The 57,526-nt window shown below is 67.9% G+C and carries 48 protein-coding genes (1 of these 48 cut by a window edge); 28 read left to right on the top strand and 20 right to left on the bottom strand.

Going from position 1 to position 57,526, the window contains the following annotated elements:
- Positions 1-94: 94 nt before the first annotated feature.
- Together eccD and eccB are read left to right on the top strand one after the other, a co-directional pair.
- Positions 95-1,477 (top strand): type VII secretion integral membrane protein EccD, encoded by a 1,383-nt coding sequence (eccD, locus tag ACIA49_RS39735; RefSeq protein ID WP_396383525.1) that lies wholly within the window; start codon positions 95-97, stop codon positions 1,475-1,477.
- Between the two features lies 1 nt (position 1,478).
- Positions 1,479-2,903, top strand: a complete 1,425-nt coding sequence (gene eccB / locus ACIA49_RS39730) for a type VII secretion protein EccB (protein ID WP_396383524.1) — start codon at positions 1,479-1,481, stop codon at positions 2,901-2,903.
- 66 nt (positions 2,904-2,969) lie between these two features.
- Here the strand turns inward: eccB and ACIA49_RS39725 are convergent, their stop codons facing one another.
- Genes ACIA49_RS39725 through eccCa form a run of 3 tightly spaced genes read right to left on the bottom strand, consistent with a single transcriptional unit; the run spans position 2,970 to position 8,916 of the window.
- On the bottom strand, positions 2,970-4,484 hold the full coding sequence (locus tag ACIA49_RS39725; RefSeq protein ID WP_396383523.1) for a hypothetical protein: 1,515 nt from the start codon (positions 4,482-4,484) through the stop codon (positions 2,970-2,972).
- Entirely contained in the window at positions 4,484-4,933 is a 450-nt protein-coding gene (locus ACIA49_RS39720; RefSeq protein WP_396383522.1) for a hypothetical protein, read from the bottom strand. Before ACIA49_RS39720 ends, ACIA49_RS39725 begins: the two co-directional genes overlap by 1 nt.
- A 23-nt stretch (positions 4,934-4,956) precedes the next feature.
- Positions 4,957-8,916 carry a type VII secretion protein EccCa gene (gene eccCa / locus ACIA49_RS39715; protein ID WP_396383521.1) on the bottom strand — a complete coding sequence of 1,320 codons (3,960 nt, stop codon included), beginning with the start codon at positions 8,914-8,916 and terminating at the stop codon, positions 4,957-4,959.
- A gap of 153 nt (positions 8,917-9,069) precedes the next feature.
- Between eccCa and ACIA49_RS39710 the strand changes: the two genes are divergently transcribed.
- A complete protein-coding gene (locus ACIA49_RS39710; protein ID WP_396383520.1) occupies positions 9,070-9,375 on the top strand; it encodes a hypothetical protein in 306 nt (101 codons plus the stop codon).
- Positions 9,376-9,402: 27 nt separating this feature from the next.
- Positions 9,403-9,714, top strand: a complete 312-nt coding sequence (locus tag ACIA49_RS39705) for a hypothetical protein (protein WP_396383519.1) — start codon at positions 9,403-9,405, stop codon at positions 9,712-9,714.
- A gap of 50 nt (positions 9,715-9,764) precedes the next feature.
- Here ACIA49_RS39705 and mycP read toward each other — a convergent pair whose 3' ends face one another.
- A complete protein-coding gene (gene mycP / locus ACIA49_RS39700; RefSeq protein WP_396383518.1) occupies positions 9,765-11,060 on the bottom strand; it encodes a type VII secretion-associated serine protease mycosin in 1,296 nt (431 codons plus the stop codon).
- A gap of 119 nt (positions 11,061-11,179) precedes the next feature.
- On the opposite strand from mycP, the gene ACIA49_RS39695 reads away from it, so the two are divergent.
- The 4 genes from ACIA49_RS39695 to ACIA49_RS39680 all read left to right on the top strand — a co-directional run bounded on the left by ACIA49_RS39695 (position 11,180) and on the right by ACIA49_RS39680 (position 21,959).
- Entirely contained in the window at positions 11,180-11,593 is a 414-nt protein-coding gene (locus ACIA49_RS39695; protein ID WP_396383517.1) for a YbaB/EbfC family nucleoid-associated protein, read from the top strand.
- Positions 11,593-11,943, top strand: coding sequence for a hypothetical protein (locus ACIA49_RS39690; RefSeq protein WP_396383516.1), 351 nt, complete (start codon positions 11,593-11,595; stop codon positions 11,941-11,943). Before ACIA49_RS39695 ends, ACIA49_RS39690 begins: the two co-directional genes overlap by 1 nt.
- Positions 11,940-21,185 carry a DNA/RNA non-specific endonuclease gene (locus ACIA49_RS39685; RefSeq protein ID WP_396383515.1) on the top strand — a complete coding sequence of 3,082 codons (9,246 nt, stop codon included), beginning with the start codon at positions 11,940-11,942 and terminating at the stop codon, positions 21,183-21,185. Before ACIA49_RS39690 ends, ACIA49_RS39685 begins: the two co-directional genes overlap by 4 nt.
- 69 nt (positions 21,186-21,254) lie before the next feature.
- A complete protein-coding gene (locus ACIA49_RS39680) occupies positions 21,255-21,959 on the top strand; it encodes a DUF4328 domain-containing protein (protein WP_396383514.1) in 705 nt (234 codons plus the stop codon).
- Here the strand turns inward: ACIA49_RS39680 and ACIA49_RS39675 are convergent.
- Positions 21,904-24,525 carry a GNAT family N-acetyltransferase gene (locus ACIA49_RS39675; protein ID WP_396383513.1) on the bottom strand — a complete coding sequence of 874 codons (2,622 nt, stop codon included), beginning with the start codon at positions 24,523-24,525 and terminating at the stop codon, positions 21,904-21,906. The genes ACIA49_RS39680 and ACIA49_RS39675 overlap by 56 nt on opposite strands.
- A gap of 124 nt (positions 24,526-24,649) precedes the next feature.
- Between ACIA49_RS39675 and ACIA49_RS39670 the strand changes: the two genes are divergently transcribed.
- The gene (locus ACIA49_RS39670; RefSeq protein ID WP_396383512.1) at positions 24,650-25,339 is read left to right on the top strand and encodes a siderophore-interacting protein; all 690 of its coding nucleotides are present in this window, start codon (positions 24,650-24,652) and stop codon (positions 25,337-25,339) included.
- A gap of 15 nt (positions 25,340-25,354) precedes the next feature.
- Positions 25,355-25,801, top strand: coding sequence for a GNAT family N-acetyltransferase (locus ACIA49_RS39665; RefSeq protein ID WP_396383511.1), 447 nt, complete (start codon positions 25,355-25,357; stop codon positions 25,799-25,801).
- On the opposite strand, the gene ACIA49_RS39660 is transcribed toward ACIA49_RS39665, so the two are convergent.
- Positions 25,798-25,968, bottom strand: a complete 171-nt coding sequence (locus tag ACIA49_RS39660; protein ID WP_396383510.1) for a hypothetical protein — start codon at positions 25,966-25,968, stop codon at positions 25,798-25,800. The two genes, ACIA49_RS39665 and ACIA49_RS39660, sit on opposite strands and share 4 nt — an antisense overlap.
- A gap of 26 nt (positions 25,969-25,994) precedes the next feature.
- Positions 25,995-26,399: a VOC family protein gene (locus ACIA49_RS39655; protein WP_396383509.1), complete on the bottom strand. Its 405-nt coding sequence runs from the start codon at positions 26,397-26,399 to the stop codon at positions 25,995-25,997.
- A 56-nt stretch (positions 26,400-26,455) separates the two neighbouring features.
- Between ACIA49_RS39655 and ACIA49_RS39650 the strand changes: the two genes are divergently transcribed.
- Positions 26,456-26,878 (top strand): MarR family winged helix-turn-helix transcriptional regulator, encoded by a 423-nt coding sequence (locus tag ACIA49_RS39650; protein WP_396383508.1) that lies wholly within the window; start codon positions 26,456-26,458, stop codon positions 26,876-26,878.
- Positions 26,879-26,943: 65 nt separating this feature from the next.
- Complete coding sequence (locus ACIA49_RS39645) at positions 26,944-28,068, top strand: peptidoglycan-binding protein (protein WP_396383507.1); 1,125 nt, start codon at positions 26,944-26,946, stop codon at positions 28,066-28,068.
- Between the two features lie 95 nt (positions 28,069-28,163).
- On the opposite strand, the gene ACIA49_RS39640 is transcribed toward ACIA49_RS39645, so the two are convergent.
- A complete protein-coding gene (locus ACIA49_RS39640) occupies positions 28,164-29,207 on the bottom strand; it encodes an aldo/keto reductase (RefSeq protein WP_396383506.1) in 1,044 nt (347 codons plus the stop codon).
- Positions 29,208-29,266: 59 nt separating this feature from the next.
- Between ACIA49_RS39640 and ACIA49_RS39635 the strand changes: the two genes are divergently transcribed.
- The 8 genes from ACIA49_RS39635 (at position 29,267) to fdhD (ending at position 38,461) form a co-directional block, all read left to right on the top strand.
- Positions 29,267-30,298: an aminotransferase class V-fold PLP-dependent enzyme gene (locus ACIA49_RS39635; protein ID WP_396383505.1), complete on the top strand. Its 1,032-nt coding sequence runs from the start codon at positions 29,267-29,269 to the stop codon at positions 30,296-30,298.
- A 9-nt stretch (positions 30,299-30,307) separates the two neighbouring features.
- Complete coding sequence (locus ACIA49_RS39630; protein ID WP_396383504.1) at positions 30,308-30,733, top strand: MerR family transcriptional regulator; 426 nt, start codon at positions 30,308-30,310, stop codon at positions 30,731-30,733.
- Positions 30,734-30,909: 176 nt separating this feature from the next.
- Complete coding sequence (locus ACIA49_RS39625) at positions 30,910-31,404, top strand: NAD(P)H-dependent oxidoreductase subunit E (protein ID WP_396383502.1); 495 nt, start codon at positions 30,910-30,912, stop codon at positions 31,402-31,404.
- A complete protein-coding gene (locus ACIA49_RS39620; protein WP_396383501.1) occupies positions 31,401-32,912 on the top strand; it encodes a formate dehydrogenase beta subunit in 1,512 nt (503 codons plus the stop codon). The genes ACIA49_RS39625 and ACIA49_RS39620 overlap by 4 nt, the downstream gene beginning before the upstream one ends.
- Positions 32,909-35,725 carry a formate dehydrogenase subunit alpha gene (gene fdhF, locus ACIA49_RS39615; protein WP_396383499.1) on the top strand — a complete coding sequence of 939 codons (2,817 nt, stop codon included), beginning with the start codon at positions 32,909-32,911 and terminating at the stop codon, positions 35,723-35,725. The genes ACIA49_RS39620 and fdhF overlap by 4 nt, the downstream gene beginning before the upstream one ends.
- Positions 35,722-35,946 carry a formate dehydrogenase subunit delta gene (locus tag ACIA49_RS39610; RefSeq protein ID WP_396383497.1) on the top strand — a complete coding sequence of 75 codons (225 nt, stop codon included), beginning with the start codon at positions 35,722-35,724 and terminating at the stop codon, positions 35,944-35,946. Before fdhF ends, ACIA49_RS39610 begins: the two co-directional genes overlap by 4 nt.
- Positions 35,947-36,419: 473 nt before the next feature.
- Entirely contained in the window at positions 36,420-37,643 is a 1,224-nt protein-coding gene (locus ACIA49_RS39605; RefSeq protein ID WP_396383496.1) for a molybdopterin molybdotransferase MoeA, read from the top strand.
- Positions 37,631-38,461, top strand: coding sequence for a formate dehydrogenase accessory sulfurtransferase FdhD (gene fdhD, locus ACIA49_RS39600; protein WP_396383494.1), 831 nt, complete (start codon positions 37,631-37,633; stop codon positions 38,459-38,461). Before ACIA49_RS39605 ends, fdhD begins: the two co-directional genes overlap by 13 nt.
- A 952-nt stretch (positions 38,462-39,413) precedes the next feature.
- Here fdhD and ACIA49_RS39595 read toward each other — a convergent pair.
- The 5 genes from ACIA49_RS39595 to alr form a co-directional block, all read right to left on the bottom strand.
- Positions 39,414-40,937, bottom strand: coding sequence for an N-acetylmuramoyl-L-alanine amidase (locus ACIA49_RS39595; protein ID WP_396383492.1), 1,524 nt, complete (start codon positions 40,935-40,937; stop codon positions 39,414-39,416).
- Positions 40,937-41,098 carry a hypothetical protein gene (locus tag ACIA49_RS39590; protein ID WP_396383491.1) on the bottom strand — a complete coding sequence of 54 codons (162 nt, stop codon included), beginning with the start codon at positions 41,096-41,098 and terminating at the stop codon, positions 40,937-40,939. The genes ACIA49_RS39595 and ACIA49_RS39590 overlap by 1 nt, the downstream gene beginning before the upstream one ends.
- Positions 41,099-41,185: 87 nt before the next feature.
- Positions 41,186-41,809: a M15 family metallopeptidase gene (locus tag ACIA49_RS39585; RefSeq protein ID WP_396383489.1), complete on the bottom strand. Its 624-nt coding sequence runs from the start codon at positions 41,807-41,809 to the stop codon at positions 41,186-41,188.
- Entirely contained in the window at positions 41,806-42,774 is a 969-nt protein-coding gene (locus ACIA49_RS39580; protein WP_391542420.1) for a D-alanine--D-alanine ligase, read from the bottom strand. The genes ACIA49_RS39585 and ACIA49_RS39580 overlap by 4 nt, the downstream gene beginning before the upstream one ends.
- The gene (gene alr / locus ACIA49_RS39575) at positions 42,771-43,907 is read right to left on the bottom strand and encodes an alanine racemase (RefSeq protein WP_396383486.1); all 1,137 of its coding nucleotides are present in this window, start codon (positions 43,905-43,907) and stop codon (positions 42,771-42,773) included. Before alr ends, ACIA49_RS39580 begins: the two co-directional genes overlap by 4 nt.
- A gap of 178 nt (positions 43,908-44,085) precedes the next feature.
- Here alr and ACIA49_RS39570 point away from each other — a divergent pair, with 178 nt between their 5' ends.
- Positions 44,086-44,628, top strand: coding sequence for a CGNR zinc finger domain-containing protein (locus ACIA49_RS39570; RefSeq protein ID WP_396383485.1), 543 nt, complete (start codon positions 44,086-44,088; stop codon positions 44,626-44,628).
- Here the strand turns inward: ACIA49_RS39570 and ACIA49_RS39565 are convergent.
- Genes ACIA49_RS39565 through ACIA49_RS39555 form a run of 3 tightly spaced genes read right to left on the bottom strand, consistent with a single transcriptional unit; the run spans position 44,572 to position 47,139 of the window.
- Positions 44,572-45,228 carry a GNAT family N-acetyltransferase gene (locus ACIA49_RS39565; RefSeq protein WP_396383483.1) on the bottom strand — a complete coding sequence of 219 codons (657 nt, stop codon included), beginning with the start codon at positions 45,226-45,228 and terminating at the stop codon, positions 44,572-44,574. The two genes, ACIA49_RS39570 and ACIA49_RS39565, sit on opposite strands and share 57 nt — an antisense overlap.
- A gap of 32 nt (positions 45,229-45,260) precedes the next feature.
- Complete coding sequence (locus ACIA49_RS39560) at positions 45,261-46,397, bottom strand: ROK family protein (RefSeq protein ID WP_396383482.1); 1,137 nt, start codon at positions 46,395-46,397, stop codon at positions 45,261-45,263.
- Between the two features lie 40 nt (positions 46,398-46,437).
- Positions 46,438-47,139 (bottom strand): GAF and ANTAR domain-containing protein, encoded by a 702-nt coding sequence (locus ACIA49_RS39555; protein ID WP_396383481.1) that lies wholly within the window; start codon positions 47,137-47,139, stop codon positions 46,438-46,440.
- Between the two features lie 106 nt (positions 47,140-47,245).
- Between ACIA49_RS39555 and nhaA the strand changes: the two genes are divergently transcribed.
- Both nhaA and ACIA49_RS39545 read left to right on the top strand, forming a co-directional pair.
- Positions 47,246-49,132, top strand: coding sequence for a Na+/H+ antiporter NhaA (gene nhaA, locus ACIA49_RS39550; RefSeq protein ID WP_396383479.1), 1,887 nt, complete (start codon positions 47,246-47,248; stop codon positions 49,130-49,132).
- A 64-nt stretch (positions 49,133-49,196) separates the two neighbouring features.
- Positions 49,197-49,628 carry a rhodanese-like domain-containing protein gene (locus tag ACIA49_RS39545; RefSeq protein WP_396383477.1) on the top strand — a complete coding sequence of 144 codons (432 nt, stop codon included), beginning with the start codon at positions 49,197-49,199 and terminating at the stop codon, positions 49,626-49,628.
- On the opposite strand, the gene ACIA49_RS39540 is transcribed toward ACIA49_RS39545, so the two are convergent.
- On the bottom strand, positions 49,625-50,125 hold the full coding sequence (locus ACIA49_RS39540) for a tetratricopeptide repeat protein (RefSeq protein WP_396383475.1): 501 nt from the start codon (positions 50,123-50,125) through the stop codon (positions 49,625-49,627). The two genes, ACIA49_RS39545 and ACIA49_RS39540, sit on opposite strands and share 4 nt — an antisense overlap.
- The gene (locus tag ACIA49_RS39535; protein ID WP_396383473.1) at positions 50,122-51,396 is read right to left on the bottom strand and encodes an FAD-binding oxidoreductase; all 1,275 of its coding nucleotides are present in this window, start codon (positions 51,394-51,396) and stop codon (positions 50,122-50,124) included. The genes ACIA49_RS39540 and ACIA49_RS39535 overlap by 4 nt, the downstream gene beginning before the upstream one ends.
- A 46-nt stretch (positions 51,397-51,442) precedes the next feature.
- On the opposite strand from ACIA49_RS39535, the gene ACIA49_RS39530 reads away from it, so the two are divergent.
- Positions 51,443-52,846, top strand: coding sequence for a PLP-dependent aminotransferase family protein (locus ACIA49_RS39530; protein WP_396383472.1), 1,404 nt, complete (start codon positions 51,443-51,445; stop codon positions 52,844-52,846).
- A gap of 52 nt (positions 52,847-52,898) precedes the next feature.
- Positions 52,899-53,654, top strand: a complete 756-nt coding sequence (locus tag ACIA49_RS39525) for a GNAT family N-acetyltransferase (RefSeq protein WP_396383470.1) — start codon at positions 52,899-52,901, stop codon at positions 53,652-53,654.
- A gap of 87 nt (positions 53,655-53,741) precedes the next feature.
- Here the strand turns inward: ACIA49_RS39525 and ACIA49_RS39520 are convergent, their stop codons facing one another.
- Entirely contained in the window at positions 53,742-54,671 is a 930-nt protein-coding gene (locus ACIA49_RS39520; protein ID WP_396383532.1) for an MBL fold metallo-hydrolase, read from the bottom strand.
- Between the two features lie 133 nt (positions 54,672-54,804).
- On the opposite strand from ACIA49_RS39520, the gene ACIA49_RS39515 reads away from it, so the two are divergent.
- Together ACIA49_RS39515 and ACIA49_RS39510 are read left to right on the top strand one after the other, a co-directional pair.
- Entirely contained in the window at positions 54,805-55,665 is an 861-nt protein-coding gene (locus tag ACIA49_RS39515; protein ID WP_396383469.1) for a LysR family transcriptional regulator, read from the top strand.
- Positions 55,662-56,534 (top strand): serine hydrolase, encoded by an 873-nt coding sequence (locus ACIA49_RS39510; RefSeq protein WP_396383467.1) that lies wholly within the window; start codon positions 55,662-55,664, stop codon positions 56,532-56,534. Before ACIA49_RS39515 ends, ACIA49_RS39510 begins: the two co-directional genes overlap by 4 nt.
- Here the strand turns inward: ACIA49_RS39510 and ACIA49_RS39505 are convergent.
- Entirely contained in the window at positions 56,527-56,916 is a 390-nt protein-coding gene (locus tag ACIA49_RS39505; RefSeq protein ID WP_396383466.1) for a RidA family protein, read from the bottom strand. The two genes, ACIA49_RS39510 and ACIA49_RS39505, sit on opposite strands and share 8 nt — an antisense overlap.
- A 57-nt stretch (positions 56,917-56,973) precedes the next feature.
- Here ACIA49_RS39505 and ACIA49_RS39500 point away from each other — a divergent pair, with 57 nt between their 5' ends.
- Positions 56,974-57,526, top strand: partial view of a Calx-beta domain-containing protein gene (locus ACIA49_RS39500; protein WP_396383465.1) — the 5' portion only. 1,754 nt of this gene lie beyond the right edge of the window; only the first 553 of its 2,307 coding nucleotides appear in the window; its start codon is at positions 56,974-56,976; its stop codon lies beyond the right edge, outside the window.

Genomic DNA, 57,526 nt, shown 5'->3' with positions numbered 1-57,526 from the left:
CGCATGACCGTTAGCTGCCAGTACGCCGTCGCTCGCGCGCGCACCCGGCACGGTGGAGGCCGGATCACTCCGTGCCAGCAAGAGGAAGAACCGCATGAACATCACCGGACTGCTCAGGGTCACCGTCGCCGCCCCCCAGCGGCGCCTCGACCTGGCCCTCCCCGAACAGGCCTCGGTCGCCGAAGTCCTCCCCGGCCTGCTCACCAAAGCCGGCGAACACCTCGCCGACCAAGCCGCCCCCGACGGCGGCTGGGTCCTGCGCCGCGCCGACGGCGCCGAACTCGTCCTCGGCCGCACCCTCGGCTCCCACCGCATCCGCGACGGCGAGATCCTCCACCTCGTCCCCCGCGAACTCGACTGGCCGGAACTCGAGTACGACGACCTCGTCGACGCAGTCGCCTCCGGCGCCGGCAAACTCGGCGCCATCTGGACGACCCGGCACACGCGGTTGGCCGGGTTGACCGGTGCCGCGCTCGCGCTGCTCGTCGGACTGACCACGATTCTGCGTCACGCCTCGCCGTGGGCCGAGACCGCGACCTGGTTGTTGCTGAGCGCGCTGCTGCTGATCGGCGCCGGCGTCTGTCTGGCGCGAGTCGCCGGTGACTCTGGCGCCGGTGCCCTGGTATCCGGACTCGGCCTGCTCTTCGCGGGGCTCGGTGGTCTGCTGTTGCTGGCTGGTTCAGACAAGTGGCCCGCGATCGGTGCACCCCAGGTGCTCGCCGGCGGGACCGCCCTGATGCTGGCCGGAATCGCTTGTTATCTAGGGGTCGTGGACAAGGCCACCCTGTTCGCCGGCGCCACGACCACCGGACTGTTCGCCTTGCTGGCCAGCTGGCTCGGTACGGCGGAGTCGCTGGACGGCCCCGATGTCGCGGCGATCGTCGGCTCGGCGGTGTTCGCGTTCTCGCCGTTCTACAGCCAACTCTGTCTGCGGCTCGGCCGGTTGCCGATGCCGATCCTGCCGCGGACGACGGCCGATCTGGTCCGTGACGATCCGCAACCCGCACGACGCGAGGTGTACGGCGCGGTCCTGCGAGCGGACGGCCTGCTCACCGGGATGCTGATCGGGATGGCACTGACCGTGGCGACCAGTCTGGTGCTCCTGACCTTCGATCACAGCCACCCGGCGACCATCCTGATCGGTCTGCTCTCGGCTGGATGCTTGCTCAGGGCAAGGATCTATCCGGTGCTGAAACACCGGCTGCTGTTCCTGACCGCCGGGCTGATCGGGCTCGCGTGTCTGACGCTCGGGCCCCTCAGCCGGAGCAGCGCCGATCCGATCACCGTGGTCGTACCGCTCGCTGTCCTGTTCGCGGCGGCGACGATCTTCTTCGGGCTGCGGTACAGCAGCAAGCTCCCGAGCCCCTACTTCAGCCGGTACGCCGAGCTGCTCGAAGTACTCGTCACGCTGGCGCTGCTGCCACTCGCCTGCTCGGTCCTCGGCCTGTACGCCGTCGTCCGGGGCTGGGGAGGCTGACATGGCGACCAGGAAGGACCAACTGCAGTCCCACCAGTTCTCCGTCCAGCGGATGGTGTCGGCACTCGTCACCCGCGAGACCGATCCGGAGACGCCGCCGTTCAAGCGAGTCGGCTACTCCGCGATCTGGAGCGTCGCCATCATGGTGCTGGCACTCGCCTGTGTGTGGGTCTACGGGTTGGTGGTCCCCGGCGGCAACAAGGCCTGGAGTAAGGGTGACGGCGTGATCGTCGAGAAGGAGACCGGCACCCGCTACGTCTACCTCGACCAGCACCTGCACCCGGTCACCAACTACGTCTCCGCACTACTTGCCATCGGCAAGAAAGGCGAGACCCAGCGGGTGTCGCAGAAGTCGCTGGCCGGCGTGCCTCGTGGCCCGCGGATCGGCATCCAGGACGCGCCGGACGCGTTGCCCGCGGCAAAGAAACTGCTCACCGGCGGCTGGACCCTCTGCTCGCAACCCACTCTCGATCTCGCCGGCACCCGCAGTAGCGAGTCCGTGCTGATGATCGGCCAGCAGCCCGGCGGCGGACAGCCGCTCGCGGACTCCGTGATGTTGGTCGAGGTCATCGGCAGTGGTGACCGCTACCTGATCCGGAACGGCTATCGCCACCGCATCGTCAAGGCCGACGCAGTGTCCGTTGGTCTCGCCCTCAACTCCAAGCCATGGGCGACGGTCGGCTCGGCCTTCGTGGATGCGCTGCCGGACGGCGAACCGCTCGCTCCGATCAAGTTCAGTGATGTCGGGAGGCCGTCGATCGCCGTACCGGGCCGGAAGGGAACTCTGGTCGGGCAGCTCTTCGTCGTCCGGACCTCCGGTGGTGGCGTCCAGCATTACCTGGCGACCGAGAAGCGGCTGCTCGCGATCTCCGAGCTCCAGTTCGACATCCAGACCGAGTTTCCCGGGACCATCGCGGCGTACCGCGGCAAGCGGCCGACGCCGATTTCGCTCAATCTGGCGCAGGCCGGTAGCGCGGACGACCAGAGCCCTGCCGTCGAGGAAGGCATGGCTCCCCGCAGCCGGCCGAACTTCATCGCGCCCCGCGATGGGCTCGGCACCGTCTGCGCCACTTTCGCACCCGGCGCCAAGCCGCCCACTGTCACCATCGACTCGGTGCTGCCTCCTCGGGACCGGATGACGGTGACGCCGAAGATCGGTCGCCGCGGTACCGGGCTCGCGGACCGCATCCTGATCACGCCGGGGACCGCTGCCGTAGTGGTTTCGCTCCAGTCTGATCAGGCCCCCAGTGGGACCATCTCGGTCATCACCGACATGGCGCGCTCTTACCCACTCGCAGACCCGGACCTCCTGTCCACGCTGGGCTATGGCGGCGTCACCCCGGTGCCGATCCCCGCCGCTTTGATCGCTCGAGTTCCCCAGGGCGCTGGCCTGGACCCGAAGGCCGCAGTGCAACCCGCTCCCTGATCACCCACACACCAAAGGACCCGGCTCGGAGATCCGAGCCGGGTCCTTCAGCTAGTACGGCGATAGTCAGTTGGCGAGCCGTGGAGTCGCCTGCGGCGCGGCCACCTCCGCCTCGTCCACCTGCCACAGCTCCTCGTCGAGCAACTGCAGCGTCTCGGCCGCCGGACCGCTGTCCTGCCGACGCCGCGTGTTGGCCGGAACCGCCGGGAACGCACCCGGCAGGTCCTTACCAGCCCGCCCACGCAACCCAACCGGTACGCCGGGAGTTTCCTCGTCCCGCCGATCCCGCTTCCGTCCGACCGGCCGGATCGGCGCACCCTTGCCGTTCCGGCCATCGCCGGCACCAGCACCACCCATCGGCGGCATCATCGGCGGCATCCCGCCACCGGACGAACCCGCCCCGGCCCCAGCACCACTGGACAATCCAGTGGGTGCAGTCGGTGCCTGCCCACCACTAGGAGCCGGCGCCGCCGACACCTGCTGAGCAGCCCGCGGAATCTGCTGGAACCCGTTGCCGGTCTTCAGACCGCCGCCGCCCTTGCCTGGGCCACCGCCGATCCCGCCACCGATACCACCCGGCCCGCCGCCACCGATCCTCCCGATCCCACGCGCACCGGTCCCAGGACGGACCGGCAACGGAGCAACCGGCGGCATCGCGACAGGTGGTGGCATACCCGGCAGATGCGGACTAGGCACCGTCGGCATCTTCACCGGCGGAGGCATAACCGGCGGCGGCGCCGTCGGCATCCCCGCCAACCCAGTGTCACCCCCAGGCATCTCCCCACCGGCCCCCGGCGTCTCCCCACCAGCCCCAGCATCAGTAGGAGCCCCACCAGCCTCCTGCCCAGCAGGCCCACCAGCATCAGTAGGAGCCCCGCCAGGAACCCCGCCCGGAGCGCCACCTGGAACGCCTCCCGGAGGCGCCCCTGCCCCGGCTCCAGCTCCGGGGCCTACCCATTTCATCTGGCTCGATGCGCTCACGATCGACGTTCCGCTCGATTGCAGGTAATCCGCCAGATAATCGAGGGTTGCTCCTGCCTGGATCACCTTGGGCCTGATCAGATTGATCGTGTTCTGAATATTTGTCTTCTGCTCGTCAGCAGTCGGCACGTAAACCATCCCGTTGACTTCCGTACCTCCGTCGACGGCCTGCGGCGCGTTGGCCTGCTTCATGAGCCCGACCTGCTCGGTGACGTAGTCCTGGAGGATCTGGACGGTGTCCGCGGTGAACTGGATGGTTGAGCGAGCGCTCTCGAGCATGTCGGGGATTCCGGTGCCGGCGGTACCTGCCGTGATTGAGTTGTGTGACTTGTCAAGAGCCACCTGGGTGTTCCTGACGGCCTTGTAGTACTCCGTGGAGTCGTCGGAGCTCGTGTAGAACCGCTCCAGCGCCTGGTTGGCGATCGCGAAGTGGCCGGCGTACTCCCCGATCGCCGTGCCGGCCTTCTCCCACATCTGGATCGAGGTACTCAGTGGGGCCAGGAGCTTCCGTCCGGACTGTGCCTTCCGATTGAATTCGGCCATCTCCGACACGAGCGTGCCGAGATCGTTGGTCGTGCTGACGTTCGCTGCGTAGTTCATCAGCTACCTGCCTTCGGCTGCGGGCCGCCGAGCTCAGGGGGAAGCGGGAACTTGTCCGGATGGTCGTGCTGGTACTGAAGTGCGTAGGTCCAGTCGACGAAGCCTCCTCGGATCGGCACCGGACCGTCCTGCTGTTTCAGCAGCGCCTGGATCCGTTGCACGCTGACGTTGCTGTGGTTTGTATAGCTGGTGGTGATCGAGTCGACCGCTGACTTGTAGCCGGCGGCGCCGTTGGACGTGCGCGTCATGTATTCCGCCAGCTGGTTGCGGGCGGTGCGCTCGTTGACCATGAACTCCTGGGCCTCCTTCAAGTCCATCTCTGCGGCGTCCGACGCCGAATAATTCGTGACGTCGGCCAGAGCCGTGTCGAACTCGCCCTGGGCCTTTCCGAGTGCTTCTGATGCGGCGCGCATTCCTTCGGTCTCTGCTTCCAAAGTCATCTCGCCCATTGATCCTCCTGTCGTGCTGAGTGTCAGACGGCCTGGTGGTCGTCGGACGGTGGGTGGGTTAGTTGGATCAGCTGGGTGCCGCCTTGGCGGCTGATGTACCAGCCGCGGCCGGGGGGCATCTGCTGGGCCCGCAGGCCGCCGAGGAGGGGTCCCTCGTCGCGGCTGCCGGACATCAGCAGGCCAGGTGAGCCCACTTCCTTCATGCGAGCCAGGATCGGCTCGAACAGACCGCGCATCGCACCGCCGGTGCGGCGCGCGGCGTACAGGCGCAACCCGATGTCCGCGGCTTGCGCGATGAACGGGTGCAGTGGCATCAGAGGGTGGTTCTCGGTGGAGGCCACGAGGTCGTAGTCGTCGATCAGCAGGAAGATGTCCGGGCCCTCCCACCACGAGCGGTCGCGCAGCTGTTCGGGTGTCACATCGGATCCGGGGAGTCGTTGCTGGAGGAGGTTCACCAGGCCCTTGATCAGCTCGGTGGTGGCGGCGTGGTTGGCGCCGTACCCGAGCAGGTGCTCGCCTTCGACGCGGCCGAGCAACGTCCGTCGGTGGTCGATGACCACCATCCGGGCTTCCTCCGGGGTGTAGGTCTCCTTGATCCGGGAGGCCAGCGTGCGCAGGAATCCGGTCTTGCCGGTTTCGGTGTCACCGAGCAGCAGGAACGTCGGACTGACCTTCGGGTCGAGCAGGACCGGTTGCAACGAGCGCTCGGCGACACCGATCGCCAGACCGTGTTCCTTCGAGCTGGCGCCGTCGCACACGTCGTACGCGACATCGTTGGGCAGCAGGCGGATCGGCGGTGCGCCCTGTCCGGGCCAGGCCTCCTTGACCACGTCCACCAGCTCGGCGAGGGCGACCGAGATCCGGTCGTCGCCGCTGTGCAGCCGTGGTTCGGCGATCAGGAAATGGTGCTTGCTCGCGATCAGGCCGCGGCCTGGTGACTTCTCGGGAACCAGTACGGCGGTCCGGCGGTCGATCATCGAGTCGATCGGGTCGCCGAGCCGGAGTTCGAGCTTGGTCCCGCACAGGTCGCGGACGTTGGTCCGCAGGTCGAACCACCGCGGCACGCTGATCATCAGGTGGACGCCGTACGCGAGACCCCGGGTCGCGATATCACCCAGCACCTGCTCCAGATCCTCGAAATCACTGCGGATCGTCTGCCAGCCGTCGAGCACCAGGAACACATCGCCGTACGGCGACTCCAGGTCGTGACCGGCTTTCCGCCGGGCCCGGTACTCCGCCATCGAGTCGATCCCCGCCGCCGCGAAGGTCCGCTCGCGTTCGGCGATGATCCCGTGCACCTCGATGACAGTGCGCCGTACGGCGTTGACGTCCTGGCGACCGGCGATACCGCCGACGTGCGGGAGGTCGCGCAGACCGGTCAGCACGCCGCCACCGAAGTCGAGGCAGTAGAACTGAACCTCTTCGGGGGTGTGGGTCAGGGCGAGGCCCGCCACGACGCTGAGCAGCGCAGTGCTCTTACCGCTTTGCGGACTGCCCGCGATGGCCAGGTGCCCGCCGCTGCCGGCCAGGTCGATCAGGAGTGGGTCGCGGCGCTGGTCCAGCGGCCGGTCGACGACGCCGGCAATGCAGACGAGCTGGCCCGGCTGGAATCCACTCTGCTCGTCCGAGGTTCCGGAGTCGGGCAGTAGCTCGCCGAGTGCGGGCGACTCGTCCAGGGGCGGCAGCCAGATCTGATGCGCAGGCTTGCCCTTGCCCTCGAAGCGATCGACCAGAATGTCCAGCAGGGTCTCACCGACCGTCTCGTCGAACACGCCGTCGGGATCCGTGGGTTCCGCGGTGTCGTCCTCTTCGGTAGGCGGCGCGACGTACGTGCTCGCGTAGTCGATGAGCTCGATCGAGTTGTCCGGTGCGATCTGCAGACCGCCGAGCTCCGGACGTCGGTGCACACCGGAGACGTAGGCCGAACGGAAGCGGTCCATCTGCTCGGTGCCGACCCGGAGGAAGCCGTGGCCAGGAGCTCGGGGCAGGTGGAATGCATCGTTGACTCCAAGGACCGTGCGGCTGTCGATGTCGGAGAAGGTCCGCAGACCGATCCGGAACGACAGGTGGGTCTCCAGTCCACGCAGACGTCCTTCCTCCAGTCGCTGGCTGGCCAGCAACAGGTGGACGCCGAGCGAGCGGCCGACCCGGCCGATCTGGACGAACATGTCGATGAAGTCGGGACGCGCGGTCAGCAGCTCACTGAACTCGTCGCAGATGACGAGGAGCGTCGGGACCTCCTCCAGCGGTGCTCCGGCCGCGCGGGCCTTCTCGTAGTCGCGCAAGGAGGAAAAGTTGCCTGCGGCCCGTAACAGTTCCTGCCGCCGGAGCAGTTCGCCGTTGATGGCGTCCGTCATCCGGTCGACCAGATGCAGCTCCTCAGCCAGGTTGGTGATCGTCGCACTGGTGTGCGGAAGTTTGTCGAGCCGTGCGAAGGTCGCTCCACCCTTGAAGTCCACGAGTGCGAAGTTCAGCGAGCGCGGCGGGTGTGTCACCGCGAGCGCGAGGACCAAGGTGCGCAGCAACTCGGACTTGCCGGATCCGGTCGCGCCGATCAGCAGGCCGTGCGGGCCCATCCCTTCCTGAGCGGACTCCTTGAGGTCGAGTTCGATCGGATGGCCGTCGGCGCGGAGACCGAATCGCACCCGCAGCCGGTCCCGGCTCGGTCGGGGCAGCCAGGTGTTCTCAGGGTCGAAGTCGTAGGGGTCACCGAGGTCCAGAAGCTCCGCCAATCCGAGATCGGCGCTCAGCGGTTGATCCCCTTGTGCACCGGCGGTGAGCCGGAGCGGGGCCAGTTGCCGGGCCAGGCCTTCCAGGGTGGCGATGTCCAGGCCGTCCGCCGTACCGAGGTCGTCGTCGCCTTCCATCGTCTCGGCGTTCAGGCGGCCGTCCGCGTCGACGTTCAGAATGATCGAGGTCGAGTCGATGACGTGCGGCGGACGGAGCGTCAGGTCCAGGACCGTGACACCTTCGAGGCCGGCGCCCGCGAGCAGGTGGTCGGATCCCTCGACCGTCGCGCCGTCCAGGACGACGACGATATGAGGCCCGGTGACCCGGCCGGCCATATCGGGATCGAACCGCGGCCGGTCGCCGAGGACGTCATCGAGCATCGCCTCGATCGCCGTCACGGACGGGGCGATCAACCGGATCGGACCGAGTGCGTCGAGCCGCTCGGGATGGAGAGCGTGCGGGAGCCACTTGGCCCACTCCCACGTCTCCTTGTTGTCAGCCGCCGTACAGATGGCGATGCGCAGGTTGTCCGGAGCCTGCAGAACGGTCAGCTGCGCGAGCATTGCGCGCACCAGTGCCAGCGACCGATCACGGTCGCCCGGCAGATAGATCCGGCTGAAACCGGTGACGGCGATCGCGAGCGGTAGACCAGGCACGGAGGAGTACGTCGTGACGAAACGCCGCAAGGCCAGTGCAGACAAGGGTTCCAGGCGCTCGAGTGCTGGGGTGTCCGGCGGTACGACGGTGGTGGCCGGCCCCTGTCGCCCGACGCCGATCCTGGTCACGCCGAAGTCGCCGTCGTCCTGCCTGCGTTCCCACAACCGGTAGCTACCCGCCAACGACCACAGCGATTCCGGGTCCGGGTGGTGATAGGTGAGGGCGCCACGCTGGTCGGCGATCGAGCGTCCCAATCGCAGCCGTTGCTGGGAAAGGTGCCGCAGATAGGAACGGCGGGCCTGGCTCATCTCCGCCTTGCCCGAGCCCTTGCTGCTGAACGCGGACATCACGATCATGCCGATCATCGCGGCGCCGAACAGCCCGAAGATCACGTAGCGCAGTCCGCCGGCCATGCTGCCGGAGAACATCAGCATCATCGCGCCCATCATCGCGACCATCGGCAGCATCATCAGCATCTGCGACCATTGCCGCCCACCGGGCTCGGGAACCTCGGGTGGTGCCTCCAGCAACAATTCGCCGGCCGGCAGTTCCGGGGCAGCGCGGCGCATCGGCCGCCGGACCATCATCGTCGCCATCGTCGAACACCTTCCTCGTGACCTCTGCGTCGATCGTGACGCGGAGAAGTCAGCAGTGGCAGGCAATGGCAGGAAGGTGTCGGTCCGGTCTGCGGCTCAGCGCCGCGACCTACTTTCGATCGACAGCACTATCACCTTGGAAAGGAGTGTGTGATGGATCCGGTCATCGATGCGAATACACCGAACCTGATGCATTACGTCAACCAGATCAGGATGCACAGCGAAGGGCAGGTCGGGCAGGCCCGGCTCGCGGGCAACCAGGGCACGGACCTGCTCGTCTCGCTCGGCGGTGAGGTCGGGAGCATGGAGTACAACGTCAACGACCACTGGGTGGGCAGGCACAACCGAACGGCCGTCATCGCCGGTGGACACGCCGATGGTGGTCAGCAGGCCCACAACCAGCTGGAGACCCTGAGCGAGAACGGGGTTTCCGCTCTCAGCCGGCATCTGATCGCCTGACCGAACTGACGAAAGGATCGAGGATCAATGGCAATCATTCACCAGCAGATCGAAGGCATGTTCCAGGGCGCGGCCGACAAGCGGGCCGGCGCCCTGGCCATCCGGACCGACGGTGAGGACATGATGAGCTTCGACAAGCTCGTCATGCCGAACGGCGACTGGGTCGGAGCAGGCCAGAGCGAGTTCTTCCAGGCCCGGTACATGAACCTGATGGACATCGACGACTCTGCCTCGCACCGGGACGCGCACGCCGCGGAGTTGGACAATGTCACGCACTCCGCTGTTCAGACCTCGGCGCAGTGCCGGGCGATCGCCCTGTCCTGCCAGATGAGCGTCTGAGCTGTTCCCACGCAATGAGCCCCAGCGATTCGCTGGGGCTCATTGTTGTGTCAGACCTCGTCGGGGCGCCGCGCGAAGAGGAACTCCGGTGGTAGCTCGTCGGCGTGGCCGGCCTGGCGACCGGAGGTGTGGCGAGTTACGGTCCAGCGGCGGCGGCGTCCGACGATCAGTAGCGAGCACAGGAGAATCACGGCAGTCGTTCCGCCACCTGCCAAGAGCGCGACGCTGCGGGCTTCCGTGCCCTGGGTCTGCCACCAGGCCGCGGCAGCCAGTTGTTGCGGGTCCGGTTTCACCGCCGTGGCGGCAGGCATCGCTGCCGGTCTTCCGGCCGGCATGCCCTCGGCGACCGCACGATACGGGTCGACGATCCCGGCGCCGTACTCCATGCTGTTCGTGCCGCCAGGCGCTGGGGCAGCGGTTGCCATCAACCGTCGTGCCACCTGATCAGCGGTCAGTTTCGGCCAGGCTGCTCGCACCAATGCGGCGGTCCCGGCAACGAACGGCGTCGCGAAGCTTGTGCCGCTCTGGTAGGCGTGACCGCCGACACGTGTGGTGGTCAGGACCGCCTCGCCCGGTGCCACGAGATCGACGTACCGGCCGACTTGTGATGCGCCGACGCGGACACCGGAGTTGTTGATCGCGCCGACGCCGATGACGCCGGGGTAGTCCGCAGGGTACGAAGGCAGCAGGGAATCGTTCGCAGTCTGCTGATTGCCGGCCGCGGCGACCACGACGACATCGTGCTGGACCGCGTAGGCGACAGCGTTCCGGACGGGTGCATGATCCTGGGTGCCGGCGACCGAAAGGTTGATCACGCGCGCACCCCGGTCGACGGCCCAACGGATGCCGTTGGCAAGGATGGTCTGGTCGATCGCCTGGGTCTGTCCGTTGTCGTCGAGCTCCCGTTCGCTGATCCGGACCGGAAGGATCCGCGCGCCCGGCGCGATGCCCTCGAAGCCGATCCGGTCCGCGCCGTCGGCGGCGATGATGCCGGCCACCCCGGTGCCGTGTGAGACGCAGTCGTACGTGCCGGGGTACCTACCGCGGAGATAGAAGTCGTGGCCTGGCAGGACTTTTCCCGGGTGGCGCAACTGTGGATTGTCGGTATCGACACCCGAATCCACCACAGCGACGAGAACGCCGCCACCGGTCGTGAACCGCCAGGCGCGCTGCGGCATCAACTGTTGCTGTGCCCAGGGCAGCAACCGGACGACCGGATGAGCGGGCTCGGCGTTCCGGCACTCGCCTCGCGGCGGTTTGGCGACAGCGGCCGGCGCCACCAGGCCGACCGAGAGCACGCCGGCGGTCAGCGCGGCGCAGATCCGTTTGCTCGCAGGTGCTTTCACCCTGCGAGCGTGGGCGACCACGAGCCCCCGACGCCGCCGGTGGCCGGAAGTTGTCAGCCCGGTACGACGTCGTGGTGGCTGCCCGAGACTGCGAGGAGTACGTCGATCGAGGAGGGACGATGAGCGTCGAGGATTCACCACGCAGCAAGGTCGAACGCACCGGCGCCGAGGCGCGGCTGGGCCAGCTCGAGGATCTCGAACGGGAGACCCGGCGGCTCCGGAGTGCTGTCGACGACACCACCGGGTTCGCGGAGTCGTCCGACGGGCTGGTCGAGGCGACGGTCGGTGTCTACGGCGAGCTGGTCGAGTTGGTGATCGACCCGTTGGTCTTCCGCTTCCAGGATGCCGAGGCGCTGGCCGAGGAGATCCGGGGTGCGGTGAACCGGGCGCAGAACGAAGCCCAGCAGAAGATCCGCCGGCAGGTCGTCGAGTACCTGCCGCCGCGCCCGTCGTCCGAACCTGCCGATCCTGCCGATCTCGCGTTCGGCCCGCTGCTCGGCCTGCTGCGGCCCACTCGGAACGGGGGCCGGTGATGGCGGCGCCTGGACCGATCCGTGCGGGTGGTGTGGGCGACATCGTGATGTATCCGATGGAGACCAACGCCGCGATGGTGCAGCTGTCCGAGGCCGGGAAGGCGTTCGGGGACGCGTGGCGGACGATCGGACCGCTGCTGGCTGCGGACGAGGCGAAGGTCGGCACCGGCTTCGACGAGCTCAGTTCGAAGTTTCGTACGGCGTACAACGACATCGGCACGAAGCTGAAGGAGCTGGCCGGTGAGATCGAGCCCAACATCAAGGCGATGGGTGCCAACGGCAATCAAATTGTCCAGCAGAAGGTGCAGCTGAGCCAGCAGCAGGCCGCCTATCTACGGCAGATCGTGTGATCCCCGAACCGACCACCGAGCTGTGGCTGTGGTTGCGCACGTTCTGGGACACCAACATCTGGCCGCAGACGGATGAGGACGCGGCGCAGCGGATGGGGGACAACTGGCACCAGCTCTCGATCGCCCTGCAGTCCAGCGTCGACGAGGGGAACGCCGCCAACGCCTCGGCGGCGGCGGTCTGGCTGGACACGGACGGTGGCATCTTTCACGACGCCGTCGACGAGAACCTGAACCAGGGCTACGCGGAGGCGGTCGCGTCCTACGAGGACGTGGCCAAGATGTGCTGGGACCTGGCGCGCACTGTCGCGCAGACCAAGGACCAGATCTACTCCGAACTGATCCTGAACGCGGTCTTCTTCGCGCTGACGTTCCTCGCACCGCCGGGCATCGGCGACCTGCTGCGGATCAGGTTGCTGGTCTCGCTGGCCAACCGGTTCTCCAGCCTGATCCGGGCGGCGGCAGGGCTGATCGAGCACGCGGCCGCGTCCGCACCGCGTGCCCTCGGCCGGCTGATCGGCGAGATGGCGTGGGAGGGAGTCGAGGAGATCGGCACCGAGGTCCTCGCGCAGTCGATGGACATGGCCCGGGGGTACCGCGACAAGTTCGACGGGACGCAGATTGCCATCGCCTGGGGTGCCGGCACGATCGGTGGCCCGCTCGGTCAGGGCGTGAGCCGGATCGGCCGGATCGGACGCAGGCCCGCCGTGCCGCGCCCGGACCTGTCCCGGGGATCGATGGTGCTGCGCCAGACCGGACAGACGTTCGTCGTCAACGGGATCAGCTCACCGATCTCCAGCGTCATCGCCCAGTCAATTGCTGAGGGCAACTATCTGAACGCGATCAACCCGCTGGCGTGGGGCGAGGCGGTCGTATCGGGCGGTCTCACCGCCGGTGCGCTCGGCGCCGGGCGGATCGTCTCGGTGCATGCAGGTGACGTCAGCGGACAGTTCCTCAACAACCACGCCCGCTCCGCCCTCGGGCTGAAGCCGTTGGATCCGTCGGCGCTCAATCCTCCTGGTGGTGGCCCCAACGGACCGACTCCGGCCGCTCCCGATGTGTCTGATGTCGGCACGCCGGGCGCCAGTACGACGGCTCCGGGAGCAGCCGCCGCAGCTGGGAACCAACTCGGCGGTTCCCCCGGTACAGGCACCGTCGATGCTGGGCCTGGGGTGCTGGCCGGAGCTCGGCCGTCAGCCGGTGGAGCCGGCCACCTCACCCCCACGGCCGGTCACGGTGGTGGAAACACCGCCCTTGCCGATCCGCCGGCACCTCACGTGCGACAGGACGCCAGCGGGCACGATCAGAGCGGTCACAACGACAATGGAACCCGGCAGAACAGCGACCAGAACAATGACGGCGTACATCAGGAGGTCGGCGACGGCGCCACGGATCAAGGCGAGGCGCAGGCCGCAACTGACGCAACGGCGGCACAGGACGTTTCCGGCACTGACACTCACCTCGACGCCGGTGACAGCACAGCGGCACCTCCGTCGGATGCGCACTCCGGGTCGGATCATGCTGCTCCTCGGAGTGAGACGCCCGGTGCAGCCGACACGAACCAGGCGGTAGATCCTGGAAGTCACAGCACAGCCGGAACCGATGTACAGTCCGTCGACCAATCGGGTGCGCCACAGCAGAATGTGGATCAAAGCGGTCCGCTCTTCGTGTCGCAGCAGCCGTCGGGTGTTATGGACGGTGGGTCCCACAATTTTGCGCGCTGGGGCGCGCACTCCCGAAGCGGGCCGTCCAACCACAACTCCGAGGTCGCGGTCGAGACGGAGGTGGCGGCGGACCTCCAGACCGAGGTGACGACCGGACCTGCGCACACCAGCATCGAGACGTCCGAGGTGGCGGTAGCCGACGAAGGCGGCGTCGAGCTGGCTGGATCCGCCGAGACCGAAGTTGCGACAAGCACCGACATCGTGGATGCCGGAACCGATACAGCGGTCGCGGAGACGGCCGAGGGCGTCGCCGAGAATCGCGGGACCGCTCTGCCGGCCGATGGGTCGCTGCAGACCTCGGAACCATTCAGCCAGGCAAAGGCGGAGCCGCGTCCGAAGATGACGATGAAGGAGACGTTGCGCGAGTTCGCCGGCGGCATCGGAGACGCGTGGGGCTGGACGGATCATCATGCTGCGAGCGCGAAGGGAGCCGATGGCAATGCCGCGCGCCTGGACGACTTCGTTGCCGACGGCCCGGTTCGGGATCCGCAGGTGGTGCTACCGCGGATCCTGGCGATCCTCGCGTCACCGGCACTCCGGGCATTCGCCGATGTCGTGCGGATCGGGGTGCCCACGGTTGATTCGTCACCGGCAGGCGGCCTGCTGGTCGAGGTCTGGACGACCACAGCGACCGACCCCGTCGTGTTGCGCTTCGTGGTCGGGCCGGTCGCCGATGGTCATCCAGCGGAGTTCCACCTGACCGAGGACGGGCCGACGGCCGCGGTGATCACGATCTCGGAGCAGATCAAGGACGCTGATATCGGTCGTGCTGTGGTGCATGAGTTGCGGGAGTTGAGCCACCTCGGTGAGGGGCGGTCGGCGTTCAGCGCGCATGAGCAGGGGCGGCTTGGCGAGTTGTTGTTGATGCATGACGAGGCTGGTCGGGTGGTGACCGATTATGCGGCGCAGCGGGCGGCTTATGCGGCGAAGATGCGGGCGGTGGCGGAGGACGCCGGGCTGGGGCGGTCGAACGAGGACCAACGACTCGAGTCACTGCGGGACGAGGACCAAGTCGCCGTACGGCGGGCGCTGGCGTTTGCTGCGGATCCCACGGTGATGCCGGCGCCCGCGAGTGAGGTTGCGGAGGAGTCGTCGTTCGGGTGGTTCAACGAGGACTCGCCGGTGGTTGATCAGCAGGACGCGGCGCCGACGGCTGAGGTGACGCCGTGGGTGCCGAGTGGGAGGCCGGAGAATCCGGACGAGCAGGGGCCGAACTGGGTTCGGTGGGTGGTCGACAAGGTGACGGGGTTCCCGCGGATCGCGGAGGCGCGGTTGTCCGCGGACTTCGGGAATCGCTCGCGGCCTTCGGCCGACCAGCAGGAGCGGGAGGCCGGGACCGCTCGCGGACAGGGACAGCCGGGGGCGGGGACCGACGAGGGTGGGCACGCGGTTGCCTGGCGGTTCTTCCAGAAGGTCGCGGCGGTGATGAACTACTTCCCGCAGGCCGCGAGCTTCAACCGGGGTGCGTTCCTGAGTATGGAGAACGAGGTGGGCGCCTGGCTGAAGAACGGCTGGCAGGTGGACCTGAAGGTGTTCTTCCCGCCGAACGAGCCACGGCCGAGTTCGGTCACGGTCGTGTACGTCGTCTCCGATCCGGCCAATCCCGAGCGCGGGATCTGGACCGCTGCGCGGACGTGGGAGAACTCCGCCGTGCCGCACCGGGCCGAGCTCACCGGGCCGGGTGGTACTCGCCGGCCGATGCCGGCCGGGCGACCCAAGTGGGCGCAGAAGCAGACCAAGGCGCAGTACCAGCGGTACCAGAAGAAGCGGATCGACGCGTTCGACCCTGAGCGCAGCAATCTGTTCGAGCCGGAGGCCGACGGTCCGGGTGCGCCGCCAGGGCCGACGACGCCGGGGCCGGTGGTTCCGGTGGTCATGGGGGCGGGCGCCGCGATGGCTCCGGACGGGTCGAACCAGGTGAAATGGTCCACGGAGGCGCCGGGCGGACCGTCGTACCTGGAACTGGAGATCGTCAAGCTCCGTACGGCGGAGGGCACGGCGCCGTTCGAGTGGGTGATCGGGCGGCCGCTGGATTCTTTGCTGCCGGACGGGATCGAGTTCAGCGAGGCCGAGCTCGGGGCACTCGAGCAGCAGATCACGGCGTTGGTTGCCGAGGGCACTGAAGTCGAGGTGCGATTCTCGTTGGTGGAGAACGAGCCGCGGGTGACGGTCATGGCCGCGGAGGCGAACAACGGACCGGTTGCGCTCGAGCAGTTGCCGATCGCCGAGGTGATTCAGGCGTTGGCGAACCACGGGGTCGTCGTCCAGGGCAGTCGGGTGGTGGACGGCGTACTGGAGGTGCCCGCGCTGGATCCGGCGGATCCGGAGTTCGCGCACAAGGCGACGGCGGAGTTCATTGCCAAGCTCAACGAGCGAGCACCCGACGGGCAGTTGACGCAGGACGCCGCTGCGCTCCGGGCGGCGCACTACAAGACCCCGAACGGCCTGGCGGCAGGCGAACCGACCGGAATCGTGCAGCACCGGGACAACGTGAAGACCTTCTCGGTCCGGACCGACAGCGGTACGACGACGGTGGCCTTGCCGGGCGTGAAATTCGTCGACGGGACCTTCGTCGCCGACGCTCTGGTTCGATCGCGTCCGCTCGGGCCACCGCAGCTGATTCCGTTCTCCGGGCTGAGCGGCCGCGGGGTGTCACCACAACTTCTGCGTGGACTGCAACGGATTCTCGATCTGTGGATGGGCGGGCGTGGCCGGCCGCAGGAGCTTGCTGAGACGCCGTGGCACGAGCTGATCGAACAGATTCTGGCCGAAGCGACGCCTGAGGAGCTTGCACGGCTGGAGCTGAGTGTTGATCAGCAGGAGGTACTGGACCCGGATGCCGACCGTCCGATCTCGGAGCTCGGCGAAGAACTGGGTGAGGAGTTCGGTCAGTCGATCCTCTTCCATCTGCGCGAGGTGTTCGCCGGCGAGGAGGTGCAGCGGGTCACTCTGGAGCTGGGTGGGGCCAATACCTTCGATCAGCTGTATGTACGGCTCGAACCTGGTACCGGCAAGATCCTCGGGTGGGTGGTGGTCGAGGCGAAGAGTGTCGGCGGCGTGATCGGCTCGCGCCTGGGCCGGGGCCAGGTCAGGTACGAGCAGGGACATGGGGAGTACGTCCTGAGCATCGTCCAGGCAATGCTCAACCGGCAGGAGCGGGTGGTCGTCGTCGACACCTTCGCCCGCGAGACGGTGGAGATGGGCGGGCGTCAGCGCGAGGTCCCGCTGCGGGTGAAGGTCGACGGCGATCTGTCGACGGGAGCGGCGGTCGCCGCCGAGATGCTGAAGGCTTTGCAGGAGGGAAAACTTCAGTACTTCGTGGTCCGGGCCAAGATCGAGGCCACGCCGGAAGGCGCCGTACCGCTCGGGATGGCGGTGACGGAGTACGACATGTCGTTGCCTTCGGACCCGACGGTGATCGGCAATGCGGAGCGCCTCGGGGATTTCGCGGCGCTTGGTGAGGTGAAGGACCACGAGAAGCTCTGGGCGCGGATCGTTGCGGAGCTGGGCTTTCCGAAGCTCGCGCAGTTCGTTGATGCGCAGTGGATCCAGATCGCGCCGGACGGTCGGTCGCTGCTGGTGAAACCGTGGATCGGTGATCCGGTGGTGGTCGAGCTCAAGGTAGGAGCGGTGCCCGACGGCCATCCCGCCGAGGTGAGGATGCGCATGGGGCAGCGGCGCGCGGTGGTCACCATCTCGGAGCAGATCGAGTTCGCCGATGTCGGGCGGGCGCTCGTGCATGAGCTCCGCGAGGCCGGCCACGCGTTCGGCGGCAGACCGTCCGAGGGGCAGCCGTTCTCCGATCACCAGCAGGGCCGGCTGGGCGAGTTGCTGTACCTGGACTACCAGCGCTGGCTGGCCGAGGCGTCCGGTCGCACGCTCGAAAGCGCCCTGTACGCCGCGCGCATGCGCGAACTGCTCCACGACCTCGGGCTCCAACGCGCCGAGAACGACGGACGGATCGACCGCCTGGAACGCCAACACGACCGAATCGCCGTCCGCCGCGCCGCCGTCGCCGCCACCGAGTCCCCCACCACCCCCACCCCCCTCAACCAGCCCACTGTCCCGACCCCCGTAGACCAACCAACTGCCCCGACCCCGGTCGATCAACCAACTGTCCCGACTCCCGCGGATCAGCCGACCGTTCCGATCCCGGTTGACCAGCCGACGGCGCCCATCCCGGTCGACCAGCCAACTGTCCCGATCCCCGTCGATCAACCAACTGTCCCGACTCCCGCGGATCAGCCGACCGTTCCGATCCCGGTCGACCAGCCAACCGTCCCCATTCCCGTGGATCAGCCGACTGTCCCGATCCCGGTCGACCAATCGACGGTGCCAATCCCGGTCGACCAACCCACCGTCCCGACTCCCATCGACCAGCCGACGGTGCCCATCCCGATCGACCAGCCAACTGTCCCGAGCCCCGTGGATCAGCCGACGGTGCCTGCGGGGGATGGGCAGGCGACGGTGGAGTTTGTTCGGGGGGAGGTGAAGTCTTTGTTGTTCTTGGACGGGGCGCGGCGATTCTTTGCGGCGACGGACGCTGTTGAGTATCAGGCGATGCTGGCGATGACCGACGAGCGGGTCTGGCAGGCCGCTGGGATCCTCCGGGTCAACTGGGTCGGGGCGAACCGGTACGAGGTACACACCGCACAGGGGATGTTCGACGTGATCCTCACGGCGGATCAGGTGGCGAAGGGGACGGCCGGCACGTTTGTCGCCTTCTTGAACGGCGGTGGGCCGGCGACGTTGACGGTGTCGAACCGGGCGCCGGATGCGATTGTTGAGCGGATCGTGGTGAATCTGCTGCACCAGTTGTCCCGGGCTGCTGAGCCGACAGTGCCCAATGTGTTCGAGCCCGGCAGTGAGGCCCGGCGGCCGGGTCGGTTGAGCCGGGAGGACGGCGGTCGGCTGGCCGAGGCGCGGTTGCTGAACGGGCGGATGGGCGAGACCCGGGTCTACGAAGCGGTTCGGCGGATGAGTCTGCGGAACGCGATGCGCGCGCTGCTGGAGAGTATGGCGCTCGCGACCGGCCAGGAGGACGCCGAATACCGCCGGGCCTCGTTGCCCGACTGGGATGCTCCGATGATCGAGTGGCACCTGCAGGGCTGGAGCAAGCACGACGACCGCGTCCGGCTGCGGGAGTATCTCAAGCGGGAGGTGACGTTCAGCGCCCTGGCGCTGACCCTGGGGGCTGCGGCGGCGGCCGCGATCATCAGCGGCAGCCTCATCGCGGCCCTCGGTCTGGCGCTGCCGGCGATGGCCGCGGCCTCGGTGAACGCCTTCGGGCAGCGCTGGCTGGATGGTGAGAAGAAGGCGGTCAAGGGCGAGGCGTCGAAGCTCCGGCTGAGCGAGGTTCGCAAGCGGCTCCCGGGCATGCTGCACCGGATCGAGGCCGATCCGCACGGCGTCGCCGGTCAACCGCTCGGGCCGATCGACCAGGCGTCGCTGGTTCCGGCCGGGTGGCGGTACGTCGTCAAGGCCGCCGCTCCCGCGGTCGCGGCGATCGGAACCGTGCTCCTGCTGTCGCCGTTCGGGGCACCGATCGGCGGAGTGATCGCCGCCTACTCGGCGATGGTGGTCGTGAAGCCGATCATCGAGCGGCATCTGGACCTGCGGAAGGCCACGACATCCATCCAGCGGGCGGTAGAACTCGAGATCCGGCACGCGCTGGACCCGACGTCGTACCGATCCCAGTTGCTGGAAGCGCTCGACGAGCTGCGCGCGCGCATCAACGGTGAGCTCGCGGCCGCCGGCTCCGGGCGGGGAAACCACCGGCTGCCGTGGCTCGGGCTGGACGAATTGATCGGAAGCGAACTGGCCGAACAGCTCCCGTTGCTCTCCCGGCGGGCTGCGGATGTGCATCACGGTCTGCAAGGCGCGGATCCGACACCGCTGTCCGAGCAGCTGAGCGCCTATGCGGAGTTGCTGATCTTCGCGGCGGTCAGCGGGGTCGTCGGCGGTCTCGCAGCCGGTGCGGTCGAGGCGGCCATTCAGCGCCTGGGCGACGGGGTCGACGCGAAGGTGAGCGAGTATCACCTGAAGGCCACCAGCCATCAGCAGACGGCAGAACTCCATGCTGTGTTCGCCGAGGTGCTCGACCAACTCAGCGAGGTCGCCGATCTCGTGGAGCGACAGCGCACCGGCCAGGCCCTGCCGAATCGGCTGGCGGACCGCGCGGTCGACCGGCTGCGGAACCGGTTGTCCGTCCCCGGCGGGCCGGCGCAGGGCCCTCCGCGCGGTGAGATGTCGGCCTGGTGGCATTCGCTGCATGCGGTCGGACCGGCAGTCACCGTCGGCGTGGTCGGGCTGGTCAATTCCGTGCTCGGGATCGATCTGGACATCGCCGCTCCCGCGCTGGCGTTCGCGGGCGTCCAGGCGCTGGCACTTCCCGCGATGAAGTGGTGGACCGAGCACCAGAGTGCGCGCAACCGTGAGCACGAGAGGTTCGCAGGCAACAAGGAGGCGGTCAACCGGGCCGAGCTCGCCGATCAGCTGACGGCCATGCAGTACGTCCTCGACCGGATCGGTCGCGATGCCGGTCAGGTGATCGGCTCCGCTGCACCGACGGTCGAAATACCGTTGTCCGGTACGGAGTTGTCGGCCCTCACCGACCGGGTGCGGGCGGCAGTACGTGAGGCGCGACTGGCCGTCGTACCGAAACAGGAGGAGCCTTTCCGGGAGCGGCAGGAACTGCATCGGTTGCTGGACGAGCTCGAGCGGCAGGCGGATCTGGTCGACGAGTTCGGTACGGCGGCCGAGTCGGGGCAGCCGGGAGCGCCGAACAGACTGGCCGAGGCCGGCCGGCGGCTCACGGAGCTGCTGGCGGCGAACGCCGTCCATCCTGACCATCGGGTGCGGTTGCCCGGTCCGGACACCGTCGACCCGGCGAACGGACGACGGCTGGTCGGGGATCCGTTGACGCGCGCGAAAGGGCTGGCCGCTGAGGCTTGGCGGCGGATGGTGGCCGAGCCGGAAGGCATTTTCAACCGCTCCGAGCGAGTGATCGCGTTGGGCCGGGTTCGGCATGCGCTGGACACGCTTGAGCACCAACTCGCGATGATCGAGGCCGACAGCCACCGCCGGACCCTGGGGGTCGAGCTCGCGCTCACCGATGTTGCGCAGACGCTCGAAGACTTCGAGCTCCTGCAGCGTGAGGCAGGAGTGGCCGGCACCATGGGACTGGACTCGGTCGGGATCGCCCAGTACGTCGCCGACCGGCTACTGGCTCGCAACCCGGACGCTCTGGCCGGTGCCGACACCCGCGAGCTGCCCTTGGCAGCGCCACACCAACCCACCGTCGAGCTGCCGACGCCTCCGACGGTCCAGCTGCCGATGCCTCCAACGGTCGAGTTGCCCATGCCTCCGACCGTCGAATTGCCGGTGCCGACGACCGTCCCGATCCCTGTCCGCCCGCAGACCACAGCGCAGCGGATGGCCGCGGAGGAGTATCAGGCGCGGCTTCGGCAGGCTCGGGACCGGGGCAGGAGGAATCAGGGCGGCGCGCCGGGCGGAGGCTGACAGCTTGCTGCCGTTGGGCTCTTGGGCGGGCTTGGGGTTGGGACTGTTGGGGCGACGAGAGGAGTTGCCATGACTGTCACTGGGACGTCGGTTGCGGGGCGGGTGGTGCGGGAGCCGCGGTTGCGGAATGTTCGGGGGATCGGGCTGGCGGCTTCGTGGGCGATCGCGGCGTCGGCGGCGGTTGATGTTGCTTCGGCGGTGGGGGACTGGTGGACGGCGCAGTCGCCGGCGGTTGCTGCGGGAGACGCCGAGCTCAGGACGGTTGATTGGTACAACCTGGTGACGGTGGTACTGGGTGTCGGGCTGCTGGTGGTGGCTCCGGTGTTGTTCATCGTTTGGTTGCTGAGGGCCCGGGAGAACTCGGAGTTCTTGTGCGATGCGCGGCACTACTATTCGCGGCCGGTCGGGGTGTTCGGGTGGCTCGTGCCGGTGGCGGGGTTCTGGATGCCGTGCCGGTATGTGCAGAACGTCGCGGTGGCCAGTGACCCGGCGGTGGGGCCGCGGGGGGCTTGGATCGACTCGTACAAGAACAACACGGTGACGACGTGGTGGGTGTTCTGGCTCTTGCAGAGCTTCTTGGGGTGGGTGGCGTTCCGGACGGAGATGGGCGTGTACGACGGTGATCCGAGTCAACTGTTCAAGGTGGCGGTGGTGTCGTCGATCTATGCGGTGCTCAGCGTGGCCGGCGCGGTGTTCGCGGTGCTGGTGATTCGGGTCATCAATCGGTTGCAGAGTTCGCGGCCGGCGGTTCCGTGGTGGCACCAGCCGCAGTGAAGGACTCGCGGGTGAGGAAGGCGAGCTGGGCGGTTTTGGTGCCGCCGGCAACGAGCGGGACCTGGACCTCGGGGCCGAGGGTGAAGCCGGTGCGGTGCAGACGGGCGACGGCGCGGGTATTGCGGGTGTCGGGTTCGGAGACCAGGCGTGGGTGGGCCTGGTCGACCAGCAGGTAGTTGCCGATGGCATGGAGCAGTGTCCCGGTGAAGCCGGGGCGTGGGTCGCCCGGGCCGATCAGGAAGTGCGCGCCGATGTCGCCGGCCTGGATGTCGTAGCTGGTGCCGATCGGGTCGGCCTGCGGGTCGTAGGTCTGGAAGAGCGCGACCGGTACGTCGTCCAGGTGGACAAGGAAGACGTGGTGGGTCGGGACCGAGTCGAGGAAGCGGTAGACGTCGCCGATCTCGGTGTCGGACAGGTCGCCCATGCCCCAGAAGCCGGCGCGTTCGGCGGTGACCCACTCGCGGATCAGGTCGAGGTCGCGGTCCGGATCGGACTCGATGATGCGGATCGTTCCGAAGCCCTCGACCTCAGCGGTGTAGGTGCGGTCGTCGCGGTGGAGCTGGTCCCAGTCGGTGACGATCGGGGCGAGGTCGCCGCGTAGCCAGAGCGGTAGCTGGTCGTGGTGGTGGGCGTCCCCGAGGATGCCGGACGCGCCCAGCGGAACGACCCAGGCGCTGGCGGATCGGTCGGCGAGATCCCAGGCATAGCGGGCGGCCGAGGCGCGCAGGCAGATGTCGGTCAGGCCGGGCACGCTCGAGGTGGACATCACGCAGTGGTGATCACCGGACAGGCCGAGGTCGATCGGCTCTTCGTCCGCGGCGAAGATGGGGCCGTCCAGCGGATGCAGAGGTGCGATCTGGTGCGTCTCGCCCCACGGCGGACGCGGCCCGCGGGCAGCGACCTCCTCGAGTGCCTCGCGGGCGATCCATGACTGGTTGACGTCCGGGAGGTCCGCGGCGAGCAGGTTCTCCAGCCCGTAGGCGACATGGTTGAGCGGGTCCATCCACGGCCGGAAGACCTCGGGAACCTCACCGTTCTCCAGTACGGCGAAGTGGTCGGCCAGCCGGGACACGATCGCCTTGCGGACAGCGGCGTACGCCGAAGCGGTGCTGCTGGTCGCGTCCATTCGCCGGTCCCACTCAAGCAATTCCTTGCGCAGGGCAACGGCTTCCGCGGACAGCTCATCCAGTCCGACCAGCAAGTCCAGTACCTGACCGGCTGAACCGAGCCAGGTGTCGCGGTGGACCTCCGGCATGTCCTTCGCAGTCCAGTCGGTACGGGCCGAGAGCAACGACCGGATTCGGTCGGCGCGATGCGGCGACGCGAACTCGGATCCAAGCGATCCGGAGATCCCCCGCGCGTTCGCCATCACCTCCGGCCCATCGATGATTGCGTGCGGCATCGGCTCCCAGCCGTCCCACTGATGCTCTGATTCCCGGGCCGGTACGACGCGCTGCCGGTTGGCCGCCGTACGACGAGGAACCGTGCCCGCGACCCGATGCAGCAGGCCACCGTCCACATCGGCAGCCAGTACGACGTTCACCGGCTCGACCCAACCGTCGAGTGCAGCGTCGAGATCGGCAACACTGGTTGCCTTCAGCAACTTGGGGAACGCCTCGAACCCGAGCCGCCCGAGCACCCGCGGCGGGTACCGCAGGCTGAGCCCGTCGCCGATCACGGGTCCACGCTCGGTCTCGATCAACTCGATCTCGACCGGCTCCGCACCGGCGACCTCGACCACCGAGACAGACCGTGAAGCAGGCGCCCAGCCGTCCGGGCCAAGCGCCTCCACAGACGATCCGGTACGACGGATCTGTTCGGCGTACACGTCCTGGTAGTCGGCCATCGCGTTGGTGATCGACCAGGCGACCTTGCCGGCGTGACCGAAATGCGCGAGCCCCGGGATTCCGGGGATGGCCAGCCCGAGAACGTCGTACTCGGGGCAGGCCAAGCGGATCTGCTGGTAGACGCCTGGGCTCTCGATGAAGCGGTGCGGGTCTCCGGCGATGACCGCCTGGCCGGTGCTGGTCGCCGTACCGGGGACCAGCCAGCCGTTGCTGCCCGCGGTCCGGGGGCCTTCGGAGGTGAAGAGGTCGATGTGATCGTCGCCGAGGTGCTTCGCGACATGGGTGCGCCACAGCTTGCTGGGGAATCCCGCGAACAGGATGTGGATGGTCAGCCAGATTCCCAAGGGGGCCCAGGGCTCCCACTTCTCCAGTTGGAGCCCGGTCTGGTCGAACTCGGGTGCTCGGGCCGCGCCGCCGGGGAGGGCGTGGTTGACGCCTTCGACGTACGCCGTGACCCACTCCTGGGTCTCCGCATCGAGGTTCTCGAAGCAGCGCTGCGCGGTGTCGGCGAGCTGGGCCTGCCGGGCGAACACGTCCCAGGGCAACGCCTCCGGGCCGAGGAACGCGGCCGTCGTACCGAGGAACCGGCGGCGCTCGTACTCGAGCTGCCAGGCGCGGTCCTGGGCGGCGTTGACGCCCTGGAGGTAGACGAGGGCCAACGGGTCCACGGCCTGCAGGTGAGGTACGCCATAGGCGTCCCGGTAGACCCTCGCGTTCACAACAGCTCCAATTAGTTAGGTTAGGCTCAGCTAACTCGGCTGCGACAACTTACAAGGCAGTCGTGCCGTCTGCAATGGCAATTCTTACCGGAGGTACGGCGTGGGGCACGGGTGGGAAGGTGCGGTGCTCAAGCTCTTCCGTGGGAAGGACTTCGAGTTCACCGTGACGGGTGGCGAACAGGTCACCGAGAGCTATCGGCGGGTGCACTTCTCCGACGGTGGTCTGCTGGCGGCGATCGGGGTCCATCCGACCATGTGGGTGCGGCTGTGGTTCGACAACAACGGCAAACCGCATCAGCGGGCGTACACGCTGGTCGACCCTGATGTCGAGAAGGGCACGTTCAGCATGGAGTTCGCGCTCCATGAGGGCTGCGCGAGCGACTGGTCGCTGAAGGCGCAGCCCGGGGACACGATCGAGGCGACAGTGCAGGGCACCGGTTTCGAAATCCCGGATCCGCTGCCCGGTCGGCTGCTGGTGATCGGTGCGCCGGTGTCGTTACCGGCGATCAATTCACTGCTGGCCGTAGCGCCGAAACTGCCGGCGACGATCTGGTTCGAGACCATGCAGGACGGCGATCGCGAGCTGCCGTTCCGGATCGACCCCGAGCGGCACGAGGTGCGCAACCTGTCGAGCGACGAACTGGTCGACACGGTCAAGAACGAGCTGCCGGAGTTCATCGACGACCCGCTCGGCGCGTATGTGTGGATCGCGTGCGACACCCGGATGACCCGCTTGCTCTCGTCGTACGTGGTGAAGGAGCTCGCGGTGCCCAAGCATCGCGTGAGAGCCCTTGGCTATTGGCGCGCGGCCTGAACTACCCTGCCCAGGGTGATCACCCGACTCGACCTCACCGACGCAAGCCTCGCCGAGCGGGTGCTGGCGATCCAGCATGCCGCGTACGCCGTTGAGGCCCAGCTGATCGGGTTCTCCGGAATCCCGCCGTTGCACGAGGATCTGGCCGGGCTGATGGCATCCACCGAGGACTGGCTCGGCCGGTACGACGGCGAAACCCTCGTCGGTGCGGTCGCCTACGAACTCACTCCCGGCGTGGTCGAGATCAGCCGCCTGATCGTTGACCCCGCGCATGCGCGGAGGGGTCACGGCCGGGCCCTGCTCGATCACCTGGACGAGCTCGAACCGCGACCGGTCAGCCGGGTCTCGACCGGCAGTCTCAACACCCCGGCCGTCAACCTCTACACGTCCCGCGGCTATCGGGTGCGGTCGCGCATCGAGGTGGCTCCGGGGGTTGAGCTCTCGCAGTTCGAACGGCCCTAGGGGCGCCGCGGCGGGTTCGGCTGCGGGCCCTCGGAGACCGCGCCGGGGTGATCGGGGGTGTCGACCTCGTGGTCGGTCACCTCGACACCCTCCTCGGCGAGCGCGGCCTCGACCTCGGAATCGAGCTCGTGGCCGGGCTTGGGCAGACCAGGGCGATCGAAACTCATGGCGCTCTCCAGTCGTTCGGGGAATCTCAGTATGTCTGGAGTTCGAGCAGTGTGCCGTTCGGGGCGCGCAGGTGGGCGGTCCGCAGGTTCGGGCCCCACTCGGGACGGTCCTGCGGAGCGGTCAGCACAGTCGCGCCGGCCTTCTCCAGTACGACGGTCGCGTCGTCGACCGAGTCCACCTTGAATACCAGCATCGAGCTATCCTGCGCGTCCGCGTCCGTCGGGAGCGCCGTCGTACCGATGGTGTCGGCGACCACACTGCGGCCGAACAGGACCAGCCCGGTCTGCCCGTCCAGGTCCCAGTTCGCGTACTGCGCCTGCGGGATCACCTTCACCGGCTCCACGCCGTACAGGTCGCGCAATGCGGTGGTGTAGAAGTCGACCGCCGCCGCGAAGTCGCTGACCAGCAGTCGTGGGTAGAGCGCGTCCATCCTCACTCCTATTAGTTGGGAATGACCAACGATTGGTTCGGGCCTACAATAACCCCATGACCTTGTCCGAGACGACCACTTTCGTGCTGCACAAGGTCGCGGTGGCCAGCCGGCGGGCGATCGCGGCCCGGTTGGCCGAGCGTCCGGGGCTGACCTTGTGGGAGTACGCCGCCCTCGCGGAGCTCACCGATCAGGGGGCCGTGGCTCAGCATGTGCTCGCGGCCGGTCTCGGGATCGATACGAGTGACATGGTCCGGCTGATGGATGACCTGATCGCCAAGGGGTTGGTGGCTCGGGACCGGGATCCGGCCGACCGTCGGCGGTACCGGATCGACCTGACCGCCAAGGGGCGCCGGGCGGCGAAGACCGCGCGGGCGGTGATCCAGGAGGTCGAGCAGACCACGCTGCAGCCGTTGTCGGCGGCCGAGCGGGCGACTCTGCTGAAGCTGGTCGCGAAAGTCCACTCTGCTAATAACTAACCGACTTCTGTATCCTCCACGGTGAAAACCTTCATTTCCCCGGTACCGCCCCACTGGAGGATGAGATGGTCCGACGCCTTGCCCTTGCCGCCCTTGCGGTGGCTGTCGCCGGGTTGGCACTGCTTGCGCCGACCCCCGAATCGCGAGCCGACGAGCTCGCCGGGCCGACCGCGGCCCAACTGAAAGCCCGCGCCGGCGGCTGCGAGACCCAGCTGTCGAACGGGAAGTACGCGCAGGACTCCGGCGGCTCGCGCACGATCGCGGTCTGCAAGTCCGGCGACGCGGTGCACTGGACCGCCGACTTCGATGTGGACTGCGACGGTCAGCGCACCACGCAGTGCAACGAGAACACCGATCCGTCGTTCCAGCCGAACACCTCGTGGAACCAGTCCGACGGTCGCCCGCTCAACTCCGCCGGCCTGCCGTTCATCGTCGTACCGCTGTCGAGCTCGATCTGGAACTACGCCTCGGCCGGGATCGGCGGTGCGACCGTGGCCGCGGTCGTCTATCAGGACAAGGTCGCGTACGCCGTCGTCGGTGACCAGGGACCGACCGGGATCATCGGCGAAGGCTCGTACAAGCTGGCCCAGCAGCTCGGGATCAACCCGAACCCGTCGTCGGGTGGAGTGGACGGCGCGGTCGTCACCTACATCCTGTTCCCCGGGGTTTCCGCGGTACCGATCGAGAACCAGACCGACGCCATCTCGAAGGGTGAGGCGGCAGCGACCGCATTCGTGAACAGCACTCAGACGTGTGCGTCCACCAACCTCGACTTCACCGCCTACCCGGCTCTGCAAGCGGGTGCGACGGGCGGCGCCGTACGGGCTGCGCAGTGTCTGCTCGGCGGAACCAACGAGCCCAGCGGCACCTTCGACACAGCGACCACCGATGCCGTCAAGGCGTTCCAGACCCGCGTCGGCCTCCCCGCCGACGGCCTGATCGGCGCCAAGACCTGGACCGCGCTGTTGTCCGCCGGCGACCAGCCAACCATCCGCAACGGCTCCACCGGTACGGCGGTCCGCCGCCTGCAACGTTCCTTGACCGCGGCCCTCAACCGGACAGTCGCCATCGACGGCCAATTCGGTCCCGCCACCGAGACCGCGGCCGAGGACTACCAGCGAACCCGAGCCCTCGTCGTCGACGGAGTGGTCGGCCCCGTCACCTGGACCGCCCTCCAAGCCGGCAAGTAGCGACGCTAAGGACACGTACTAGTGGCCGAATAGGCCTGTAGTTAGGCGGCGCTGAGCGTGACAGCGCCGCCTAACTACATCTCTACGTAGTGTCCTTAGCGGTCGCCGACCGGGCGGCGGAGGGCGGTGGGGGTGAGGGCTGGGTTGGGCCAGGCGCCGTTGGAGTCATAGATGTCCTTGCCGGGTGGGACGATCTCGTCGATGCGGTCGAGGGTGGCGTCGTCGAGGGTGAGGTCGGCGGCCTTCAACAGACCGTCGAGCTGTTCCATCGTGCGCGGGCCGTTGATGACCGAGGTGACCGCGGGATGGGTGGTGACGAACGCGAGCGCCATTTCGGGGAGCGACAGGCCGTTGTCGGCGGCGACCTCGATCAGCTTCTCGACGGCGTCGTACTTCGCGGCGTTGGCCGGCAGGGCCGGGTCGAAGCGGTCGGGGGCCAGGCTGGCGCGCCCGCTGGTGAGGTCGATCGGCTGGTCCTTGCGGAACTTGCCGGACAGGAAGCCCCAGGCGAGGGGGCTCCAGGTCAGCACGCCCATGTTGAGCCGGCGGGCGGTCGGTAGCAGCGACCGCTCGATCCCCCGGCTGAGCATCGAGTACGGCGGTTGCTCGGTGCGGAACTTGCCGTATCCACGACGCTCGGAGACGTGGTACGCCTCGACGATCTCCTCGGCGCCGAAGGTCGACGTACCGAAGGCGCGGATCTTGCCCTGGCTGACCAGGTCGGTCAGCGCCCAGAGGGTCTCCTCGATCTCGGTCGTGTGGTCCGGCCGGTGGATCTGGTAGAGGTCGATCCAGTCGGTGTCGAGCCGGCGCAGGCTGTTCTCGACCTCCTGGATGATCCAGCGGCGCGAGTTGCCGCGCCGGTTGCGGGTGTTCTCGTCGTCGAGCGGGAAGTGCACCTTGGTCGCCAGGACGACGTCGTCGCGGCGCCCTTTCAGTGCCTTGCCGACGATCTCCTCGGACTCGCCCGAGGAGTACATGTCGGCGGTGTCGACGAAATTGATGCCCTGGTCCAGGGCGGCGTGGACGATCCGGATGCAGTCCTCATGATCGGGGTTGCCGACCGAGCCGAGCATCATCGTCCCGAGGGCCTGGATGCTGACTTCGATGCCGGTACCGCCAAGTGTTCGATAGCGCATGACCCGAACGCTAAAAGCTAGAGCGCTGTCTAGGTCAAGCCCTCCGTAAGGTGGGCAGCGTGGACTACAAAGAGCTGTGGGACCCCGAGCCCGGCTGGCTGAACACGGCCTCCTACGGATTGCCGCCGCGCCCGGCGTGGGAGGCGCTCCAAGCGGCCCTGAGCGACTGGCGCGTGGGCGCCACCAGCTGGGAACCCTGGGACGACTCGACCACCAGATCCCGTACGGCGTTCGCCCGGCTGCTCGGCGCTGACCCCGCTGATGTGTTCGTCGGCAGCACGGTGTCTGCCGCCATCGCGCCGATCGCAGCTGCGCTGCCCGACGGGGCGAAGGTGCTGACCGACACCGTCGAGTTCACCTCGAACGTCTTCCCCTGGAAGGTGCACGAGGATCGCGGGGTCGAGGTGATCGCCGTCCCGGGCGCGGACCTCGTCGACGCGATCCGGCCCGGGATCGACGTGGTTGCGGTCAGTGCGGTCCAGTCGTCGACCGGCGCCGTACTCGATCTCGCCGCGGTTGTTGCTGCTAGCAAGGAGATCGACGCGCTGGTGGTGATCGACGCGAGCCAGGGCATGGGCTGGCTGCCGCTCACCGTCGAGGGCGTGGACGCGCTCATCGTCCATACCTACAAGTGGTTGATGTCGCCGCGCGGTGCCACGCTCGGCTATCTGTCGCCCCGGTTGCAGGAGCGCTGCCGCCCCTCGGCCGCCGGCTGGTACTCCGCGGCTGATGTTCACGGCTCGTATTACGGAGAGCGGATGGTGCTGGCCGAAGGGGCCCGCCGGTTCGACCAGTCGCCCTCGTGGTTCTGCTTCGTCGGCGCGGCGCCGGCGCTCGAACTGGTCGAGCAGATCGGCGTCGAGACGATCAACAAACACAACCTCGCGCTGGCCAACGAGTTCCGTGACGGGCTCGGTCTGCCGCCGTCGAACTCGGCGATCGTCAGCACCGCCCGGCCGGGCGCGCAGGCCGCCTTCGCCGCGGCCGGTATCCGTGCAGCGGTCCGGGACGGGAAGCTGCGGGCGTCGTTCCACATCTATTCCACCCGGGATGACGTCCATCAGGCGCTGGCTGCGCTCAAGGCGACGTAGTCTCGAAGCATGGGGCTGAGCATTGGGCAGGTGGCGGAGCGGACCGGGCTGAGCGTGCACGCGCTGCGGTTCTACGAACGCGAAGGGCTGCTGGCCGATCAGGTACGGCGGGAGTCCAACGGCCGGCGGGTCTATTCCGAGGACGACGTGGACTGGCTCGCGATGTGCATCAAGTTCCGCTCGTCGGGGATGCCGCTGGACACGATCCGCCGGTACACCGAGCTGGTCCGCAAGGGAGCCGGCAACGAGCAGGACCGCCTCGAGCTGCTGCGCAGTCACCAGGAGCACCTGGCTGCGCAGATCGAGGAGCTGCAGGAGTGCATGCGGGTCATCACCCACAAGGTGTCGATCTACGAGGGGCACGTCGCGGACGGCACCGCCAGCTGCCTGTGGACTACCCCGACCGAAGAACCCGGAAAAGAGTTGTCGGCTTGAGCAACGACGGCGGTGCCGCGAGCAGGTTGGCGACCTCCAGGAACTGACGGCCCACCACGGCATCGGTCGCCGGGTGTCAGCTACCGGACGAGCGGTGAGCGGTTGATAGCTGGGGCCTATCGCGTCATAGACAGCATTGCTTTGACCACGCTCGCTGAGCACGGGATGTTGTATACATGACGAGTGAGGTCGTGGCCGCTTCCTCCGTTCCGGTCCCTGGGCGTGCTCAGCGCGTGCGGGAGATTGCCGGTGAGCTCCGGGCGCTCCGGGGGCCGCTGATACCGATCCTGCATGCCGTGCAGGAGGAGCTCGGGTACGTCGATCAGCCGGACGTGGCGGTGATCGCCGACGTACTGAATCTGTCGGTGGCCGAGGTGCACGGCGTCGTCACGTTCTACAAGGACTTCCGGCGGGCTCCGGCCGGGCGGACTGTGGTGGCGATCTGCCAGGCCGAGGCTTGCCGGTCGGTTGGTGCGGTCGCGCTGGCTGAGCATGCCCAGCGGAGTGTGGGCTGCGGGTTCGGCGAGACGACGTACGACGGGCGGATCACGCTCGACGAGGTCTTCTGCTTCGGAAACTGCGCGCTTGGGCCGGCGGTCCAGGTCGGCGAGCGGCTGCATGGCCGCGTGACTCCGGCGCGGCTCGATGCACTGCTGGGAGAAGCCCGATGACGCGGGTCTTCGTGTCGCGCGATTCGGCGGCTCGATCAGTCGGCGCGGATGAGGTCGCGGAACGGATTGCTGCGATTGCACCCGAGGTCGAGGTGGTGCGCAACGGATCCCGCGGGATGCTCTGGCTCGAGCCGCTGGTCGAGGTTGAGACCGCATCGGGCCGGGTCGGATATGGGCCGGTCGCACCTGAGGATGTCGACGGGCTGGTGGCTGCCGGCCTGCTCAGCGGTGCGGGCCCGTCGTTGGGGTTGGTTGACGAGTTGCCGTGGATGCAGCGGCAGCAGCGACTCACGTTCGCGCGGGTCGGCGTGACCGATCCACTCTCCGTCGACGACTACACGTCGTACGGCGGTCTGCGGGGTCTCCGTCAGGCGTTGGCGATGACCCCGGCCGAGGTCGTGGAGACCGTGGTCGAGTCCGGTCTCCGCGGCCGCGGGGGTGCCGGGTTCCCGACCGGCATCAAGTGGCGGACCGTTCTTGGCGCTCGGTCTGCGGTGAAGTTCGTGTGTTGCAACGCGGATGAGGGCGACTCCGGGACCTTCGCCGATCGGATGCTGATCGAGGGCGACCCGTTCACACTGATCGAGGGAATGACGATTGCGGCGTACGCCGTGGGGGCCTCGGAGGGCTATGTCTACCTGCGCTCCGAGTACCCGGATGCGGTGGCGACGCTCAGGGCCGCGATCGAACTCGCCCGGACCGAGGGATGGCTGGGGACCGACGTCCTCGGCTCCGGGTTCGAGTTCGACCTGCACGTCCGCGTCGGCGCCGGCGCGTACATCTGCGGTGAAGAGACCTCGATGCTGGAAAGCCTCGAGGGTAAGCGCGGGATGGTGCGGGCCAAGCCTCCGATCCCTGCCCTGCAAGGACTTTTCGGGCTGCCGACCGTGGTCAACAACGTGTTGTCGCTGGCAACGGTTCCGACGATTCTGGCCGATGGTGCGGCGGCTTACGCGGCGTACGGCGTCGGGCGATCACTCGGTACGTCGGTCTTCCAGCTGGGCGGGAACGTCGCGCGCGGCGGGATTGTCGAGACGGCCTTCGGGATCACGCTCGGCGAGCTGGTGAACGAGTTCGGCGGCGGTACGTCATCCGGCCGGCCGATCCGCGCCGTACAGGTCGGTGGGCCGTTGGGTGCGTATCTGCCGGTGTCGCAGTTCGACCTGCCGATGGATTACGAGGCGTTCGCCGCGGCCGGGGCGATGGTCGGGCACGGCGGGATCGTGGTGTTCGACGAGACGGTGGACATGGCCGCGATGGCCCGGTTCGCCTTCTCCTTCTGCGCTGCTGAGTCGTGTGGCAAATGCACGCCGTGCCGGGTCGGTGCGGTCCGTGGCGTCGAGACGATCGACCGGATCGTTGCCGGTGACAACCGCGAGAAGAACCTTGTCGTGCTGGACGATCTGTGCGACCTGATGACCGACGGCTCGCTCTGCGCGATGGGTGGGCTCACGCCGCTGCCGGTGCGCAGCGCCGTTCGCCACTTCGGAAAGGACTTCGGGGCATGAGTCTGTTGAAGGAACCTGATTTCGGTACGCCGGCCCGGCCGGGCGAGGCGACGGTCGAGGTGCTGGTGGACGGGGTCGCCGTCCAGGTCCCACCCGGTACGTCGGTGATGCGGGCCGCGAAGGAGGCCGGGATCGACGTACCGAAGTTGTGCGCGACCGACAACCTGGAGGCCTTCGGGTCGTGCCGGTTGTGTGTGGTCGAGATCGACGGCATGCGCGGTACGCCGGCCTCCTGTACGACGCCGGTCGCGCCGGGGATGGTGGTCCGGACGCAGAACGAGAAGCTCGGGAAGCTGCGTCGGGGCGTGATGGAGCTCTACATCTCCGATCATCCACTCGATTGTTTGACCTGCTCGGCCAATGGGGATTGTGAACTACAAGACATGGCCGGAGTGACCGGTCTGCGCGAAGTCCGCTACGGATCTGGGGTCGAAGCGGGCGCGAACCACATGTCCCTGCCGACGGATTCTTCCAACCCGTACTTCGATTTCGAGGCGTCCAAGTGCATCGCATGCTCGCGCTGTGTGCGGGCATGCGATGAGGTCCAAGGCACGCTGGCGTTGACGATCGAGGGTCGTGGCTTCGACTCCAAGGTCGCGGCCGGGGCCGGCGGATCGTTCTTCGAGTCCGACTGTGTGTCGTGTGGTGCGTGTGTGCAGGCGTGCCCGACCGCGACGCTGCAGGAGAAGTCGGTGATCGAGCTCGGGATGCCGACCCGGTCGGTGATCACGACCTGCGCGTACTGCGGGGTCGGCTGCTCGTTCAAGGCCGAGTTGCGCGGTGACGAGCTGGTCCGGATGGTGCCGTACAAGAACGGCGGCGCGAACGAGGGCCACTCGTGTGTGAAGGGGCGGTTCGCCTTCGGGTACGCGAGTCACCCGGATCGCGTGCTGGAACCGATGATCCGGGACTCGATCGCCGAGGAGTGGCAGAAGGTCTCGTGGGACGAGGCGATCGGTTTTACGGCACGGCGATTGCGGGAGATCCAGACGCAGTACGGGCAAGGGTCGATCGGTGCGATCACCTCGTCGCGGACGACGAACGAAGAGGTGTACACCGTTCAGAAGATGGTCCGGGCGGTCTTCGGCAACAACAACGTGGACACGTGTGCGCGGGTCTGTCACTCGCCGACGGGTTACGGCTTGAAGCAGACGTTCGGTGAGTCGGCCGGTACGCAGGACTTCAAGTCGGTCGACGAGGCCGACGTGATCCTGGTGATCGGGGCGAACCCGACCGACGCGCACCCGGTGTTCGGATCGCGGATGAAGAAGCGGATCCGCCAGGGTGCGCGGTTGATCGTGATCGATCCGCGCAAGACGGATCTGGTGCGATCGCCACATATCGAGGCCGCGCACCACCTGTCGCTTGCCCCCGGCACCAATGTCGCGATGATCAATGCGATGGCCCACGTGGTGGTGACGGAGGGGCTGGTCGACCGGGCGTTCGTCGCCGATCGGTGTGAGGACTTCGAGGCGTGGGAAGCGTTCATCTCCGATCCCGTGCACAGTCCGGAGGCGGTGGCCGGGACTACCGGCGTACCGGCTGAGGAGGTGCGGGCCGCCGCGCGGTTGTATGCGACCGGTGGGAACGGCGCGATCTACTACGGTCTCGGCGTCACCGAGCACAGCCAGGGCTCGACGATGGTGATGGGCATGGCCAACCTCGCGATGGCGACCGGCAACATCGGTCGGCGCGGTGTCGGCGTGAATCCGTTGCGCGGGCAGAACAACGTGCAGGGTTCGTGTGACATGGGGTCGTTCCCGCATGAGCTGCCGGGGTATCGGCATGTGTCGGACGACGGCGTACGGGAGGTGTACGAGAAGCTCTGGGGTACGCCGTTGCTGAACGAGCCCGGACTGCGGATCCCGAACATGTTCGACTCGGCGATCGACGGGTCGTTCAAGGCGTTGTTCGTGCAGGGTGAGGACATTGCGCAGTCGGATCCGAATACCCAGCACGTGTTTGCTGCTTTGGGCGCGTTGGATCTGTTGGTGGTGCAGGACCTGTTCGTGAACGAGACAGCCAAGTTCGCGCACGTTTTGTTGCCGGGGACATCGTTCCTGGAGAAGGACGGGACGTTCACCAACGCCGAGCGGCGGATCAACCGGGTGCGCCCGGTGATGGCGCCGCAGACCGGTAAGCAGGAATGGGAGATCGTCTGCGAGATCTCCCAGGCGATGGGCTACCCGATGCACTACAACTCGGCCGCCGAGATCATGGCCGAGATCGCCCTGACGACACCGACCTTCATGGGTGTCTCGTTCGAACGGCTGGACCGGGTCGGGTCGATCCAGTGGCCGTGCAATGTCGAACACCCGGACGGTACACCGATCATGCACGAAGCGGAGTTCACCCGCGGCAAGGGGCGTTTCATGGAGACGATGTACGTGCCGACGTCGGAACGGTCGACACGGAAGTACCCGTTGATCCTGACGACCGGACGGATCCTGTCCCAGTACAACGTCGGCGCACAGACCCGCCGTACGGCGAACGTCGCGTGGCACCCCGAAGACATCCTCGAACTGCACCCGCACGACGCGGAGGTCCGCGGCATCGAGAACGGCGACACCGTCGCGCTCTCAAGCCGAGTCGGCCGAACCACCTTGCGCGCAAGGCTCTCTGACCGCATGCCCGTCGGCGTCTGCTACACCACCTTCCACCACCCGGTCACCGGCGCCAACGTCATCACCACCGACAACTCCGACTGGGCCACCAACTGTCCCGAGTACAAGGTCACCGCGGTCCAGGTGGATCTCGTCCCCACCTCCGTCGCCGAAGCCCGCGAACCAGTTGTCGCTGGTGATGCACGATGAGCCGCTCTACGCTGCCGCCCTACGTCCGCCTGGCGAACGAGATCGCCGCCCAGTTCGCCCACCGCCCACCCGCCGAAGCAGCCACCGCCATCGCCAACCACCTGAAAGTCACCTGGGACCCCCGCATGAAGACCGCCCTCATAGCCCACGCCGCCGCCGGCGCCCAACACCTAGCCCCCGCCGCCGCCCTAGCCGCCCAACAACTCCAACACCCCCAGTGACCCACCCCACCGACCACACCCCCTCCCCGACCTCCCACCGAGCCAGCGCACCCACCCCGTCCGGGACACCTGCCGCGGGTGCTGGCTCCAGCCCGGTCAGGGCGTCGACTTCGGGTGGGGTATCTGGTGTGGGTGTTGGCTCTGGTCTGGTCGGTGGGTCGGCTTCGGGTGGGGTGTCTGGTGTGGGTGCTGGCTCTGGTCCGGCGAGGGGGTCGGCCTTGGGTGGGGTGTCTGATGTGGGTGCTGGCTCTGGTCCGGTCGGGGCGTCGGCTTCGGGTGGGGTGTCTGGTGCGGGTGCTGGCTCCGGTCCGGTCGGGGCGTCGGCTTCGGGTGGGGTGTCTGGTGCGGGTGCTGGCTCCAGTCCGGTCAGGGCGTCGGCCTCGGCTGGGGTGTCTGGTGCGGGTGCTGGCTCCAGTCCGGTCAGGGAATCCGCTCCAGCCACTGGATTCGGCTTGGGGGCCGCTCCTGTTCCGATGGATGGAGTCGGCGGTGGGAGGGGGAGGGGCGGGGTGCTGGTGTCGGACGCCCGGGAGCACGTGTCGTGGGATGCGGCTCGGCGGGTGGCTCATTTGGTTGGGCGGCCGCGGGCGGTGGTTTCGCGGGGGTTGGGTGAGGCGCGTGGGTGTGTGTTGGCCAGTCCGTTGGTGGCGCCGGGTGCGGTGCCACCGGTGGATCGGTCGGCGATGGATGGGTACGCCGTGAGCGGGGCTGGGCCTTGGCGGGTGATCGGGCATGTGGGGGTGAACTGCTCGGCGTCAGTTCAGTTGGCGGACGGGCAGGCGTGCAGCATCACCACGGGGGCCGCCGTACCGGCTGGTGCGACGAGTGTGGTGAAGGACGAAGACGTTGAGCTGGATGGGGAGTGGGTCAGCGGACCGGCTGCGGACGGCAAGCACATCCGGCGGGCCGGCGAGGAGTGCCGGGAAGGCGAAGTGGTGTTGGCGGATGGAGTTGTCGTCGATGGGCCGGTGCTTGGTCTTGCGGCGTCCCTTGGGCTCAACCGCCTGACCGTTATCCCACAGCCCGTCGTCGACGTACTGATCACCGGCGACGAACTTGTGCACCAAGGGCCGTCCGGCCCAGGCCGAGTCCGCGACGCCATCGGCCCGATGCTCCCCGACCTCATCACCCGCTCCGGCGCCCACCTAGGCGAACTCCACCACCTCCCCGACACCCGCCAAGCCCTCCGTGAAGCCCTCACCCAGCAGACCAGTGACCTGGTTCTCGTCTCAGGCTCGTCGGCGGCCGGTCCCGCCGATCACCTCCGGCCGGTGCTGCAGGAGTTGGGGGCAGAGCTGATCGTGGACGGGGTCGCTTGTCGGCCAGGCCATCCACAGGCGTTAGCCCGGCTAGCCGGCGGGCGGTTGGTGATCGGGCTGCCGGGTAATCCATTCGCCGCGCTCAGCGCGTTCCTGACTCTGGGAGTCGCGGCGATTCTCGGGCTTCGCGGCCTGCGCCTCCCGACTTTGCCGATCGCGTCGATCCCCGGCGGAGTGGACTGCCATCCGCGCAGCACCCGGTTGGTACCCGTCCGCGTGACGGCGGAGGGCGCCGTACCGGTCGGTCATGGTGGTTCGGCGATGCTCCGAGGTGCGGCCGGCGCGGATGCGTTGGCTGTCGTGGACCCCGGCCCGGCCGAGGCGATCGCGGCGCGGTTGTTACCGCTCGACCCAGGAGCACGACCATGGGCCGGCTGATCGCGCGACGCCCCGTCCTCCGTATCGGTCCGAACGGCGACCGCACCCGACCCGATTCACTCGCGGTCGAAGAACCCCTCGAACTCTGCGTCGACGGCAAAGCCCTCGCCGTCACCATGCGCACACCCGGCCATGATGTCGAGCTGGCCCACGGTTTCCTGCACACCGAAGGCGTCATCGGCAGCGTCGACGACATCCGTGACGCCCGGTACTGTGATTCGCGTGATGACGAAGGGCGCAACACCTACAACGTCCTCGACCTCGGCCTGGCCCCCGGCGTACCGGCTCCTGTCACCGGAGTCGAGCGGAACTTCTACACCACCTCGTCCTGCGGCGTCTGCGGCAAGGCCTCACTCGACGCAGTCCGCTTGAAAACAAGGTATTCCCCCGCCGAAGACAACGTGCAGATCCGGTACGACGTACTCGCGGAGCTGCCCGACGTACTCCGAACCCAGCAACAGGTCTTCGACCGCACCGGCGGCCTGCACGCGGCCGGCCTCTTCACCCCGACCGGCGAACTCCTCGTCGTCCGCGAAGACGTCGGCCGTCACAACGCCGTCGACAAAGTGATCGGCTGGGCCCTTCTGGACAAGCGAATCCCGGCCCGCGGCCTGATCCTCATCGTCTCCGGCCGAGCCTCCTTCGAACTCGTCCAGAAAGCAGTCATGGCCGGCATCCCCATCCTGGGCGCCGTCTCCGCCCCCAGCTCCCTAGCCGCCGACCTAGCCGACGAGTCCGGCCTAACCCTCGCCGGCTTCATCCGCAACGGCTCCCTGAACATCTACACCCACCCCACCCGCATCACCACCGCCACCTAACCCCATTTGATGGGTTAGCTCATCAAATGGTGGGTTGGCCAAGTTGCACGCGGCTGGTTAACCCACAACCTGATGGGTTAACCCACGAGATTGTGGGTTCCCCACCCGCATGCGGGTCAATAACCCACAACCTGATGGGTTAACCCACGAGTTTGCGGGTTCCCGCCCGCATCACCGCCGCCTAACCCCATTTGGTGGGTGAGCCCATCAAATGGTGGGTTGGCCAACCGCACGCGGCTGGTTAACCCACAACCTGATGGGTTAACCCACGAGCTTGCGGGTTCCCCACCCCCATGCGGGTCAATAACCAACAAGCCAATGGGTGAACCCACGAGATTGTGGGTTCCCGCCCGCATCACCGCCGTCTAACCCCATTTGGTGGGTGAGCCCATCAAATGGTGGGTTGGCCAAGTTGCACGCGGCTGGTTAACCCACAACCTGATGGGTGAACCCACGAGATTGTGGGTTCCCCACCCGCATGCGGGTCAATAACCCACAAGCCGATGGGTGAACCCACGAGATGTCCGCGGGAATGGCTGAGCCCTGCTCAAGGTCGCGGTGGTCGACCACTTTGTGCGCCGGCCGACCGCGTGGGGCGTGCGGAGGTGGTTGAGCCGTGCACAACGTCGTTTCGGCGGGCCGCTTTGTGCACCGGTCGACCGCGTGGCGCGCGGGGAAGTGGTTGAACGGTGCTCAAGGTCGCGGCGGTCGACCACTTTGTGCGCCGGCCGACCGCGTGGGGCGTGCGGAGGTGGTTGAGCCGTGCACAACGTCGTACCGGCGAGCTGCTTTGTGCGCCGGTCAACAGCGTGGCGCGCGGGGAAGTGGTTGAGCCGTGCTCAAGGTTGGACGGCCGGGGCGCCGTTTGGTGGGTTGGCTCAGCAGGTGGTGGGTGGGCTAACGGGAGGCGGCTGGCCCACCCGCAACGGGATGGGTCAGCCCACCAAAGGGGTTAGGAGGAGGCGGCGAGGGAGCCGCCCCAGTTGTCGGTTAGTTGTTGGGCGGAGGCGTCTACGAAGAAGCGGTGTTCTAGGGAGCCGTTGGCGATGCGGTAGAAGACGTGGTGGGCGTCGGAGGTGGACAGGCCTACCGGGTCGTCGGTGACTACGCCGAGGGCGCCCCAGTTGTCGGACTCGGGTGGGTCGATGGTGGGGGACCAGTAGAAGTGGACGAGGTCGCCGTTCTCCTTGCGGGCAACGACGTGCTGCTGGTCCTTGTGGGCGAACGCGTACGGGTTGCCGACGAACGGGCCGCCGGTCCAGATGTCGCCGAGCACGGTGGTTCCGTCGAGGAAGCGGTGCTGCAGCTGGCCGTCGGCGTTGCGGAAGAAGATGTGCGCCTGGGCGCCGGTGCTGAACCCGGTGATGTCGGAGGTGACACCGCTGGGGACGCCCCAGTTGTCGAAGGTCGGGTTCCCGCCCGGAGCCCAGGACCAGTGCTTCAGCTCACCGTTCGGTCCGCGACCGAAGATGTGCTGCTGATCCTTGTGGGTAAAGGCATGTGGGTTGCCGACGAACGGTCCGTTGGCCCAGACGCCGGTGGTGATCTGATCGGTGCCCTGGTCCCAGAACTTGTGCTCGAGGTTGCCGTCCGGGTTGCGGTAGAACAGATGCTGCTGGTTCGGATACGGGAACCCGGTCGGGTTCGACAGCACGCGTCCTTCGGTGCCCCAGGTGTCGAGGACCGGCGCACCGGTACCCGCCTGCCACCAGTGCCGCATGGTGTTGTCCTTGCCGCGCGCGAACACGTGCTGTTGACCGTTGTGCACGAACCCGAACGGTTTCCCGGCCAGGTTGCTGCTTCCCCAGTCCTGGATGACCTTGTCGGTGCCCGGCGACCACATCAGGTTCACCAGCGTGCCGCCGGTACCGATCGCGGTCACGTGCTGCTGGTCCTGGAACTTGTACGCCTGACCGCCCGCACCACCGCCACCAGCCAGCAGGGCGGCGATCTCGGCCCGCAATGCGTCCAGGTCGATGAACGACGGGTCGATCTTGCCCGTCGTACTCGTCTCGCGGTGACCGCGCACGTAGCTGGCGTCGCGGTTGAGTTGCTTCAGTACGGCGACAGTCGCCTTCACGGATGCGTCGTACTGGGCCTGCGTCATGTGCTGATTGACGCCGTCGTAGTCGATCTCCCAGCCGATCAGCATCGTGTTGCCGTCACCGGCCGGGATCGGGCCGCTCGCCCGGGCCGGACCGGCGTGGTTCGCGCGGTTGGCGGAGATCACGTGGAACACGCCGTTGTAGTCGACCAGCGCGTGGCACAGCGGTCCCTGCAGGTCCGAGCGGCCGTTGATGCAGATCCCCAGCGCCGGAGCCGGGTTGGTCGGGCTCGACTTCGCGGCCGTGTGGTGCCAGAGCACGCCGATCGGGTTGAACGACCCGGAGACACCGCGGGCCTTCCAGTTGCCTTCCTCGACGACCTGTACGCCGGCCGCCCGCAGCACGTCGGCGAGCCAGGTGATGCTGGCCATCAGCGGAGCACCATCGGGTCGGCGGCGATCAGGTCGGCCAAGCACTCAGGCTTCTTCGGCGCCGCCTGAGCGGGAGCGGCCGAGAACCCGACCTGCGCGGCCAGCGCCACGGCCGGGATACTCAGCAGGATTTTGCGGCGGGACAACCTGGGCGGGGTCATGAAAGCCTCCAACGATGAAGATCGGTGGGGACATGGCACCAGCCCGCCGTACGTCTGAGCAATCAATCAAATACAGGTGGAATGGCCTCAGGCCGTCGGCCAGGCCATCGGCCCATAGATCGCATGGGGCTGGTTCTCGGCGTAGGCCCAGTAGCGGTCGCCGTAGGACCAGTGCCACCACTCGGTGGGGTAGTTGACGAGGCCGGCTGAGGTGAGGACGTCGGCGAGGAGGTCGCGGTTGGTGCGGGCTTCGGGGCTGATGTTGGTGGCCGCGAAGAAGCACGCTCCGTCACTCTGCTCGGGGGTCGCGTCGATCGGCGTACCGAGATCGAGTGGACCATCGGGGCCGACCAGGGTCAGGTCGACGGCAGCGCCGGCCACGTGCGGAGCGACCTCGATCGGGGAGACGAAGCGGCTCGCCAGCACGTGGATCTCCGCCTCGGCCAAGCCGGGGTTCAACCCTCGCAGCTCGGCGCAGTACCCGTCGTAGATCTCGCGCTGGGACTCGAGCGGCCGCAGCCCCTCGACCACGTGCAGCTGGATCCCCGACGGCAGGAACGCGTTCGCGACGACGAGCCGGTCCGCCACACCCTCGCGGGCGTAGGCCGGGCCGGGCGTCTGGATGCCGCGGGTGGCCAGTTCGACCAGGGGTTCGCCGTTCTCGATCGCCGCGATCCGGGTGATCCGTTCGTCGCTGAGCAGGACCGTCACGACTTGGCGACCGCGGTCTCGATCAGCACCCCGACGACATCGGCGTACGAGTAGCCGGCCTCGGCCCACATCCGCGGGAACTGCGAGGCGGGCGTGAACCCGGGCAGCGTGTTGATCTCGTTCACGACCGGCTTGCCGTCGGCCGGGACGAAGAAGTCGACCCGGGCCAGGCCCTGGCAGCCGAGGACGGCGAAGACCTCGAGCGCGGTCTCCCGCAGCAACTCGGCCAGTTCAGGCTCGAGCGGAGCCGGTACGACGAACTGGGTCGCGCTCGACGCGTCGTACTTGGCGGTCGCGTTGAAGAACGGCTGCGCCGGGTCGCTGTGGATCTCCAGCGGCGGGCCGACCTCGACCCGGCCGTCCGGGAACTCCAGGACGGCGAGGTCGATCTCGCGGCCGACCATCTCCTTCTCGACCAGCACCTGCGGGTCGAGCTCGGCCGCCGCGGCGACCGCCTCAGCGAGCGAGGCCAGGTCGGTGGCGCGACCGACGCCAAAGCTGGAACCACCGTTCGCCGGCTTCACGAAGACCGGGAACTCGACGTCGGCCTCCTTGAGCTTCTGGATGGCCGCCTCGGTGTCGGCGGTCTCCGCGCCGTACAGGCGGACGCCGGGGGTGACCGGGATGCCGTGCGCGCGCAGCACCGCCTTGGTCAGGTGCTTGTCGAGGCCGACCGCGCTGGCGGTGACGCCGCTGCCGACGTACGGGACCTTGAGCTGGTCGAGGAAGCCCTGCAGCCGGCCGTCCTCGCCGTACTCGCCGTGCAGACCGATCAGTACGACGTCGACGGAGCGGAGCAGGTCGATCGCCTCGTGCAGGCCGTCGGCCCAGTCGCCCTGCTGGTCGATGACGAGCGGTACCGCGGTGTGGCCGAGCTCGGTGACCGCGTCGGCGATCCCCTTGCCGCTGGCCAGGGACACGTGGTGTTCGGGGCTGGCGCCGCCCATCACGACCGCGACCTTCATCGAGTTGCCTCCTCGTAGCGACGCGGCACCCGGGTACCGATGCCACAGTAGATTTCGTGCGGGATGGTTCCGGCCCAGTCCGCCCAGTCCTGAGCGGTCGGCTCGCCGTGCGAACCGTCACCGAAGATCGTCACCGGCTCGCCCGGATCGACCGCCGCGGCACCGGCGTCGACGACGAACTGGTCCATCGCGATCCTGCCGACGATCGGCATCCGGACCCCGCGGCACAGCACACTAGCCTGCTTGACCGCGACTCGCGGAATCCCGTCGGCGTACCCGATCGGCACCAGCAGGACCGTGGTCTCCCGATCCGCGACGAAGTCATGTCCGTACGAAACGCCCTCACCGGCCCCGATCCGGCGGACCTGGATGGCCTTGCTCATCAGCCGCATGGCCGGTCGCAGGCCGATCCCGGTCTCGTCGATGCCGTAGAGCCCGGCCCCGATCCGGATCAGGTCGAACTCGGGCGCGTCGAGCGTGATCGCACCGGCCGAATTGGCCAGGTGCAACACGCTCGGAGTCAATCCTGCGCGCCGGGCCAGCACCACCCCGGTCCGGAACAGCTGCAACTGCTTCCGGCTCTGGACGGCGTCGGGTTCGTCGCCGTGCGACAGATGCGACCAGATTCCCCGGACGACGAGCGCCCCGAGCGCCTCGTGGTGCGCCGCGGCCCGGGTCAGTTCGATCCACTGGTCGGGGGTGCTGCCGGCCCGGTGCAGACCGGTGTCGAGCTTCAGATGCACAGCCTTGACGGCCGGGACCGAGGCGACCCGCTGCAGCTCGGCGACCGTGGAGACACTGACATCGACGTCCATGTCGCCGAGCAGCATCAGCTCGGCGGCGTCGTACAGCCAGGTCAGGATCGGGGCGGTGATCCCGGCGGCCCGCAGTTGCAGGGCCTCGTCCGCGCGCGCGACGCCGAGCCAGGTGGCGCCGGCCTCCAGTGCTGCGCGAGCGACCGGTACGGCGCCGTGCCCGAACGCGTCGGCCTTGACCACGGCCATCACGTCGTGCGGGGTCAGCCGACGGAAAGTGCGGACGTTGTCACGCACCGCCGACAGGTCGACGACGGCCTCGGAGAGGCCGGCGATACCGGCTGGCGCCGGACGCTGCCGGACGTGGACCACGTTCATGTTCCTCATTGTTGTAGCTGGCAACCATCAAGTTCATCGGATCTGAGCAGGATGTTGCGCAGATCTGACGTACGACCTGGGTAGGACGCCCGGCTGCCCGGAATAGTTGACTCAGGCTAACCTTCGCTACTCAGCGTGAGGTTGGGTGGCTGTCCGCAGCTGCCGGATACTGGGCGTCGTGGAGCCCACGGATCACCTCAAGGCGTCGCTGGTCGCAGCCATCGCGCTGGCGAACGTCTTCGGTGCGCCCACGCGGCAGGGCCGTCCGGCCGCTGCGCCGGACGACGAGGCGATCCGCGCGGTCCTGCGGCTGACCACGAACCGGACGATCCCGATCGAACTCCACGAGTACGAGACGGGCGCGCGGCAGTTGTATGACGCGCTGAGCCTGCTCCCCGATGTCGACGGAGCGGTGGACCTGGTCAACGATCTGTTACGCCGTACCCAGGCGGTCCCGCAGCTGACCCGGGAGCCGGGTCAGCTCTGGCATCTGCACTTCGCAGCGCCTGGGGTGTCGGCGGCGACGGGGTGGCTGGCGGAGTTCGCTACCGCGGTGGCGATGCTGCTCGGCAGCCACGAAGCCGAGCGGGTACGGCGTTGCGCGGCGACTCGCTGTGACGACCTGTTCCTGGATTCGACCCGGAACGGCTCACAACGCTTCTGCTCAACGGCTTGTCAGAACCGCACCAAGGTCGCTGCGCACCGCGCTCGTACCGCCTGAAGCCGTCACCATGGTTGCTTCCGGCAACCACCCGAGTGCGCGGTAGAGATGAACGCCGATCTCGGTCGCCATCAGGAGTCCGGTCGTTGCGCCACGCTCGACAGCCCGCCCGGCCAGAGCGCCCATCACCACGCTGCCGAGGCCCCGCCGACGGTGATCCGGATCGGTATGGATGTCGTGCATGACCGCGTCCGCACCGACGACTGCCATCATCCCGCGGGCGGCGACTGTGCCATCTGGAGCGAGGAGTTGCACGCGCTCCAGGGGCCCGTCGGTCTGCTGGACGAGCCGGTACGACGTCGCTGGCCGCGGGTGGTTATCCAGCGCGATCGACATCAGCACCTTCTGCTCGTCGAACGGCTGCAACCCGGCCGCGGTCAGGCGGTCGGCGGCAGCATCGCCGTACAGGGTGGTGACGGTGAGCCACGTGGTCGACGTGACGGCCGGGGCCAGTCGCTCGATGTTCTCGACCAGGGTGAACATCTCCTGCTCACGCCCGGGCAGGCCGAGGTGCGCGAGGAGGACGTCGTCGTACTCGGTCACTGGTGCTAGTCCGCGGCAGAGTCGCCAGCCTTCGATCCATCGCCTCACGGTGTCCATGACGGCGAGTGTAACTGCTTATCTCGGTTTAGTCAGTTACCCAGCACGAAGGTCTGGATCGCGATCACCGCACCACCGCGGGCCCATTCGGTGAAGTCGGCGGGCTGCAGCACCATCGGGAGTTCGGCGCCGGACGGGTGCCGGTCGGCGTGCAGGCTGGTCAGCAGTTCCGTCCGGGCGACCTCAGCGAGCCGGACGCCCTCACCGCCGAGGACCACGAGCTCAGGCATCGTGAAGTTGGCCGAGGCGGCGATGAGCCGCCCGAGGGCGTACCCGGCCTGGCTGATCACCGGTTGGGCCGCTGGATCGCCCTTGGCGGCCAGATCAAGGCACTCCTCGTAGTCGATCGGCCGGCCGAGTACGGCGCCGATCCGGCTGGTGATCGAACCCACGGTGAGCAGGCTCATCGCGCAGCCGCGGTGCCCGCGGTCGCAGAGCGGTCCGTCCGGGACCAGCGGGTGATGGCCGATCAGGCCGATGCTGGTGTCCGGGCTCACGACGGTCCGGTTGTGGATCACCAGCCCGTACCCGATGCCGGCTCCGATGGTGATCAGCACGAACCGGTCGGCACCACGGCCGGCGCCGAACCAGTGCGTCGCCTCGGTCAGCGCATCGAGGTCATTGGCGACGACGATCGGCGTACTGGTTCCGGCGGCCAGCAGATCGCCGAGCGGTACGTCGACCCAGTCCAGGTACGGTCCCCAGCGCACTTCGTTCTGATCGGTGACCCGTCCGCCGAGTGTCACCCCGATCCCGGTGACCGCGCGCGGCGACCGCGCCGCCAGGTCATCGGCCAGCTCAAGAATGAGGTCGGCCACCGCGGACGGCGTGTGATCGGTCAGCGGCCGCTCCAGGCTCGCGATCACCTCGGCCCGCAAAGTCGTCAGTACGCCGATCGCCCGGTCGCCGGTCAGTTTGATCCCGACGAAGTGATGGGCGGCCGGGTCCAGATCGAGCGGTTGAGACGGTCGTCCGACCCGAGCGTCGGTCGGCCCGGCCGATACCTCGACCAGCAGCCCTGACTCGACCATCGGCTTCGTCAGCCGGGTCAGACTCCCCGGCGACAACCCCACCCGGCGAGACAGCTCAGCACGCGACAGCGGCCCGTCCAGCAGGATCTCCAGCGCTACCTGCCGGGAAGGCCCCACCAGCGGCTGCCAACTCCCCATCCCACCACCCTAGTTCCCGCGACCGAAGCCACCGTGTGGGTCAGTGGGGGAGTTTGCGGGTGTCGATGAGCTGCTGCGCGACGTCGCGGAGTTTGGTGTTGGTGTCCTGGGAGTAGCGCTTGAGGATCGCGAAGGCGCGGTCGCCGTCGACATCGAAGCGTTCCATCAGGATGCCCATGGCCTGGCCAACGAGCTTGCGGGCGTCGACCGCCTGCGCCATGGTCTCCTCGTGCCGGGCGGAGGCGACGGCGACCGAGGCGTGCCGGGCGAGGATGTGGGCGATCGCCTCGTCGTCCTCGGTGAAGGCGTCCGGGACCGGGCTGTAGAGACCCAGTACGCCGACGGTCTGGCGCGGCGCGTCGCCGGTGAACAACGGGACGTCGAGCACGCTGCGAACACCGAGCGCCGCGACCTTCTCGGTCCACTCCGGCCACCGGCCGTCGAGCTCGGTGTCGCGGATCAGGACCGTGGTCCGGTCCCTCAGGGCCGTCACCAACGGGCCGACATCGGTACGCAACTGCAGGTCGTAGACATCGGCGACGACCGGATCGGTCACCGCGGCGATCTCCGGGCTGCCACCCCGCGTGTACAGCGCGACACCGGCATAGGAGCAGTTCAGCGCCTGCAGCGCGAACTGGACGACGGCGTCGATGGTCTCTTCGACCCCAGGGGCGTCGTGCAGCTCGATGGCCAGCCGCGCGAACGCATCCGCAGAGGTCGCGGTGAGCTCCTGCTCGGTCAACGGGTACTCCAAGGGGGGTCTCGGCGCAGCGAATGCCCGGGGCTCGGGGCGTCCGCAGGGGACATCATGCAGCCTCACCGCTCGATTGGGGTACTAGGGTGACGGTATGGCGGACTTCCCGGCCCTGTTGAGTGGCCGGACGAACTGGCGACGGGAGTTCGCGGCTCCGATGCGCAGCTTCCTGCGCACCGAGGCCGGCAGCTCCGGAGTGCTCGCGGCGGCGATCGTGCTGGCCCTGCTGTGGGCCAATCTCGCACCTGGCTCGTACGACGGTTTCTGGGCGACCGACCTGTCGTTCGAGCTCGGTCAGCACGCCTTCGGGTTGGACCTGCGGGAGTGGATCAACAGTGGTCTGATGACCCTGTTCTTCCTGGTCGTCGGGCTGGAGGCGCGGCGCGAGTTCGACCTCGGCGACCTCCGGGACCGCAGCCGCTTCGTGCTGCCGGTGCTGGCCGGCATCTCCGGGATGGCCGCGCCGGTGCTGATCTACCTGGCGTTCAACCTCGGCAAGGACACCGCGCACGGCTGGGGTGTCGCGATGTCGACCGACACCGCGCTCGCGCTCGGCCTGCTCGCTCTGGTCGGCCGTGGGGTTCCGGATCGCGTCCGGGTCTTCCTGCTGACTGTCTTCGTCGTCGACGACCTCTTGGCGCTGGTCGTGATCGCGGTGGTCTACAGCGAGAACATCGACCTGATGCCGCTGCTGATCGCGATCATCGCCTTCGCCGTGGTCCTGGTCCTCGCCTTGCTCCACGTCCGCAAACCCTGGGTGTACGTCGTTCTCGGCGTGATCACGTGGGCCGCCCTGCTCACGAGTGGCGTCGACCCGGTCGTCGCCGGACTGGCGATCGGCCTGACCGCACCGGCGTACTCGCCGGGTCGCGAGGAGCTCGAGCAGGCGAGTGGGCTGTTCCGCGTCTTCCGGGAACAGCCGACGCCGGAGTTGGCCCGCTCGGCAACCGTCGGCCTGACCGCGGCGATCTCGCCGAACGAGCGCCTGCAGTTCCTCTATCACCCGTGGACGAGCTACCTGATCGTCCCGCTGTTCGGTCTGGCCAATGCCGGCGTCACGATCGATGCGGACTTCCTCGGCCGGGCCATTACCTCGCCGGTCACGCTCGGCATTCTGCTCGGGTATGTGATCGGGAAGCCCGTCGCGGTGACGATGGTCTCCTGGTTGCTCGACCGCTTCTCCGGCGGCCGGTACGGACCGCAGGTCGGCTGGGCCGCGGTCGTCGGCAGCGGCACCATCGCCGGTATCGGCTTCACCGTCTCCTTGCTGATAGCAACGATCGCGTTCGACGGCCCGGAGCTCGCCGAGGCCAAGGTCGGCCTGCTGGCGGCCGTGGTGGTGTCGGCCGCCGTGACCTGGCTGGTGTTCCGCGCGGTCAAGCTCCTCAGCCCAGCCAAGAAGGCGCTTGCCCTGCTCGGTCGAGCCGAGGAGCTGGTCGACCTCGTCGATCCGGTCGACCCGGAGCTCGATCACGTTCGTGGTCCTGAGACCGCCTCGGTGACGCTCGTCGAGTACGGCGACTTCGAGTGCCCGTACTGTGGGATCGCGGAACCCGTCGTACGGGATCTTCTCCATGACGACGACCTTCGCTATGTGTGGCGGCACCTGCCGTTGTCCGACGTGCATCCGCGGGCGCAGATCGCGGCCGAGGTGGCTGAGGCGGCGCACGAGCAGGGCGCGTTCTGGGAGATGCACGATCTGCTGCTGTCCAACCAGGAGAACCTGCAGCCGAAGGATCTGATGTCGTACGCCGAGCAGCTCGGCCTCGACAACCAGCGGATCCACGACGAGGTGAAACGGCATGTCGCCGCCGCCCGGGTCGCGCGCGATGTCGAGTCGGCCGACCTCAGCGGGGTCTCCGGGACGCCGACGTTCTTCATCAACGGCCAGCGGCACTACGGCGCGTACGACGTCGAGACGCTGAAGGCCGCGATCAAGGTGGCCCGGGCCCGTGCGCGGATCAATCAACGGACTGGCTGAATCTTGTTGTAGTAGGTCATTTCTGCCACTGTTCCCGGCGGGCGGGATCGCCGACGCTGAGGACATGACTGAACAGACCGCAGCCGTCGCGCACTTCGCGGGCCGGCTGGCCTTCGAGACCGATGTTTCCGATGTGGCCGCCGAGGTCGGCGCCGGTACGACGGGCTGGGTGCTGATCGACAGCCGTAGCCAGGAGAGCTGGGATCAGGGCCACGTTCCCAGCGCGATCCACCTGCCGACCCGCGAGATCGCCTCGCGCGCGGCGACCGTCGTACCGGCGGGGGTTCGGGTGGTGACGTATTGCTGGGGGCCTGGGTGCAACGGTGCGACCCGGGCGGCGCTGGAGTTCGCCAAGCTGGGGTATCCGGTCAAGGAAATGATCGGCGGCTTCGAGTACTGGGCCCGTGAAGGGCTGCCGGTCGAGACCGCCGACGGCATCACCCGCCGGCTCTCCGACCCGCTGACCGCACCCCGTGGCGTCGCCTGCGCCTGCTAGAGGTTGGCGAGGTACTCCGCGTTGCCGCGGATGGCGGCCTCGTAGCGCTTGATCTCCGGCGTCTCCAACCGGTCGGCGATCACCAGCAACAAGGTGGCGAGCGCCTTGTCCTTGCGATCGGCCGCATGCAGGGTCAGTGCCTTGAAGACCCGCAGCGAGTCCGACTCCGGGAACTCGGCGCACGCCTTCTTGAATACGTCGAGCGACTCGTCGAACCGGTCCAGGTTGCGCAGGGTGCTGCCGTACTGCAGGAGGCACTTGCGACGGATCTCGCCGCTCAGCCCGGGCAGGGCCTGCTCGTAGAAACCGACGGCCTTCTCCTCCTGGCCGGCCGTGTCGTACGAACCGCCGACCTCGTAGAGCACGTACGGATTGTCCGGGTGCTCCACGAGCAGGGCTTCGAAGAAGTCGATCGTGGGCTGCATGTTCTCCCGGTCGCGCCGGGAGAAGCCTGCCTCGATCGTCGCCGCCAACTCAGGCGTCAGTTCGGTTGTCACCCCACCAGTATTGCCGGGGCGATGTTCTGATTCAGGTGGAACAGGTTCGTGGGGTCGTATTTCGCCTTCAGCTCGGCCAGCCGGGCCAGCTTCTCCGGCGGGAAGGCGCGGTTGATCGCCTCGCCGTTCAGCGTGTTCATGTACACACCACTCGTGTACGGCGTGAGTCCCGCGGCGTACTCGCGGACCCGCGCGATCCGGGCCTCGTCGTCGGCCGGGTCCTCCCAGCGAGCTGCGGTGACGAACTCGAACAGCGTGTCCCGGTGGCTGAAGGCTGCGTCGCCGTCGGGGGTGTCGGCGATCGCGCCGCCGTACGCCTGCAGGCTGGCGGTGACGCCCGGGGTGCCGATCAGCGCCTTGATCGCCTCGTCGGGCAGGGACTTGAAGTAGTGACCCTTCCAGTAGCGGCGGTAGCGGTGGCCCTGAATGCTGTCGTCGCGACTCTGCAGGGTGAGGTACGGCATCGACTCCACTGACTCTTTGACCACCGGACCGAGCTCGCGGAACTTGGGCAGCAGGTCGCTCCCGAGCGGGCCGATCCAGACGTAGCCGAGGGTGACGCCGTCCGGCGTGATCGAGGCGGTGAAGGTCGCTTCGCGCGGCGCCTGCGTGTTGAGCTCACGCCAGCCACGGAGCGCGTCGTACGCGGCCTCGAGCGGATAGGTGAACTCGGCGACCAAGGCCCGCGTGCCGATCTCATGCAGCCGGAACTCGAACGAGGTGACGATGCCGAAGTTGCCGCCGCCACCACGCAGCCCCCAGAACAGGTCGGCGTTCTCGTCCGCGGTCGCCCGAACGACGTCGCCGGCCGCGGTGACTACCTCGTACGCCGTGACGTTGTCGCAGGCCAGCCCGAATTGACGGGCCAACCAGCCCATTCCACCGCCGAGCGTGAGTCCGCCGACGCCGGTGTGCGAGACGTTGCCGGCGGTGGTGGCGAGGCCGTAGCGCTGGGCGGCCCGGTCCAGTTCGCCGAGCAGCGCACCGCCCTGGACGATCGCGGTCTGGCGCTCGAGATCGATCTCGACCGCGCCCATCGGGGTCAGATCGATCATCAGCCCACCGTCCGGGACGGCCAGGCCGGCGATGCTGTGACCGCCGCAGCGGACCCCGATCTCCAGGTTCCTCATGTGGGCGAGGTGGACCGCTTCGACGACGTCGGCGGTCGTGGTGCAGCGCGCGATCAGGGCCGGCCGGCGGTCGATCATGGCGTTCCAGATCGAGCGGGCCGCGTCGTACCCGGTGTCTCCGGGCTCCAGGAAGGTCGTCATAGGAACACCCTGACAGCGCAGCGGTACTCCGATAAGGTCCAGTTTCGTGAGCCGAATCAGGACCAGTTCCGGAGAGTTGCTGATCGAGCTGCAGCGCTCGGGTGGCGCTCCGCTCCATCAGCAGCTGGAGAGCGGGATTCGTGCGCGGATCCGTGAGGGGTTGTTGCGGGCCGGCGCGGTCATGCCGTCCACCCGCTCGTTCGCCGAGGACCTGGGGCTGTCGCGGGGTGTCGTGGTCGAGGCGTATCAGCAGCTCGTGGCCGAGGGGTACCTGATCAGCCGGGGTGGCGGATACACCGAGGTCGCGGAGGTCGCCGCGATCCCGGCTTCGGCTGCGGGCTCGGTGCCGGACGGGGAGCCGCGGATCGACTTCCGCTACAGCCGGCCGGACGTGTCGCAGTTCCCGCGCGCGGCCTGGTTGCGGTCGGTACGCCGAGTGTTGAACGAAACGCCGTACCGGAGTCTGGCGTATCTCGATGGTCGCGGGACGATCGAGCTGCGGACGGCGTTGGCCGACTACCTCAACCGAGTCCGCGGTACGGCGGCGCGGCCGGAGCACATGCTGATCTGCAACGGGTTCGCGCAGGGATCGCGGTTGTTGCTGAAAGTCCTTGCTGGGTTGGGATATCGGTGCCTCGCGGTCGAGGATCCGTCGGACGACGATCTGCGCCGGGCTGCGGCTGACGCCGGGTTGACGGCGGTCGGCGTACCGGTTCTTGAGGGTGGGGTGGACGTCGATGCCCTCGAGCGGTCGGGAGCGGACGTCGTACTGGTGACGGCGGCGCATCAGTTCCCGACGGGGGCGGTGACGTCGGCGGAAACGCGGGCGGCGCTAGTCGCGTGGGCGGCTCGGCGGGATGGGCTGGTGATCGAGGACGACTACGACGCGGAGTTCCGGTATGACCGGGAGCCGGTGGGTGCGATCCAGGGGTTGATGCCGGATCGCGTTGCGTACGCCGGGACCGCGAGCAAGACGCTGGCGCCGGGGCTGCGGCTGGGGTGGATGATCCTGCCGCCGCGGTTGGTGCAGCCGATGGCGGACGCGAAGCTGATGGATGATCGCGGGTCGCCGGTGCTGGATCAGCTGACGTTCGCGGACTTCGTGGCGCACGGTGAGTTCGATCGGCACCTGCGCCGGATGCGGCCGCGGTACCGGCTGCTGCGGGACACGTTGATGGAGCGGCTGGCTCTGCGGGTGCCGTCGTTGGTGCCGACGGGGATTTCGGCTGGGCTGCATGTGATGACGCTCCTGCCCGAGGGTTTGACCGAGGCTGCGGTGAAGGCGGCTGCGCTTGAGCGTGGGCTGGGCGTCTACGGATTGGCGCCGTACTGGGTGACGCCGCCGGGACCGGGTGGGCTCGTCTTCGGGTACGGCGGGTTGACTGTCAGCAGTGTGATCGAGGGCGTCGACCTGCTCGCGGAGGCTCTCGCGGCAGCCCGCTCATCGTGAATAACTATTCAATGCATTGCAATTCAATCCTCGGAGTTCTACTCTCGGAGGGGTGATCACCGCAGCTGGAATCGACCACCTGATGAACCGGGGCTGGCCTGCCGCGCACAGCACCGAACACGACGGCTGGCTGGTTCGACGAGCGGCCGGCGTCACCCTGCGGGCGAACTCGGTGCTCCCGGCCGGAGCGCCGTACGATCTCGGCAACGCCTTGGACTACGTGGAAACGCTGTACCAGGCGCACGGCATCACGCCCTCCTTCCAGATCAGCCCGGCGGCTCAGCCGACCGACCTTGATGCGCACTTGGCGGCCCGTGGGTACGAGATCAAGAACCCAACGCTCGTCCAGTGTGCTGCGGTGACCGACGTCCTGGCCGCGCTCCCGATGCCGACGGTTGAGGTGAATATTTCCCCGGTCGCCGACGACGCCTGGATGCAGTTCTGGTGGCAGAACGACGGCCGCGGCGGACCGGCCGAGCAGGCCGTCGCCCGGCAGATCCTCGACCGCGGAACGGCGTTGTACGCCCGCATCATGGTCGACGACCGGATCGCCGCCATCGGCCGGCTCGCCCTCGTCGACGACTGGTCCGGCCTCTACTGCATCGCCGTCGACCCGGCCTTCCGTCGCCAAGGCCTCGCCCAAGCCGTCATCCACAATTTGTTGCACTCGGCAACAACTCGCGGCATCGACAAGGTCTTCCTCTCCGTCCTCGCCGACAACACACCGGCCCTCGCCCTGTACCACCGCTTCGGCTTCACCACCGTCTCCCGCTACCACTACCGGATCGGTGTACCGAAGAACGGGTAGTGGTGGCGGCCAACGCCGCGTGCCTGCTCCTTCTGAGCGTGCGCGGCACCCGCGGCAGCGACCTCTACCCGTTGCTCCGTACGCGAATCAGAGTGTGAGTCTTTCCAGGTGGTCGACGATGAGGAACTTGGCGCCGGTCTTTTCGGCTGAGGTGCGGAGGGGGGTCAGGTCGGCCCAGGGGACGCCGGGCTCGGTGAGGGGCTTGTCGAAGTCGTCCCAGTGGGTGGCGAGCGCGGTGGTGGGCGGCTTGATGGTTTGGAAGAGGCGGTCGGTGACGCCGGGTTCGCCGCCGGGAGCGATCATCACGACGTCGACCTGGAGATCGCGCAGCGCGTTCGGGTCGAAGTTCGCCGTACTGAGGCTGAGGATGCGCAGGCCGCCGATCGTGACCACGTACGCGAGCGTGCCGCCCTCGACCAGGTCCGCGATGACGCGGGGACGAGCTGGTACGGCGTCCTGGTGGTAGCCGGGGAACGCATAGGTGTGGCGCTTGCCGCTGCAGGAGTGCAGGGACGGGTAGACCTCGATAGTGAACCCGTCGAAGACCAGGTACTCACCACCGCGGACCGGCGACAGCAGGTCGGCCTGGGTGCGCATCGCCTTGAGTAGGTTGACGTGCGTCTGGGTGCCGAGGACGGTCGCCTGCGTCTTCGCGGCGACATACGGTACGTCGGTCATGTGGTCGTAGTGCGCGTGGTGGACCAGGATCGCGTCGGCCTTGGTGATGTGCTTGTCGACGACCGCCTTGTCGATGACCAGCTTGGTCTGCGGGTCGGCGCCTTCCGGCGTGAAGGTGCCGGTGTGGAAGCGGGTCAGCCACGGGTCGGTCAGCACGGTGTGCTCGCCGCTGCGGATCTGCCAGGCGTGGTTGCCGAACCAGGTGAACTCCACCGGCGTCCTGTTGGCCTGCGACTTGCTGGTCGTCTCCTTGCTGCCCATCTGCGCGGCGGCCGGTCCGCCGATGACCCCTGCCGCTCCCACCGCGGCTGCGCCGGCCAGCATGCCTCGTCGCGTCATCTTCACTGCGTTCTCCTCACACCGATCCGTCGTTCCGTCGCTGGTCAGTCAAGGCGAGACGATGGGAGTGTGTCGAATATGCTTTCAGGCATGAGGCAAGTGTCTGGGGATATCACCGCAGGTCAGCAGGGTCATGCTAACTGAGCGGCATCTGCAGATCTTCATCGCGCTCGCCGAGGAACAGCACTTCGGTGACGCGGCACGAGTGGTTGGGATCACCCAGCCACCGCTGTCGCAGGGCCTGCGCCGGCTGGAGGCGCTGGTCGGCGCGAAGCTGTTCGAGCGTGGGCCGGGTGGGGTTGAGCTGACCCCAGCCGGTACGGCGCTCCTCCCGTTCGCGCGCCGCGCCCTCACCTCGATCGAGGAACTCCACCAGGCGGCGGTTGCGCGCGATCCGGAAGGACCGGAGATCCGCCTCGGGCTCACCCCTGAGGTCCCCCCAGCCGCCGGCGCCGCCCTGGCGGCCGCCTGCAGTGCCGCTCTCCCCGGCAGCCGAGTAACAGTCGTCACCGCCCCCACCAGCTCCCTGGTCGGTCAAGTCTCGGCGGGCCGACTGACGCTAGCTGTCGTCCTCCACCCCACCGTCCTCGACGGCCTGGAGGCAGGGCCAGTCCAACTGCTACCCACCTGGGCGCTAGTACCCTCCGGCCTCGTCACTGATGCTGCCGAGCTGAAGCAGTTGCGAGGGGTGGCTGTGGCGGTGCGGCCACGGGCGGAGGCGCCGGCGGCCCGGGATCTGTTCCTGGACACGCTGGCACTGCATCGCCCGGACGGCGGAACCGTGGTCGTGACGGATGAACGGGCCGGGCTTGCGATGGCGGCCGCCGGGCAGGCAGTCGTGGTGACGGCGGATCCGTCGCTTGTCGCGCCGGGAGTCGATCGCGTGCGGTTGGCTGGTGATCCGCTGCCCGTGCGGTTGCGCTTGGTGTGGTCGCACGGGCGGACGCCGTTCGACGATCCCGGGCGGCTGACCGAGGCGTTGGTGACGCCGTGAACGCCCGGATTCGCGCGGTCTTCGAGGACGCCGGTGTCCGCGGCTGGTTGCACGCGGTCGCCCTCGATGCGCCCGACTCGACGGTCTCCCTCGACGCCGATGCCGTCGTACCGATGGCGTCCGTCTACAAGCTTCCGTTGCTGGCCGGCTTCTGCCGTCTCGTCGACGAGGGTGAGCTCGACCCTCGCCAGCAGGTGACCCTGGAGCCTTCAGTGAGAACACCTGGCCCGACCGGACTGTCGGTGCTCGCCGACCCCGTCACGATGTCGCTCCGCGATCTCGCCGTCATGATGATGACCGTCTCCGACAACGCCGCCGCTGATGCGCTGCTCACGGTCATCGGCCTCGAGCGGCTCGCCGAGTTGCTGGAATCCTTCGGCCTGCAACGAACCTCGGTACGACGGGGGACCGCGGACAACCTCCGCGACCTGCAACGCCGTACCGGACTGGACGATCCGGACGCGGCCCTCGCCGTACTGGCTGACAACAACCGGACCACGCCGGACGGCGTCTACGAGGCCGCCAACGCCTCCGCGAGCACGCCGCGCGACATGACGTTGCTGCTCAGCCGGCTCTGGGCGGGCGAACTGCTCTCCGCCGCCCAGACCGACTTCGTGAAGGCCGCGATGCATCGGCAGATCTTCCAGCACCGGTTGGCCTCCGCCTTCCCGCACGACGGCATCCGGGTCGCCGGCAAGACCGGTACCTTCGGCGCCCTCCGGCACGAGGTCGGCGTCGTCACCCTCCCGGCCGGCGACGCCTATGCCGTCGCGATCTTCACCCTCACCGCCCGCGTCGACTCTCGCCAGCCGCGCGCCGACGCCGCGATCGGGCTCGCCGCCCAATACGCGGTCAACGAGCTCAGATAACGGCGTACGCCTCGATCTCGACCAGTGCTTCAGGACGGAACAGCCCAACAACCTGTACGGCGGTGCTCGCGGGCGGGTTGGCGGTGTCGACGTACTGGTCGCGGACCTGGCGAATCGCCGGCAGCCCGGTGATGTCGGTCAGGAACAGATTGAGCTTCACAACGTTCGCCCACGTCGCGCCCGCGGCCTTCAGCGCGGCGTCCAGGTTGGCGAACACCTGCCGCGTCTGTGCCTCCAGATCGCCTTCACCGACAAGGTTGCCGTCCGCATCGAGCGCGACCTGACCAGCGATCGCCACCCACTGCCCGGCCCCGGTCACCACATGGCTGTAGCCATTGCCCGGCGCAACACCCTCCGGCTGGGGATACTCCAACTTGCTCATCGATCCTCCATCAAACGGTGATCTTCGGTTGCCCTCTCGCAGCCTAGGCTCACGGACGTGAAGATCCCCAGGCTGGTCATCGCGTTGGTGATGCTGATGGCATCCTCTTTGGTAGCAACGGCATCCGCCACGACATTCCTTCCGGTCGATCCGGGCGCGGCGGGGAAGTACCAGGTCGAGATCAGCGAGTACAACCTGGGCGATCGGGTCGTCGACATCTCGGCGTTCAAGATCAAGAGCGAACTGGTCGGCCGGGTCTACACACCGGTCGGTGCGACCGGGCGGCGGCCGCTGGTGCTGTTCCTGCACGGGATCCACGAGACCTGCTACGCGAAGAACGTCGACCCGGGGGATGTGCTGGAGTGGCCGTGCCCGAAGGGGACCAAGCCGCTCCCGAGCTACCGCGGGTACGACGCGCCGGCCAAGGCGCTCGCCAGTCACGGCTACCAGGTGGTGTCGATCAGCGCGAACGCGATCAACCTCGCCGACTTCGACACCCAGCTGACGGGATCACTCGCTCGCGCGCAGTTGGTGATCGCACACCTCAAGCTCTGGCAGCGCTGGTCCACGCATGGTGACGGCCCGTTCGGCCGCAAGTACGTCGGCAAGG

It is taken from the genome of Kribbella sp. NPDC051587 (assembly GCF_044453945.1).
GTDB lineage: Bacteria > Actinomycetota > Actinomycetes > Propionibacteriales > Kribbellaceae > Kribbella.
Note: the sequence above shows the minus strand (reverse complement) of the source record. Positions and strands in the feature narration are given on the sequence as shown.

Bases quoted from the DNA above. Each gene is read 5' to 3' on its own strand.
- eccD (WP_396383525.1), top strand. From the start codon at position 95: ATGAACATCACCGGACTGCTCAGGGTCACCGTCGCCGCCCCCCAGCGG.
- eccB (WP_396383524.1), top strand. From the start codon at position 1,479: ATGGCGACCAGGAAGGACCAACTGCAGTCCCACCAGTTCTCCGTCCAG.
- ACIA49_RS39725 (WP_396383523.1), bottom strand. From the start codon at position 4,484: ATGAACTACGCAGCGAACGTCAGCACGACCAACGATCTCGGCACGCTC.
- ACIA49_RS39720 (WP_396383522.1), bottom strand. From the start codon at position 4,933: ATGGGCGAGATGACTTTGGAAGCAGAGACCGAAGGAATGCGCGCCGCA.
- eccCa (WP_396383521.1), bottom strand. From the start codon at position 8,916: ATGGCGACGATGATGGTCCGGCGGCCGATGCGCCGCGCTGCCCCGGAA.
- ACIA49_RS39710 (WP_396383520.1), top strand. From the start codon at position 9,070: ATGGATCCGGTCATCGATGCGAATACACCGAACCTGATGCATTACGTC.
- ACIA49_RS39705 (WP_396383519.1), top strand. From the start codon at position 9,403: ATGGCAATCATTCACCAGCAGATCGAAGGCATGTTCCAGGGCGCGGCC.
- ACIA49_RS39695 (WP_396383517.1), top strand. From the start codon at position 11,180: ATGAGCGTCGAGGATTCACCACGCAGCAAGGTCGAACGCACCGGCGCC.
- ACIA49_RS39690 (WP_396383516.1), top strand. From the start codon at position 11,593: ATGGCGGCGCCTGGACCGATCCGTGCGGGTGGTGTGGGCGACATCGTG.
- ACIA49_RS39680 (WP_396383514.1), top strand. From the start codon at position 21,255: ATGACTGTCACTGGGACGTCGGTTGCGGGGCGGGTGGTGCGGGAGCCG.
- ACIA49_RS39660 (WP_396383510.1), bottom strand. From the start codon at position 25,968: ATGAGTTTCGATCGCCCTGGTCTGCCCAAGCCCGGCCACGAGCTCGAT.
- ACIA49_RS39655 (WP_396383509.1), bottom strand. From the start codon at position 26,399: ATGGACGCGCTCTACCCACGACTGCTGGTCAGCGACTTCGCGGCGGCG.
- ACIA49_RS39650 (WP_396383508.1), top strand. From the start codon at position 26,456: ATGACCTTGTCCGAGACGACCACTTTCGTGCTGCACAAGGTCGCGGTG.
- ACIA49_RS39645 (WP_396383507.1), top strand. From the start codon at position 26,944: ATGGTCCGACGCCTTGCCCTTGCCGCCCTTGCGGTGGCTGTCGCCGGG.
- ACIA49_RS39640 (WP_396383506.1), bottom strand. From the start codon at position 29,207: ATGCGCTATCGAACACTTGGCGGTACCGGCATCGAAGTCAGCATCCAG.
- ACIA49_RS39630 (WP_396383504.1), top strand. From the start codon at position 30,308: ATGGGGCTGAGCATTGGGCAGGTGGCGGAGCGGACCGGGCTGAGCGTG.
- ACIA49_RS39625 (WP_396383502.1), top strand. From the start codon at position 30,910: ATGACGAGTGAGGTCGTGGCCGCTTCCTCCGTTCCGGTCCCTGGGCGT.
- ACIA49_RS39620 (WP_396383501.1), top strand. From the start codon at position 31,401: ATGACGCGGGTCTTCGTGTCGCGCGATTCGGCGGCTCGATCAGTCGGC.
- fdhF (WP_396383499.1), top strand. From the start codon at position 32,909: ATGAGTCTGTTGAAGGAACCTGATTTCGGTACGCCGGCCCGGCCGGGC.
- ACIA49_RS39610 (WP_396383497.1), top strand. From the start codon at position 35,722: ATGAGCCGCTCTACGCTGCCGCCCTACGTCCGCCTGGCGAACGAGATC.
- ACIA49_RS39605 (WP_396383496.1), top strand. From the start codon at position 36,420: ATGGATGGAGTCGGCGGTGGGAGGGGGAGGGGCGGGGTGCTGGTGTCG.
- fdhD (WP_396383494.1), top strand. From the start codon at position 37,631: ATGGGCCGGCTGATCGCGCGACGCCCCGTCCTCCGTATCGGTCCGAAC.
- ACIA49_RS39595 (WP_396383492.1), bottom strand. From the start codon at position 40,937: ATGGCCAGCATCACCTGGCTCGCCGACGTGCTGCGGGCGGCCGGCGTA.
- ACIA49_RS39590 (WP_396383491.1), bottom strand. From the start codon at position 41,098: ATGACCCCGCCCAGGTTGTCCCGCCGCAAAATCCTGCTGAGTATCCCG.
- ACIA49_RS39580 (WP_391542420.1), bottom strand. From the start codon at position 42,774: ATGAAGGTCGCGGTCGTGATGGGCGGCGCCAGCCCCGAACACCACGTG.
- alr (WP_396383486.1), bottom strand. From the start codon at position 43,907: ATGAACGTGGTCCACGTCCGGCAGCGTCCGGCGCCAGCCGGTATCGCC.
- ACIA49_RS39565 (WP_396383483.1), bottom strand. From the start codon at position 45,228: ATGGACACCGTGAGGCGATGGATCGAAGGCTGGCGACTCTGCCGCGGA.
- ACIA49_RS39560 (WP_396383482.1), bottom strand. From the start codon at position 46,397: ATGGGGAGTTGGCAGCCGCTGGTGGGGCCTTCCCGGCAGGTAGCGCTG.
- nhaA (WP_396383479.1), top strand. From the start codon at position 47,246: ATGGCGGACTTCCCGGCCCTGTTGAGTGGCCGGACGAACTGGCGACGG.
- ACIA49_RS39545 (WP_396383477.1), top strand. From the start codon at position 49,197: ATGACTGAACAGACCGCAGCCGTCGCGCACTTCGCGGGCCGGCTGGCC.
- ACIA49_RS39535 (WP_396383473.1), bottom strand. From the start codon at position 51,396: ATGACGACCTTCCTGGAGCCCGGAGACACCGGGTACGACGCGGCCCGC.
- ACIA49_RS39520 (WP_396383532.1), bottom strand. From the start codon at position 54,671: ATGACGCGACGAGGCATGCTGGCCGGCGCAGCCGCGGTGGGAGCGGCA.
- ACIA49_RS39515 (WP_396383469.1), top strand. From the start codon at position 54,805: ATGCTAACTGAGCGGCATCTGCAGATCTTCATCGCGCTCGCCGAGGAA.
- ACIA49_RS39505 (WP_396383466.1), bottom strand. From the start codon at position 56,916: ATGAGCAAGTTGGAGTATCCCCAGCCGGAGGGTGTTGCGCCGGGCAAT.